This is a genomic window from Candidatus Pelagibacter sp. HTCC7211, assembly GCF_000155895.1.
Taxonomy (GTDB): Bacteria; Pseudomonadota; Alphaproteobacteria; order Pelagibacterales; family Pelagibacteraceae; genus Pelagibacter.
The window spans coordinates 1,320,687-1,378,357 of the sequence record NZ_DS995298.1 but is presented as its reverse complement, the minus strand read 5'-3'; the positions used below and the strand labels follow the sequence as shown (position 1 = coordinate 1,378,357).

The 57,671-nt window shown below is 30.7% G+C and carries 54 protein-coding genes and 1 other RNA gene (2 of these 55 cut by a window edge); 43 read left to right on the top strand and 12 right to left on the bottom strand.

Going from position 1 to position 57,671, the window contains the following annotated elements; genetic code table 11:
- Positions 1-26, top strand: partial view of a glycine--tRNA ligase subunit beta gene (gene glyS / locus PB7211_RS07355; protein WP_008544905.1) — the 3' end only. It extends 2,041 nt beyond the left edge of the window; the window shows 26 of its 2,067 coding nt (coding positions 2,042-2,067); its start codon lies beyond the left edge, outside the window; it ends in the stop codon at positions 24-26.
- A complete protein-coding gene (gene ppdK / locus PB7211_RS07350) occupies positions 26-2,683 on the top strand; it encodes a pyruvate, phosphate dikinase (RefSeq protein WP_008544220.1) in 2,658 nt (885 codons plus the stop codon). The genes glyS and ppdK overlap by 1 nt, the downstream gene beginning before the upstream one ends.
- 4 nt (positions 2,684-2,687) lie before the next feature.
- Here the strand turns inward: ppdK and ssrA are convergent.
- Positions 2,688-2,987, bottom strand: a transfer-messenger RNA (tmRNA) gene (ssrA, locus tag PB7211_RS07920).
- Between the two features lie 4 nt (positions 2,988-2,991).
- Between ssrA and thyX the strand changes: the two genes are divergently transcribed.
- Positions 2,992-3,939: an FAD-dependent thymidylate synthase gene (gene thyX / locus PB7211_RS07345; protein ID WP_008546026.1), complete on the top strand. Its 948-nt coding sequence runs from the start codon at positions 2,992-2,994 to the stop codon at positions 3,937-3,939.
- On the opposite strand, the gene PB7211_RS07340 is transcribed toward thyX, so the two are convergent.
- A complete protein-coding gene (locus PB7211_RS07340) occupies positions 3,920-4,795 on the bottom strand; it encodes an Mrp/NBP35 family ATP-binding protein (protein ID WP_083780120.1) in 876 nt (291 codons plus the stop codon). The genes thyX and PB7211_RS07340 overlap by 20 nt on opposite strands.
- Here PB7211_RS07340 and hflK point away from each other — a divergent pair.
- The 19 genes from hflK (at position 4,794) to PB7211_RS07245 (ending at position 26,411) form a co-directional block, all read left to right on the top strand.
- Positions 4,794-5,897 (top strand): FtsH protease activity modulator HflK, encoded by a 1,104-nt coding sequence (gene hflK, locus PB7211_RS07335; protein ID WP_008544317.1) that lies wholly within the window; start codon positions 4,794-4,796, stop codon positions 5,895-5,897. The genes PB7211_RS07340 and hflK overlap by 2 nt on opposite strands.
- On the top strand, positions 5,898-6,767 hold the full coding sequence (gene hflC, locus PB7211_RS07330) for a protease modulator HflC (RefSeq protein WP_029454250.1): 870 nt from the start codon (positions 5,898-5,900) through the stop codon (positions 6,765-6,767).
- A gap of 9 nt (positions 6,768-6,776) precedes the next feature.
- Entirely contained in the window at positions 6,777-6,962 is a 186-nt protein-coding gene (locus tag PB7211_RS07325; protein ID WP_008545508.1) for a DUF2065 domain-containing protein, read from the top strand.
- A gap of 1 nt (position 6,963) precedes the next feature.
- The gene (locus tag PB7211_RS07320; protein WP_008545627.1) at positions 6,964-8,382 is read left to right on the top strand and encodes a Do family serine endopeptidase; all 1,419 of its coding nucleotides are present in this window, start codon (positions 6,964-6,966) and stop codon (positions 8,380-8,382) included.
- Positions 8,383-8,384: 2 nt separating this feature from the next.
- Positions 8,385-9,296: a tRNA (adenosine(37)-N6)-dimethylallyltransferase MiaA gene (gene miaA, locus PB7211_RS07315; RefSeq protein WP_008545284.1), complete on the top strand. Its 912-nt coding sequence runs from the start codon at positions 8,385-8,387 to the stop codon at positions 9,294-9,296.
- Positions 9,297-9,344: 48 nt separating this feature from the next.
- Positions 9,345-11,111 (top strand): acetolactate synthase 3 large subunit, encoded by a 1,767-nt coding sequence (locus PB7211_RS07310; RefSeq protein ID WP_008545331.1) that lies wholly within the window; start codon positions 9,345-9,347, stop codon positions 11,109-11,111.
- 4 nt (positions 11,112-11,115) lie between these two features.
- Positions 11,116-11,664, top strand: coding sequence for an acetolactate synthase small subunit (gene ilvN / locus PB7211_RS07305; protein WP_008545881.1), 549 nt, complete (start codon positions 11,116-11,118; stop codon positions 11,662-11,664).
- A gap of 18 nt (positions 11,665-11,682) precedes the next feature.
- Positions 11,683-12,705, top strand: coding sequence for a ketol-acid reductoisomerase (gene ilvC, locus PB7211_RS07300; protein ID WP_008545143.1), 1,023 nt, complete (start codon positions 11,683-11,685; stop codon positions 12,703-12,705).
- Positions 12,706-12,786: 81 nt separating this feature from the next.
- The gene (locus PB7211_RS07295; RefSeq protein WP_008545607.1) at positions 12,787-14,349 is read left to right on the top strand and encodes an ABC transporter substrate-binding protein; all 1,563 of its coding nucleotides are present in this window, start codon (positions 12,787-12,789) and stop codon (positions 14,347-14,349) included.
- A gap of 65 nt (positions 14,350-14,414) precedes the next feature.
- Positions 14,415-15,398 (top strand): ABC transporter permease, encoded by a 984-nt coding sequence (locus PB7211_RS07290; protein ID WP_198001880.1) that lies wholly within the window; start codon positions 14,415-14,417, stop codon positions 15,396-15,398.
- A gap of 52 nt (positions 15,399-15,450) precedes the next feature.
- The gene (locus PB7211_RS07285; protein WP_445082228.1) at positions 15,451-16,317 is read left to right on the top strand and encodes an ABC transporter permease; all 867 of its coding nucleotides are present in this window, start codon (positions 15,451-15,453) and stop codon (positions 16,315-16,317) included.
- A complete protein-coding gene (locus PB7211_RS07280) occupies positions 16,314-17,996 on the top strand; it encodes a dipeptide ABC transporter ATP-binding protein (RefSeq protein WP_008544351.1) in 1,683 nt (560 codons plus the stop codon). The genes PB7211_RS07285 and PB7211_RS07280 overlap by 4 nt, the downstream gene beginning before the upstream one ends.
- A 100-nt stretch (positions 17,997-18,096) precedes the next feature.
- Positions 18,097-19,674 (top strand): 2-isopropylmalate synthase, encoded by a 1,578-nt coding sequence (locus tag PB7211_RS07275; protein WP_008544214.1) that lies wholly within the window; start codon positions 18,097-18,099, stop codon positions 19,672-19,674.
- Complete coding sequence (locus PB7211_RS07270) at positions 19,674-20,708, top strand: rod shape-determining protein (protein WP_008545283.1); 1,035 nt, start codon at positions 19,674-19,676, stop codon at positions 20,706-20,708. Before PB7211_RS07275 ends, PB7211_RS07270 begins: the two co-directional genes overlap by 1 nt.
- Positions 20,709-20,713: 5 nt before the next feature.
- The gene (gene mreC / locus PB7211_RS07265) at positions 20,714-21,571 is read left to right on the top strand and encodes a rod shape-determining protein MreC (protein WP_008544179.1); all 858 of its coding nucleotides are present in this window, start codon (positions 20,714-20,716) and stop codon (positions 21,569-21,571) included.
- Entirely contained in the window at positions 21,571-22,089 is a 519-nt protein-coding gene (mreD, locus tag PB7211_RS07260; protein ID WP_050754617.1) for a rod shape-determining protein MreD, read from the top strand. Before mreC ends, mreD begins: the two co-directional genes overlap by 1 nt.
- The gene (gene mrdA, locus PB7211_RS07255) at positions 22,082-23,986 is read left to right on the top strand and encodes a penicillin-binding protein 2 (protein ID WP_008544118.1); all 1,905 of its coding nucleotides are present in this window, start codon (positions 22,082-22,084) and stop codon (positions 23,984-23,986) included. Before mreD ends, mrdA begins: the two co-directional genes overlap by 8 nt.
- On the top strand, positions 23,987-25,111 hold the full coding sequence (gene rodA / locus PB7211_RS07250; RefSeq protein ID WP_034399175.1) for a rod shape-determining protein RodA: 1,125 nt from the start codon (positions 23,987-23,989) through the stop codon (positions 25,109-25,111).
- A gap of 58 nt (positions 25,112-25,169) precedes the next feature.
- Positions 25,170-26,411, top strand: coding sequence for an NAD(P)/FAD-dependent oxidoreductase (locus tag PB7211_RS07245; protein WP_008545178.1), 1,242 nt, complete (start codon positions 25,170-25,172; stop codon positions 26,409-26,411).
- 2 nt (positions 26,412-26,413) lie between these two features.
- Here PB7211_RS07245 and PB7211_RS07240 read toward each other — a convergent pair whose 3' ends face one another.
- Entirely contained in the window at positions 26,414-27,706 is a 1,293-nt protein-coding gene (locus tag PB7211_RS07240) for a GAF domain-containing SpoIIE family protein phosphatase (protein ID WP_008545938.1), read from the bottom strand.
- Positions 27,707-27,882: 176 nt separating this feature from the next.
- Here PB7211_RS07240 and PB7211_RS07235 point away from each other — a divergent pair, with 176 nt between their 5' ends.
- The 6 genes from PB7211_RS07235 to PB7211_RS07210 are packed head-to-tail and all read left to right on the top strand — an operon-like array spanning position 27,883 to position 33,803.
- Positions 27,883-28,644 carry a prepilin peptidase gene (locus PB7211_RS07235; protein ID WP_034399174.1) on the top strand — a complete coding sequence of 254 codons (762 nt, stop codon included), beginning with the start codon at positions 27,883-27,885 and terminating at the stop codon, positions 28,642-28,644.
- Positions 28,644-30,653, top strand: coding sequence for a CHASE2 domain-containing protein (locus PB7211_RS07230; protein ID WP_008544672.1), 2,010 nt, complete (start codon positions 28,644-28,646; stop codon positions 30,651-30,653). The genes PB7211_RS07235 and PB7211_RS07230 overlap by 1 nt, the downstream gene beginning before the upstream one ends.
- A gap of 33 nt (positions 30,654-30,686) precedes the next feature.
- Entirely contained in the window at positions 30,687-32,027 is a 1,341-nt protein-coding gene (locus PB7211_RS07225; RefSeq protein WP_156773051.1) for a hypothetical protein, read from the top strand.
- Positions 32,014-32,586 (top strand): FecR family protein, encoded by a 573-nt coding sequence (locus PB7211_RS07875; protein WP_008544938.1) that lies wholly within the window; start codon positions 32,014-32,016, stop codon positions 32,584-32,586. Before PB7211_RS07225 ends, PB7211_RS07875 begins: the two co-directional genes overlap by 14 nt.
- Positions 32,586-33,578: a hypothetical protein gene (locus tag PB7211_RS07215; protein ID WP_008545195.1), complete on the top strand. Its 993-nt coding sequence runs from the start codon at positions 32,586-32,588 to the stop codon at positions 33,576-33,578. The genes PB7211_RS07875 and PB7211_RS07215 overlap by 1 nt, the downstream gene beginning before the upstream one ends.
- 24 nt (positions 33,579-33,602) lie before the next feature.
- On the top strand, positions 33,603-33,803 hold the full coding sequence (locus PB7211_RS07210) for a hypothetical protein (RefSeq protein ID WP_034399172.1): 201 nt from the start codon (positions 33,603-33,605) through the stop codon (positions 33,801-33,803).
- Here the strand turns inward: PB7211_RS07210 and PB7211_RS07205 are convergent.
- The 7 genes from PB7211_RS07205 to PB7211_RS07175 form a co-directional block, all read right to left on the bottom strand.
- Complete coding sequence (locus PB7211_RS07205) at positions 33,800-37,954, bottom strand: PilC/PilY family type IV pilus protein (protein WP_008545326.1); 4,155 nt, start codon at positions 37,952-37,954, stop codon at positions 33,800-33,802. The two genes, PB7211_RS07210 and PB7211_RS07205, sit on opposite strands and share 4 nt — an antisense overlap.
- The gene (locus tag PB7211_RS07200; protein WP_008544147.1) at positions 37,954-38,487 is read right to left on the bottom strand and encodes a hypothetical protein; all 534 of its coding nucleotides are present in this window, start codon (positions 38,485-38,487) and stop codon (positions 37,954-37,956) included. The genes PB7211_RS07205 and PB7211_RS07200 overlap by 1 nt, the downstream gene beginning before the upstream one ends.
- A gap of 75 nt (positions 38,488-38,562) precedes the next feature.
- Entirely contained in the window at positions 38,563-39,309 is a 747-nt protein-coding gene (locus tag PB7211_RS07195; RefSeq protein ID WP_008545206.1) for a pilus assembly PilX family protein, read from the bottom strand.
- Positions 39,306-40,100: a PilW family protein gene (locus PB7211_RS07190; RefSeq protein WP_008544150.1), complete on the bottom strand. Its 795-nt coding sequence runs from the start codon at positions 40,098-40,100 to the stop codon at positions 39,306-39,308. The genes PB7211_RS07195 and PB7211_RS07190 overlap by 4 nt, the downstream gene beginning before the upstream one ends.
- Positions 40,100-40,711, bottom strand: a complete 612-nt coding sequence (locus PB7211_RS07185) for a type IV pilus modification PilV family protein (protein ID WP_008545286.1) — start codon at positions 40,709-40,711, stop codon at positions 40,100-40,102. The genes PB7211_RS07190 and PB7211_RS07185 overlap by 1 nt, the downstream gene beginning before the upstream one ends.
- Positions 40,692-41,408, bottom strand: a complete 717-nt coding sequence (locus PB7211_RS07180; RefSeq protein ID WP_034399171.1) for a pilus assembly FimT family protein — start codon at positions 41,406-41,408, stop codon at positions 40,692-40,694. The genes PB7211_RS07185 and PB7211_RS07180 overlap by 20 nt, the downstream gene beginning before the upstream one ends.
- Positions 41,386-42,402 carry a type IV pilus twitching motility protein PilT gene (locus PB7211_RS07175; protein ID WP_008544727.1) on the bottom strand — a complete coding sequence of 339 codons (1,017 nt, stop codon included), beginning with the start codon at positions 42,400-42,402 and terminating at the stop codon, positions 41,386-41,388. The genes PB7211_RS07180 and PB7211_RS07175 overlap by 23 nt, the downstream gene beginning before the upstream one ends.
- Positions 42,403-42,551: 149 nt before the next feature.
- Here PB7211_RS07175 and pilM point away from each other — a divergent pair, with 149 nt between their 5' ends.
- From pilM to PB7211_RS07145, 6 genes are read left to right on the top strand one after another with little or no spacing between them, the layout of a single operon-like run.
- On the top strand, positions 42,552-44,267 hold the full coding sequence (gene pilM / locus PB7211_RS07170) for a pilus assembly protein PilM (protein ID WP_050754616.1): 1,716 nt from the start codon (positions 42,552-42,554) through the stop codon (positions 44,265-44,267).
- Positions 44,267-44,917 carry a pilus assembly protein PilO gene (locus PB7211_RS07165; RefSeq protein ID WP_034399170.1) on the top strand — a complete coding sequence of 217 codons (651 nt, stop codon included), beginning with the start codon at positions 44,267-44,269 and terminating at the stop codon, positions 44,915-44,917. The genes pilM and PB7211_RS07165 overlap by 1 nt, the downstream gene beginning before the upstream one ends.
- The gene (locus PB7211_RS07160) at positions 44,904-45,374 is read left to right on the top strand and encodes a hypothetical protein (RefSeq protein WP_008544367.1); all 471 of its coding nucleotides are present in this window, start codon (positions 44,904-44,906) and stop codon (positions 45,372-45,374) included. Before PB7211_RS07165 ends, PB7211_RS07160 begins: the two co-directional genes overlap by 14 nt.
- A complete protein-coding gene (pilQ, locus tag PB7211_RS07155) occupies positions 45,364-46,914 on the top strand; it encodes a type IV pilus secretin PilQ (protein WP_008544270.1) in 1,551 nt (516 codons plus the stop codon). Before PB7211_RS07160 ends, pilQ begins: the two co-directional genes overlap by 11 nt.
- Positions 46,911-48,659: a GspE/PulE family protein gene (locus tag PB7211_RS07150; protein WP_008544330.1), complete on the top strand. Its 1,749-nt coding sequence runs from the start codon at positions 46,911-46,913 to the stop codon at positions 48,657-48,659. Before pilQ ends, PB7211_RS07150 begins: the two co-directional genes overlap by 4 nt.
- 7 nt (positions 48,660-48,666) lie before the next feature.
- Complete coding sequence (locus tag PB7211_RS07145; RefSeq protein WP_008546139.1) at positions 48,667-49,908, top strand: type II secretion system F family protein; 1,242 nt, start codon at positions 48,667-48,669, stop codon at positions 49,906-49,908.
- Here PB7211_RS07145 and PB7211_RS07140 read toward each other — a convergent pair.
- Together PB7211_RS07140 and PB7211_RS07135 are read right to left on the bottom strand one after the other, a co-directional pair.
- Positions 49,905-50,315 carry an ATP-binding protein gene (locus PB7211_RS07140; RefSeq protein ID WP_008544067.1) on the bottom strand — a complete coding sequence of 137 codons (411 nt, stop codon included), beginning with the start codon at positions 50,313-50,315 and terminating at the stop codon, positions 49,905-49,907. The two genes, PB7211_RS07145 and PB7211_RS07140, sit on opposite strands and share 4 nt — an antisense overlap.
- Positions 50,315-50,614 carry an STAS domain-containing protein gene (locus PB7211_RS07135; RefSeq protein ID WP_008545758.1) on the bottom strand — a complete coding sequence of 100 codons (300 nt, stop codon included), beginning with the start codon at positions 50,612-50,614 and terminating at the stop codon, positions 50,315-50,317. Before PB7211_RS07135 ends, PB7211_RS07140 begins: the two co-directional genes overlap by 1 nt.
- Before the next feature lie 160 nt (positions 50,615-50,774).
- On the opposite strand from PB7211_RS07135, the gene PB7211_RS08140 reads away from it, so the two are divergent.
- From PB7211_RS08140 to PB7211_RS07090, 9 genes are all read left to right on the top strand, one after another.
- Positions 50,775-51,233: a prepilin-type N-terminal cleavage/methylation domain-containing protein gene (locus PB7211_RS08140; RefSeq protein ID WP_008545420.1), complete on the top strand. Its 459-nt coding sequence runs from the start codon at positions 50,775-50,777 to the stop codon at positions 51,231-51,233.
- 16 nt (positions 51,234-51,249) lie between these two features.
- Positions 51,250-51,696, top strand: coding sequence for a prepilin-type N-terminal cleavage/methylation domain-containing protein (locus PB7211_RS08115; protein WP_008545460.1), 447 nt, complete (start codon positions 51,250-51,252; stop codon positions 51,694-51,696).
- Positions 51,697-51,700: 4 nt separating this feature from the next.
- Positions 51,701-51,955, top strand: coding sequence for a hypothetical protein (locus PB7211_RS07120; protein ID WP_008545517.1), 255 nt, complete (start codon positions 51,701-51,703; stop codon positions 51,953-51,955).
- Between the two features lie 103 nt (positions 51,956-52,058).
- Complete coding sequence (locus tag PB7211_RS07115; protein ID WP_034399265.1) at positions 52,059-52,385, top strand: heavy-metal-associated domain-containing protein; 327 nt, start codon at positions 52,059-52,061, stop codon at positions 52,383-52,385.
- A gap of 12 nt (positions 52,386-52,397) precedes the next feature.
- Complete coding sequence (gene amt, locus PB7211_RS07110; protein WP_008546123.1) at positions 52,398-54,635, top strand: ammonium transporter; 2,238 nt, start codon at positions 52,398-52,400, stop codon at positions 54,633-54,635.
- Between the two features lie 81 nt (positions 54,636-54,716).
- Entirely contained in the window at positions 54,717-55,016 is a 300-nt protein-coding gene (locus tag PB7211_RS07105; protein ID WP_008545675.1) for a hypothetical protein, read from the top strand.
- A 102-nt stretch (positions 55,017-55,118) separates the two neighbouring features.
- Positions 55,119-56,015, top strand: coding sequence for a DMT family transporter (locus tag PB7211_RS07100; protein WP_008545292.1), 897 nt, complete (start codon positions 55,119-55,121; stop codon positions 56,013-56,015).
- On the top strand, positions 56,008-56,961 hold the full coding sequence (locus tag PB7211_RS07095) for a D-2-hydroxyacid dehydrogenase family protein (RefSeq protein ID WP_008544490.1): 954 nt from the start codon (positions 56,008-56,010) through the stop codon (positions 56,959-56,961). The genes PB7211_RS07100 and PB7211_RS07095 overlap by 8 nt, the downstream gene beginning before the upstream one ends.
- Positions 56,961-57,671, top strand: partial view of a histone deacetylase family protein gene (locus PB7211_RS07090; RefSeq protein WP_008545486.1) — the 5' portion only. Its footprint extends 183 nt past the window's final position; only the first 711 of its 894 coding nucleotides appear in the window; its start codon is at positions 56,961-56,963; the stop codon falls past the right edge of the window. The genes PB7211_RS07095 and PB7211_RS07090 overlap by 1 nt, the downstream gene beginning before the upstream one ends.

The window sequence follows — 57,671 nt, the reverse complement described above, 5'->3', positions numbered from 1 at the left end:
ATTTTTCTCTAATCGATACTCACTAATGAAAAAACTTATTTTAAATTTTAAATCTAAAGATAGTAAAAAAATTAAAAATCCAAAAAACTTTTTAGGTGGCAAAGGAGCAAACCTCTCTGAAATGGGCAAAATGGGCCTTCCAGTGCCTCCTGGATTTACAATTTCGACAAAAGTTTGTGAAATTTTTTATAAAGATAAAAAAAGATTAAGTCAAAATCTAATCAATCAGATAAAAAGAGAGTTACAAATAATTGAAAAAGAAGTTGGAAAAAAATTTGGAGATTTAAAAAATCCATTACTTTTATCTGTGAGATCCGGTGCCAGAGTATCAATGCCTGGGATGATGGATACAATTTTAAACCTTGGCTTAAATGACAAAACTGTAAATGCGTTAGCTTTAAAAACTTCAAATGGTAGGTTTGCTAAAGATAGTTATAGAAGATTCATTCAAATGTATGGCAATGTAGTGATGGGAGTTGAAGGTTATCATTTTGAGGAACTAATTGAAAATTATAAACTTACTAAAGGTGTGCTTTTAGATACTGACCTTGATGAGAGTGATTGGGATGGATTAATTAAAGACTTTAAAAGAACTGTCAAAGACAAAGCTAAAAAAGATTTTCCACAAAATGTTTATGAACAATTACTGGGTGCAATTAGTGCAGTATTTTTGTCATGGGAAAGTAACAGAGCAAAAGTTTACAGAAAATTAAATCAAATTCCAGCTGAGTGGGGAACCGCAGTTAATGTTCAATCAATGGTTTTTGGAAACATGGGAGAAGACTGTGCAACAGGAGTTGTTTTCACTAGAAATCCCTCAAATGGTTTAAATGAAATCTATGGAGAATATTTAATCAATGCACAAGGAGAAGATGTCGTAGCTGGCACAAGAACCCCTCAATACATAACCAAAAAGGAACGAATTAAAGCAAAAGTAAAAGCTCTCTCGATGGAGGAAGTAATGCCGACTGTATATAAACAACTTCATAAAATTTTAAAAAAGTTAGAGAAGCATTATAAAGATATGCAAGACGTTGAATTTACAGTCGAGAATAAAAAATTGTGGATGCTTCAAACAAGATCAGGAAAAAGAACTGCTAAGTCAGCAGTAAAGATAGCAGTCGATATGGTAAAAGAAAAATTAATTTCAAAAAAAGAGGCAGTTTTAAGAATTGATCCTAATTCATTGGATACTTTGCTTCATCCAACATTAGATGAGAAAGACTCAATAAATGTTATTGCTAATGGATTACCAGCATCACCTGGAGCAGCAAGCGGCAAAGTAGTTTTTTCCTCAGAGGAAGCCGAAAGATTAACAGCAATCATGCAAGACACAATTTTAGTAAGAGTAGAAACTTCTCCAGAAGACATACAAGGAATGCATGCGGCTAAAGGGATTTTAACTGCAAGAGGAGGAATGACAAGCCATGCAGCAGTAGTTGCAAGAGGTATGGGGCGTCCGTGTGTTTCAGGTTCTAGTGAAATTGATATCAATTATGAAAATAAAAGTTTTAAAACTTCATCAATGGAAATAAAAGAAGGTGAAATTATTACTATTGATGGCTCAACAGGTAGAATTATTCAGGGAAGAGTAGCAACAGTCAAACCAGAAATTTCAGGAGATTTTTCAAAATTAATGATGTGGGCTGATAATTTTAGAAAATTAAATATTAGAACTAATTCTGAAACTCCAAAGGATACAAAAACAGCTAAAGATTTTGGAGCAGAAGGTATTGGTCTATGTAGAACAGAGCATATGTTTTTTGATGAAGAAAGAATTTTATCTGTGAGAGAAATGATTTTATCAAAAACTATAGAGGATAGATCAATAGCACTGAATAAACTTTTACCTCATCAGAAAAAAGATTTCATAGAAATATTTAAGATTATGAGTAGACTTCCAGTAACTGTTAGATTACTTGACCCTCCACTTCATGAATTTTTACCTCGCACAAATAAAGAAATTAATGAAGTTGCAAATGTCGTGAATTTACCTGTTAAGGAAATTGAAATTAGAATAGAGGAACTGCATGAACAAAATCCTATGTTGGGTCATAGAGGGTGTAGACTTGGTATATCTTTTCCAGAAATATATGAAATGCAGTGCAGAGCTATTTTTGAAGCTTTAGCAGAACTACAAAAAAAAAAAATAAAGTCAGCCTTTCCAGAAATAATGATTCCTTTAGTTTCTACAGAAGCAGAAATAAAGATTATGAAAGATTTAGTAATTAAAGTAGCTAGCGAAGTCCAAAAACAACACAAAGTAAAAATTAAATTTATGGTTGGAACAATGATTGAATTACCAAGAGCTGCTATTAAAGCAAAAGAAATTGCTAAACATGCTGAATTTTTTAGCTTTGGAACGAATGATTTAACTCAAACAACATTTGGTATTAGCAGAGATGATAGTGGAAAATTTCTAAATGATTATATTGAAAATAAAATATTTTCAATTGATCCCTTTGTATCAATAGATGAAGGTGTTGCAGATTTAGTTGAGATTGCAGTTGAAAAAGGAAAAATCCAAAATAAAAAACTTAAATTAGGAATTTGTGGTGAACATGGTGGAGATCCAAAAAGTATTGAATTTTGCTCTAATGCTGGATTAAATTATGTTTCTTGTTCGCCTTATAGAGTTCCAATTGCAAGATTAGCTGCAGCACAAGCAGAATTAAAAAAATAAATTGATTAGGGGCGTTCTGTTGCCAGGTGCCCCGGACCCCGTCTACTTAATTAACAAAGTTAATTAGGCAGCAAGTGCGTAACTTTCGTTAGCAATTATAAATTAGCCCGTCACGGTGGAACAATCCCGAACGAAAGAATAGCCTTTAGTCATCCGTCGAATCTAGTTCACCCCCATAAGTTGTAGTGGTGGAGGTGGTGGGTACTGCCCCCACGTCCGCAATGGTTATTACGAAATTCGTTTATCGTCGTAGTTGGAAAACCAACATTATTAATATAAAAGGAATTACAATAGATTCAATAACAATCATGAAATTAACAAAAGAACAAGCAGCAGAAATTAAAAATCAACAGTCTCAGAGCAATCAAACTAAAAGAGTTACTGCCCCCGAACTTGAAAATATACTTTATGAGGCAATTCCAGCTTTAGACCATGGATTTGTAAGAGTAATTGATTATATGGGTGATGATACATCAATTGTTCAATCTGCAAGAGTTTCTTACGGAAAAGGGACTAAGCAAGTGTCTACTGATAAAGGTTTAATTAAATACTTAATGAGACATTGGCATAGCACTCCATTTGAAATGTGTGAAATTAAATATCATATAAAATTACCAATATTTATTGCACGACAATGGATTAGACACAGAACTGCAAACGTAAATGAATACTCCGCAAGATATTCAATTTTAGATAAAGAATTTTATCTACCATCTGCTGATAATTTAGCAGCCCAATCAACTAGTAATCGTCAAGGTAGAGGAGATGTTTTGGAAGGCGAACAAGCTAAAGAGGTTTTAGAGCTTTTAAAGAATGATGCCGAAAGATCATATGATAATTATGAAATAATGTTGAATGAAAGATTTGATGGTTCAACAATTGATGAAAATAAAAAAGGTTTAGCAAGAGAACTTGCTAGAATGAATTTAACTTTAAATACTTATACACAGTGGTACTGGAAAACTGATCTATTAAATTTAATGAATTTTTTAAGACTTAGAGCTGATAGTCACGCTCAGTATGAGATAAGAGTATATGCTGACATAATGTTTGATACAGTTAAAAAATGGGTTCCAATTACTTATGATGCATTTATGGATTATAGAGTGGGTGGTACGGAAGTTTCTGCAAAAGGAAAAGTAATTATTCAAAAACTTATTAAAGGCGAAAATGTAGATGTTGATAGTTCAGGACTTTCTAAAAGAGAGTGGAATGAGTTAATGATTGCTTTTGATTTTAAAGATAAGTTGATTTAATTCTATTAGCAAAATCTAAATAAATTTTTGAAATTTCATGTTCAGGATTAGCTTCTACAATAGGCTTACCTTTATCTCCACTTTTTCCGACTTCAGGGTTGATGGGGATTTCACCTAAAAATTCTTTTTGAAATTCTTCAGCTGTTTTTTTTACTCCACCCTCACCAAAAATTTTATATTTTTTACCATCATCTCCAGTAAAAAAACTCATATTATCGACTAAACCTAAAATTTTTACTCCAAGTTTATCAAACATTTTAATTCCTCTTTTAACATCTAATAAAGCTACTTCTTGAGGAGTAGAGACTATTATTGCTCCATCCATTTTAATTTCTTGTGAAAAAGTTAATTGTGTATCTCCAGTTCCTGGAGGCATATCAACAATAATAAAATCTAAATCTTTCCAGTTCACTTTTTGAGTGAAAGTTTTAATAGCACTTGTTACCATTGGGCCACGCCATATCATTGGAGTTTGCTGATCAGCTAAAAATCCAATTGACATACATTGAATTTCATATTTTGTAATTGGATCAAGTTTTTGACCATCACTTTTTGGTTTTTCATTTATATCAAACATTTTTGGAATCGATGGTCCGTAAATATCAGCATCCAATAATCCAACTTTACAACCAACTTGTTTTAAAGCTAATGCAAGATTCGTTGCAAATGTAGATTTACCAACTCCTCCTTTTGCGCTTGAAATTGCTATTGTAAATTTAGTCCCTAGTATTGGATTTTTAGTAAATTTTTTAGGCTGCAGCTTACTTTTCATTGCGTCACTTAGTTCTGGCTTTTTATCAGTCATATTTTTATCATTACTTGTTTTTTCCAATAAAGACACTATATACTTTGGCATGTCAGACGATTTTAAAGGAAGAGGTGGAAGTCCATGGGGATCACCCCCAGGTGGAGGAGGAAATGGTTCAGGTAGAGGACCAAAACCACCAGACATAGATGCGATAATCAGAGATATTCAAAATAAAATTAATAAATTTTTACCTGGAGGAAGTAAATCAGGTGGAAAACCAATTGGATTAATCTTGCTTATTTTACTTTTTGTGTGGCTTGCAAGCGGATTATATAGAGTGCTGCCAGATGAACAGGGCGTAGTTTTAAGATTTGGAAAATTTGTAAAAACAACTCAACCAGGACTTAACTACCATATTCCGTTTCCAGTAGAGACAGTTGAAACTCCAAAAGTTACAAAAGTAAATAGAATGGATATTGGTTTTAGATCTGAGAGAGAAAGTGGTTTTTCTACAGGTGGTGGAGTTGCAGATGTGCCACAAGAAAGTCTAATGCTAACAGGTGATGAAAATATTGTGAACATCGACTTTTCAGTATTTTGGGTAATTAAAGATGCAGGAAAATTTTTATTTGAAATTCAAGACCCTGAAGGAACTGTAAAAGCTGCAGCAGAAACAGCCATGAGGGAAGTAATTGCTAAAAGTGATATTCAGCCTATTTTAACTGAAGGAAGAGCAAAAATAGAGTTAGAAACTCAAGAGATTATTCAATCAATTTTAGATGAATACCAAAGTGGTATTCAAGTTACACAAGTTCAAACTCAAAAAGCTGATCCACCAGATCAGGTTATTGATGCATTTAGAGATGTACAAGCTGCAAGAGCGGATATGGAAAGGTCAAAAAACGAAGCTGAAGCATATGCAAATGATGTGATCCCAAGAGCTAGAGGGGAAGCACAAAAAATTTTACAAGCAGCTGAAGCCTATAAAAACCAAGTGGTTGCAAAAGCAGAAGGTGAAGCTAGCAGATTTATCTCAATTTATGATGAGTATGCAAAAGCAAAAGAAGTAACTCAAGAAAGAATGTATCTAGAGACAATGGAAAAAGTTTTAGCTGATATTGAAAAAGTAATTATTGAAAAAAATGCTGGATCAGGAGTTGTACCATATCTTCCATTACCAGAATTAAATAAAAAGAAAGCGACTAATTAAATGAAAGCACAAAAAATATTATTACCAATAATTGCTGTCTTAGGAGCCTTAGTTTTCTTTTCAGTTTTTATAATTAAAGAAGTTAACCAAGCAATTGTTCTTCAGTTTGGTGACCCTAAAAGAATTATAGTAGAACCCGGTCTAAATTTTAAAATCCCGTTTATTCAAAACGTAGTTTATTTAGATAAAAGAATTTTAAATTTAGATACACCACCTGAAGAGGTAATTGCATCAGATCAAAAAAGATTAATTGTTGATGCATTTGCAAGATTTAAAATTGTAGATCCATTAAAATTTTATATTTCGGTTGGAAATGAAAGAGTTGCAAGATCAAGATTATCAACAATTATAAACTCAAGAATTAGAAATGTTCTTGGTCAACAAGAGCTACAAACGCTTCTATCGAAAGATAGAACTAAACAAATGACTCTGATCCAAGAAGGTGTAAATACTGAAGCTAAAAACTTTGGAATTGAAATTGTTGATGTAAGAATTAAAAGAGCAGACCTTCCACAAGCAAACAGTGATGCAATTTATAGACGAATGCAGACTGAAAGGGAGAGAGAAGCTAAAGAATTTAGAGCAAGAGGAGCAGAGATGGCTGTAACTATCACATCGACTGCTGATAAAGAAGTAACAGTGATTTTAGCAGATGCGCAAAAGAAATCTGAGATTATGAAAGGGGAAGGTGATGGTGAAAGAAATAAAATATTTGCTGACGCCTTTGGAAGAGACGCGGAGTTTTTTGCATTTTATAGAGCGATGCAAGCGTATGAAACAGCTTTAATTGGTGGAGAGACATCTTTAATTTTGTCTCCTGATAGTGAATTTTTTAAGTTTTTTGGAAATATAAAACCTAAATCAGAATAACTTACTTTTATGAAGGAATTGATCATAGCATTTGGTCTATTTCTTTTTATTGAAGGAATTCTGTATGCCATATTTCCATCAAAAATGAAAAGTATGTTAAAAAAATTGGAACTTGTAAGTGATAGTCAATTAAGATCTGGTGGACTGGTATTTGCAATAATAGGATTTATAATTATTTATTATATTAAAAATTAGTATGAAAAAATTTAAATTTTTACTTTTAACAATATTTTTTACTTTTAGTGTTTCAACATTATCAAATTCAAAATCGGTACCAGCGTCCTTTGCTGATCTTGCTGAAAGATTGATGCCATCAGTTGTAAATATTTCAACTACACAAACTGTTGTAACGAGTACAAATCCATTTCCATTTCAATTCCCTCCAGGCTCTCCTTTTGAAGATATGTTTAAAGAATTTGGAACTCCTCAAGAGAGAAAATCATCAGCACTTGGTTCAGGCTTTATAATTGATGCAAAGGGAATAGTTGTAACAAATAATCACGTAATTCAAGATGCTGAGGATATAATTGTTAGAGTAAACGGTGACGAAGAATATAAAGCAAAAGTTGTGGGTGCTGATCCATTATCAGATATTGCAGTTCTACAATTAGAAACAAAAGATAAATTTACACCCGTTGCATTTGGGGACTCAGATAAAGCAAGAATAGGCGATTGGGTTATTGCTATTGGAAATCCATTTGGATTAGGTGGAACGGTTACTTCAGGAATTATTTCAGCAAGAAATAGATCAATAGGATTATCAAGATATGAAGATTACATCCAAACAGATGCTTCAATTAATTCTGGAAATTCAGGTGGTCCATTATTTGACATGAATGGCGATGTGATTGGAATTAACACAGCAATATTAGGTAGAAATGGATCGATTGGAATAGGTTTTTCAATACCAGCAAACAGTGCAAAGATTGTAATTGATCAATTAATAGAATTTGGAGAAACAAAAAGAGGATGGCTTGGAGTTAGAATTCAAGATGTAACAGCAGAAATAGCAGAGGTTGAAAAATTAAATGAACCAAGAGGAGCATTAGTTGCAAGTGTTGCAGAAAATAGTCCATCTGAAAAAGCAGGAATTAAAGCAGGAGATATAATTTTAGAATTTAACGGTGTAAAAATAAATCAAATGAAAGAATTACCAGCAATTGTTGCAAAAACAAAAGTTGGAAAAAATGTAAAAGTTAAAATTTGGAGAAACCAAAGAGAATTAACAAAAAATGTCTTGTTAGGGAGATTAGAAACTTCTGATGATTTTAAGGTTAGTGATAAGAAAAAAGAACCAGTTGAAAAACAAACTTCAGAAATAGATAATCTAAAAATAACAGTTAGGTTATTAACTAGTGAAGACATTAAAACTCGAAAACTACCCAATCAAATTAAAGGATTAGTAGTAACAAAAATTGAGAATGATAGTCCTTTAAAAAATACTACCTTAGCAGTTAATCACATCATTACTGAAGCTCAAAAGAAAAAGATTAGATCAATTGATGATTTGAAGAAAGTTGTACAACAAGTTATAAACTCAAATCAAAATACAATTTTATTAGCAACATATAATAACCAAAATCAAAGAAGATATCTTGGAGTTAAACTGAAATAATAATGGATTTTAAATCCAAGATTATTTTAATTTCAGGACCAACAGCTTCAGGTAAATCCCATTTTGCTATAAAACTTGCAAAAAAAATTCAAGGTGAAATTATAAATGCGGATAGCATGCAAGTTTATAAACAACTTAAAGTTTTATCCGCAAGACCAAATCCAAAAAACTATCAAAAAATAAAACATCATCTTTATGGCTTTCATGATGTGAAAAAAAATTTTTCAACAGGTGATTGGTTAAAACTTTCTATAAAACAAATAAAAGATATTAAAAAAAGAAAAAAAGTACCCATTTTAGTTGGTGGAACAGGATTATATTTCAAATCGTTAACTGATGGTTTGGTTAAGATACCAAATATTCCAATTCAATTTAGAAATAAAATAAGGAAATTACATAAAGATTTAGGTCAAAAGAAATTTTATCAGAAGCTTTTGAAGCTAGACCCAAATTATAAAAAAAATATTAATCCAACTGACGCTCACAGATCAATCAGAGCTTACGAGGTAAAGTTATTTACAAAAAAATCTCTTCATGAATGGTTTGAAAGCACTAAATCTGATTTCATGGATGAAGAATTTTACAAAATTTACATTGATTATCCTCGACAAGATTTAATTAAGAGGATTGCTACTAGAACAGATGAAATGCTTAAAAGCGGTGCAATACCTGAAGTAAAAAGATTTATTAAACTTAATGTTAAAAAAGATAAGAGCGTCAATAAAGCTATTGGCATAGGTGAAATAAAAGAATTTTTAAGAAACAAAAAAAAATTAAGTGACATAAGTGAAAAAATATCAATAAAAACTAGACAATACGCTAAAAGACAAAGTACCTGGGCTAGAGGCAACATGAAGAGTTGGTTAAAATTAATGCCAGAAGACTTAAATAAGTTTCTAAAAAAAATTAAATAATTCATTCTAAAACTTGACCAATCAGTACAACTTCAGCTAGATTGCGTAATGCCAAAATTATATACAGGAGCAGAGATTGTTTTTAAGTGCCTTGAAGATCAAAAGGTGGAACATATTTTTGGTTATCCTGGTGGAGCAGTGCTCCCTATATATGATGAACTAAAAAATCACTCTTCAATCAAACATATTTTAGTAAGACATGAACAAGGTGCTGGCCATGCAGCAGAGGGTTATGCAAGATCATCAGGTAAACCAGGTGTTGTTCTTGTAACATCAGGCCCAGGTGCAACAAACGTTGTTACAGCACTTACGGATGCATACATGGACTCAGTTCCTCTAGTTTGTATTTCAGGTCAGGTACCAACTCATTTGATTGGAACTGATGCATTTCAAGAATGTGATACCACTGGAATAACACGACCATGCACTAAGCATAATTGGTTAGTTAAAGATATTAACGATTTATCCAATGTTATGCATGAAGCATTTAAAGTTGCTACTACTGGGAGACCAGGACCAGTATTAATTGATATTCCAAAAGATATTCAGTTTGCAAAAGCAAAATATAAAAAACCAAAAATAGAAAAAAAATTAAATGGTAAAATTCAAAATAAATTTTCTCAAAACGATATCGAAGAATTAATAAAATTATTTAGTAAAGCTAAGAAACCAGTAATATATTCTGGTGGAGGTGTTATCAACTCTGGTCCAAAGGCAAGTGAAGCCCTAAGAGAATTAGCTAGTTTAACTGGGTTTCCAATAACTTCTACTCTACAAGGCCTTGGAGCTTTTCCCGGTGATGACAATCAATTTTTAGGTATGCTTGGAATGCACGGTACTTACGAAGCAAACAATGCTATGCATGATTGTGATTTATTAATAAACATTGGAGCAAGATTTGATGATCGTATCACAGGAAAAATTGATGAGTTTTCACCAAAATCTAAAAAAGTTCATATTGATATAGACCCATCATCAATTAATAAAATTATTAAAGTTGATCTTGCTATTGTCGGAGATGTTTCAAGTGTTTTAAATAGAATAAATAAAACAATAGTTAAAAGTAAAAATGGAAATGGTAAATCAAATAAATCAAATATTGCAAAATGGTGGGAACAGATAGAAAAATGGAGAAAAAAAGACTCCCTTAATTTTATTAATAGTGATGAAACTATTAAACCACAGTATGCAGTTCAAAGACTTTATGAATTAACTAAAAATAAAGACACTTATGTGACAACAGAAGTTGGTCAACATCAAATGTGGGCCGCTCAACATTATAAGTTTAACAAACCAAATAGATGGATGACATCTGGAGGTTTAGGCACAATGGGATACGGATTGCCAGCTGCTGTTGGTGTTCAAATCGCTCATCCAGAAAAATTAGTAGTTGATATTGCTGGAGAGGCATCAGTTTTGATGACTATGCAAGAAATGTCTACCGCTATTCAGTATAATTTACCCATAAAGATTTTTATTCTAAATAATCAGTATATGGGAATGGTAAGACAGTGGCAGGAGCTTTTACATGAAAAAAATTATTCAGAGAGTTATTCAGAGGCTTTGCCAGATTTTATGAAAATGGCAGAAGCTTATGGATGCAAAGGTATTAAAGCAGTTAATCCTTTAGATCTAGATGAAAAAATTCAGGAAATGATTGATTATGATGGTCCAGTAATTTTTGATTGTCATGTTGATCCAAATGAGAATTGTTTCCCAATGATCCCATCAGGTAAACCACATAATCAAATGATCTTAGGTCCTAATGATCAAGAAGAAAACAAAATCAAAGGAAAAGGCAAAGCCTTAGTTTAATAAAATGCCTAAATCAAAATCAGCTTATAGTGTTCCTACAAAAAAACAAAAATCAGATACATATATATTTGTTGTTTGGGTAGATAATGAGGCTGGTGTTTTAGCAAGAGTTGTTGGCTTATTTTCAGGAAGAGGATACAATATTGAGTCATTGGCTGTAGCTGAAATTGATGCAATTAAAAACATTTCAAGAATAACGATTGTAACCACTGGAACCCCACAAGTAATAGAGCAAATTAGATTACAATTAACAAAACTAGTTCCTGTTCATAAGGTTGCTGAGTTTAAAAGAGAAGATAAAAATGTAATATTTAAGGAAATGGCGTTATTTAAAGTTGTTGGTAAAAAAAGCAAAATTGAAAAATGTTTAAATGCTTGTAAAAAATATAATCCCGTAATATTAGATGAAACAAAATCATCAGCAGTAATTCAGATTACTGCCCTTAGAAGAGAGATCGATATTATGAACAAAAAATTGAAGCCTTTAGGACTTATAAGTACTTCGAGAACTGGGGCTGTAGCTATGACTAGAGGTGCTCAAATATTTAATTAATTTAGAAGGAGAAATAAGATGAAAATGTTTTATGAAAAAGATGCAGATGTAGATTTAATTAAAAGTAAAAAAGTTGCAATTTTTGGTTATGGAAGTCAAGGGCACGCGCACGCTTTAAATTTAAAAGATAGTGGAGTTCAAGAAATTGTTGTTGCTTTAAGAGAAGGATCATCAAGTGCAGCAAAAGCTGAGTCAAAAGGTTTAAAAGTAATGAACTTATCAGATGCTGCTGCTTGGGCTGATGTTGTAATGATTTTAACACCAGATGAATTACAAGCAGAAATTTATAAAAATCATATTGAACAAAGAGTAAGAGAAGGAACAAGCATTGCATTTGCTCATGGATTAAATGTTCATTACGATTTAATTAAAGCAAGAAAAGATTTAGATGTTTTTATGGTTGCACCAAAAGGACCTGGTCACTTAGTAAGAAGTGAATATGAAAAAGGTGGTGGTGTTCCATGTTTATTTGCTGTTCATCAAAATGGTTCAGGTAAAGCTAGAGATCTTGCTTTATCATATGCTTCTGCGGTTGGAGGTGGTAGATCAGGAATTATTGAAACTACATTTAAAGATGAAGTTGAAACTGATTTATTTGGAGAGCAAACAGTTTTATGTGGTGGTTTAGTTGAACTAATTAAAAATGGCTACGAGACATTAACTGAAGCTGGATATGAACCTGAAATGGCTTACTTTGAGACAGTTCATGAAGTTAAATTGATTGTTGATTTAATTTATGAAGGTGGGATTGCAAATATGAATTACTCTATTTCAAATACAGCAGAATATGGTGAATATGTTTCTGGTCCTAGAATTGTTAATAAAGAAGAAACTAAAAAACGAATGAAAGAAGTTTTGGCAGATATCCAATCTGGAAAATTCACTAAAGAGTGGATGGATGAATGTAAAAATGGTCAAAAAAACTTTCTTGCAACCAGAGCTAAATTAGCAGAACATTCAGTTGAAAAAGTTGGTGCAGAGCTAAGAGCTATGATGCCATGGATTAGTAAAAAAAAATTAGTTGATAGCGATAAAAGTTAATTTTTTATTGAAAAATTTATCTATAATAATTTAGTTATTTCACTTATACTTTTTTAAATAAATTTAAAAAAGAGGGGAATAATGAACATTAAAAGTTTAATAAGAGTTCTATTATCTGTAGTCCTAGTATTTGGATTTTCTTCAGCAATGGCCAAAACTATTAAATGGTCAATGCAAGGAGACAGTCTTACACTAGATCCACACGCACAAAATGAAGGTCCGACAACTCAAGTATCTAGACAAGTATACGAAGCTTTAGTTGAAAGAGCGGTAGATATGAAAATTGGTCCCGCGCTAGCAACAAGTTGGAAAACGACCGATCCAAATACTTGGATCTTTACATTAAGAGAAGATGTTAAGTTTTCTGATGGTTCTAAAATGACATCAGCTGATGTTGTATTTAGTGTTTTAAGGGCAAAACAAAGAACATCTGATTTTAAAGAATATATAAGCACAATTTCAGGAGTTGAAGCTGTTGGTGATTATTCAGTTAAAATTACTACAAGTAAGCCAAATCCAATTCTTTTAAACCAATTATCTAACATTTTTATAATGTCGAAAGCATGGTCTGAAAAGAATTTTGCAATGTCTCCACAAAATTGGGATGCTGGACAAGAAACGTTTTCAGCAACGAATGCTCTAGGAACAGGACCTTTTAAAATTACTTTAAGAGAACCTAATACTAAAACAGTGTTTAAAAGAAATAAACACTGGTGGGGTGAGATGAAAGATAAAAAAGTAACTCAAATTCAATTGTTACCTATTAAAAATGCAGCAACTAGGGTTGCAGCATTATTATCTGGTGAAATTGATTTAGTAACAGATGCTCCAGTTCAGGATTTAGCTCGAATTGGATCTTCTTCTTCACACAAAGTTGAAAGTACAGCTCAAATGCGTACAATTTTCTTAGGAATGGATCAAGCAGCTGATCAGTTAAGAACTGGAAACACAGGTGACAATCCGTTTAAAAAAAAAGAGGTAAGACAAGCGCTATATCAAGCAATTGATATTGAAGCTATTAAGAAAAAAGTTATGAGAGGTTTGAGTGAACCAGCAGGAATTATAACTTTCCCTGGTGTAAATGGTTACACTAAAGATCTTGATAAAAGATTACCTTATGATGTGAATGCAGCAAAACAATTATTAGCTGATGCAGGTTATCCTAATGGTTTTGATGTTGAGCTTAGATGTCCAAATGACAGATATGTAAACGATGAAGCAATTTGTACAGCTGTTGTTGGTATGTTGGGTAAAATCGGTGTTAACGTAAATCTATTTGCACAAACAAAAAGCAAACACTTTAAAGAGCTAAAAGATAATCAAGGTGATTTCTATATGCTTGGTTGGGGTGTTCCTACTCTAGATAGTCACTATGTTTTCCATTATTTATATGAATCTGGTGCTAGCTGGAACAAAGTTAACTTTAGTAACTCTGAAGTAGACGCTGCTATAAGAGTTATGGAAGGTGAAGTTGATTTAGATAAAAGGAATGCTGCAATAGCAAATGCTTGGAAAATTGTGAAAGATGATATTTCTTATCTTCCTCTTCACCACCAGGTAATTTCATGGGCTGCAAAAAATAATGTTAATGTACCTATCAGACCAAATAACGAACCGTTATTTAAAGCTGCTAGCTTTAACTAAATAATATTTTACTAGCCCTTTATATTTATAAAGGGCTAGTATCAAAATAATAACACTTTCTTAAATTGATAAAATATTTCTTTAAACGATTGTTTCAGTCTGCTTTGGTAATGTTAGTTGTTGCCTTTGTATCTTTCTCTCTGTTTAATTTTGTAGGAGATCCAATAAATAATATGGTTGGAGAAGAAACCTCAGATGAGGAAAGAGCTGAATTAAGAGAAACATTAGGATTAATGGATCCAATACATATTCAGTTTTCAAGATTTGTAGTTAATGCCTCTAAGGGAGAATTTGGCATTTCTTATCAGTTAAGAAGACCTGTTTCTGAATTAATAACTGAACGTTTGCCAGCAACAATCGAGCTAGTTGTAATATCAGCTTTAATTGCTCTAATTAGCGGAACTTTACTTGGTGTATATACAGGGATAAATAGAAAAAGCTTTATAAGTGACATTATCTTAGCAGTATCCCTTCTCGGAGTGTCTCTTCCAACTTTTGTTATTGGCATATTATTTATCTATTTATTTGCCGTTATCTTGGGAATTTTACCATCATTTGGAAGAGGAGAGGTAGTTGATCTTGGATTTTGGACCACAGGTTTTTTAACAATCTCTGGACTAAAAGCAATTATACTTCCATCAGTAACACTTAGTCTTTTTCAAATGACTTATATCATCAGACTTGTGAGAGCAGAAATGATGGAAATTTTAGAAACAGATTATATTAAATTTGCACGAGCACGTGGGATTAATGAAAATAGTATCAAATATAAACATGCATTAAAGAATGGGTTAATTCCAGTTATCACTATTGCAGGAATTAATATTGGAACTTTAATTGCATTTTCAATAATTACTGAAACAGTCTTTCAGTGGCCGGGTATGGGATTTTTATTTATTCAAGCAGTTCAGTTTGTTGATATACCGATTATGTCAGCTTATTTAGTTTTTATAGCTTTTGTCTTTGTGATGATAAATTTTATTGTTGATATTCTTTATTATTTTATAGATCCAAGAATTAGGGTCAAAGGAGATGTCTCAAGTGGATAATAATATTAGTACTTGGGAAAGAGTTAAAGATAGCGATATCTATCATAGTTTTATGAAGTCTCCGACTGCAATTGTGTCATCAGTTATTTTATTTATAATTTTCTTTTGTTCTTTTTTTGTAGAATTGATCACTCCATACAATCCATTTGATCCTTCATCATTATCGTTAATGGAAGCTTTTACACCACCATCATGGACAGAGGATGGTCTAGCTAAATTTATTTTAGGAACTGATGGTCAAGGTAGGGATATGCTTTCAACAATTCTTTATGGTTCTAGAATTTCATTGATTGTTGGTTTCTCTGCAATCATCTTTAGTTTGATACTTGGAGTTGGATTAGGATTAACAGCTGGATATTTTGGTGGCAAATACGAAATGATTGTAATGAGATTAACAGATGTTCAACTTACAGTGCCAAGTATACTAATGGCACTTTTAGTTGATGGAATTGCAAGAGGATTAATTTCAAGAGAAATGCATGATGAAATGGCGATTTATGTTTTAATATTTGCAATAGGAATTTCAGAGTGGCCTCAATTTGCAAGAGTATCTAGAGCAGCAACCTTAGTTGAAAAAAATAAAGATTATGTTTCAGCCTCAACAATAATTGGTGTTTCAAACTTAATTATTATGTTCAAACATATCCTGCCAAATATTTTAAGACCAGTATTAGTCATAGGAACTATTGGTCTTGCTTTAGCAATCATAGCTGAGTCAACATTAAGCTTTTTAGGCGTTGGTGTTCCACCTACTACGCCATCTTTAGGAACATTAATTAGACTAGGTAACGATTTCTTATTCTCCGGAGAATGGTGGATTACTTTTTTCCCAGCAATCTTTTTAGTTATCTTAGCATTTTCAATTAATCTTTTAGGAGATTGGATGAGGGATACTTTAAACCCAAGGTTAAAAAAATGAGTTTTCTAAAAATTAAAAACCTTAGCGTTGATTATCCTATGAGAAAAGAAACTGTTCATGCTGCTAAAGGAGTAAATATTGAAGTAAATAAAGGGGAAATATTAGGTTTAGTTGGCGAGTCTGGATCAGGAAAAAGTACAGTTGGAAATGCAATTATAAATCTAATAGATGTGCCTGGTAAAGTATCAAGTGGTTCAGTAATGTTAGGTGATTTAGACATTCATCAAGATCCATCAAATATCATTAAATATAGAGGTAAAAAAGTTGGGCTTATATTTCAAGATCCTCAAACCTCTCTTAACCCAATACTTACAATTGGTGAACAATTAATAGAGACCATACAAACACATTTGGATCTTACAAAAGAAGAAGCAAAAATTAAATCAATTGGTCTTTTAAAAGAAGTTGGAATTAAAGACGCAGAGAAAAGATTTAATAACTATCCACATCAGTTCTCAGGGGGTATGAGACAGAGAGTTGTAATTTCACTAGCATTATGTTGTGAACCTGAATTGTTAATTGCTGATGAACCAACTACTGCTTTAGATGTTTCAATTCAATCACAAATCCTTGATTTAATAAAAAAACTTACAAAAGAGAGAAATTTAGCTGTAATTTTAATCACTCATGATATGGGAGTAATTGCTGAGACAGCCGATAGAGTAGCAGTAATGAAAAGTGGTAATTTAGTCGAAATCGGTTTAACAAAAGAAATATTAACTAAACCAAAAGAGAGATACACTAAAAGTTTAGTAAGTTCTGTACCACCTACCAATAAAAAGATTTCTAGATTTGTAATTGTTGAAAAAGAAAATAAAAATAATCAGGAAAATAATTTAAAAATTTTAAACAGATGGAATAAAAAAGAAATTGTTGAACAGGATTTAGTTCAAATAAAAAATCTAAGTAAAAGTTTTGATGATAATTTTTTTACTGAAAGCTCAAAAAATTCAGTAATGGCTGTTGATAATATCTCATTTGAAATTAAAGAAGGTGAGTCATTTGGTTTAGTCGGTGAAAGTGGAAGTGGAAAATCAACAATTGCAAAAATGATAGTAAATTTATTCAAACCTTCTTCAGGAGATATATTTTTTGATAATATTTGTATAACAAAAATAAAAGAAAAATCAGAGATGATGAAATTTAGAAAACAAATACAAATGATTTTTCAAGACCCTTATTCTTCTTTAAACGGAAGATTAAAAGTAAAAGATATAATTTCAGAACCAATTAAACTTCACAATCCTTCAATATCAAGTGGTGATTTAAATAATTATATTTTTGATTTATTAGAGTCTGTTGAGCTTTCACAAAAATCTGCTGATCGATATCCTCATGAATTTTCTGGTGGACAAAGACAAAGAATATCAATTGCAAGAGCCCTTGCAACTCAACCGAGACTTTTAGTATGTGATGAACCAACATCTGCTTTAGACGTAAGTATTCAAGCTCAAATTTTAAATTTACTTAAGGATCTTCAAGAACAATTAAATTTAACAATTCTATTTATAAGTCATGACTTACCAGTTGTAAGACAAATGTGCGATAGAATAGGAGTTTTAAAAGATGGTAGATTATGTGAAGTTACGGATACAGAAGACCTTTTTTTGAAACCACAACACGATTACACTAAAGAACTTCTACGCTTAATGCCTAAAATAGAGTCTATTTACAATTAAATTTAACATAACTAGAATCTGCATTTTTTAATACTAATTTTACTAATTATTTTGCAATCTCTCTTATAGATTGTATTATGGATTTTCAAAAAATTTAGCAATGAGCGATAAAGATAAAGTATATATTTTTGATACTACTATGCGAGATGGTGAGCAATCACCTGGTGCATCAATGAGTGTTGAGGAAAAAATTCAAATATCAAGAGTATTTGATGATATGGGAATTGATATCATTGAAGCTGGTTTCCCAATCACTTCCCCTGGAGATTTCGAAGCTGTCACTGCTATAAGCAAAGGTTTAAAAAATTCAATCCCTTGTGGTTTAGCTAGAGCTAAAAAAAAAGATATTGATGCTTGTTATGAGTCTTTAAAGTATGCAAAAAGATTTAGAATTCATACTTTTATTTCAACTAGTCCTGTTCACATGAAACATAAACTTAATATGTCAAATGATCAGGTAATAGATGCAATAAAAGAAAGTGTTACTTACGCTAAAAAATTTACAGATGATGTTGAATGGTCATGTGAAGATGGAACGAGAACATCTTTAGATTTTATGTGTAAGACAATTGAACTTGCAATTAATTGTGGTGCAACAACAATTAATATTCCAGATACAGTAGGTTATTCAATACCTGAAGAGTTTGCAAAAACAATTACACATATAAAAAACAATGTACCAAATATTGATAAAGCAATTATTTCTGCACACTGTCATAATGATTTAGGATTAGCAGTTGCTAACGCACTTGCTGGATTATCTGCAGGCGTTAGACAAATTGAATGTACAATAAATGGAATTGGGGAAAGAGCTGGAAATGCTGCACTAGAAGAAATTGTAATGGCAATTAAAACAAGAAATGATTTAATGCCATACGATACTGGTATTAAAACAGAGCTTATAAGCAAAGCGTCAAAAATTGTATCTAATGCAACTGGATTTCCTGTTCAGTTTAATAAAGCAATTGTTGGTAAAAATGCTTTTGCACACGAGTCAGGAATTCATCAAGATGGAATGTTAAAGAATAGAGAAACCTATGAGATTATGTCTCCAGAAAGTGTTGGAGTAAAACAAACATCTTTAGTTATGGGTAAACACTCTGGAAGACATGCCTTTAAAGATAAATTAACTGACTTAGGTTACACAGATATGACTGATGATGTTATCCAGGAGGCTTTTGGAAAATTTAAAGTTTTAGCTGATAAAAAAAAACATATATATGATGAAGATATTATTGCATTAGTAGATGATAGCTTAATTGTTGATAATAAAATTAATGCTATTAATTTAAAATCACTAAAAGTTTATGCTGGCACTGGCGAGCCTCAAAGAGCAGAAATGACATTAGATGTTTTTGGAGATATTAAGCAAACCACTCAAACTGGAGATGGGCCTGTTGATGCAATATTTAAATGTATTAAAGAGCTTTACGAGCATGAGGTAAAACTATCATTGTATCAAGTGCATGCAGTTACTGAAGGAACAGATGCTCAAGCGACAGTAAGTGTGAAAATTGAAGAAAATGATAGAACAACAGTTGGACAATCTGCTGATACAGATACTTTGGTTGCATCTGCAAAAGCTTATTTAAATGCATTAAATAAAATGTTGATTAAAAGGGAGAAAAAGTCCCTTTCTGGAAATATTGAACATCAAAAAGTTAAAGGGGGAGTTTAATGGGAATTTTTGACAAAGTTAAAAAAATTTGGAGCCAAGATATGGCAATTGATCTTGGAACAGCAAATACGCTAGTTGTCTTAAAAGGCCAAGGAGTGGTTTTAAATGAACCATCGGTTGTTGCAATTGTTGATCAAGGTGGAAAGAAAAATGTTTTAGCAGTTGGAGATGAGGCTAAAACTATGCTTGGAAGAACTCCAGGAAATATTAGTGCTATTAGACCTTTAAGAGATGGGGTGATTGCAGACTTCATAGTAACTGAAGAAATGATCAAACACTTTATTAAAAAGGTTCATAAGGGAAGCACATTCGCAAATCCAAGAATTTTAATTTGTGTACCAACTGGATCAACACCAGTAGAAAGAAAAGCAATTCAAGATAGTGCTTTAGCTGCAGGCGCAAGAAGAGTTCAATTAATTGAAGAACCAATCGCTGCAGCAATTGGAGCAGGCTTACCAATTTCTGAAGCAACTGGATCAATGATTGTTGATATTGGAGGTGGTACAAGTGAAATTGCTGTTATGTCATTGGGTGGTTTAGTTTATTCAAAATCTTTAAGAGTAGCAGGTGATGCTATGGATACGGCAATTGTTAATTATATGAGAAAAGAATATAATTTATTAATAGGAGACAGTACTGCTGAAAAAATTAAAAAAGAAATGGGTACAGCCTTACCATCAGGTAAAAATACTTATCCGGTTAAGGGTAGGGATCTTAGATCGGGAACTCCTAAGGAAGTAAATATTACAGAAGAAGATACAGCTGAAGCATTAAATGATATAATGAGAGAAATGATTGGAGCAATTAAACAAGCACTTGAAAACACTCCACCAGAGCTATCAGCCGATTTAGTTGATATGGGGTTAACACTGACTGGAGGTGGAGCTTTGTTAAAAAATATTGATAAAAGATTTTCTAAAGAAACAGGTTTACCAGTACATGTTGCTGATGACCCTCTTTCTTGTGTTGCAGTTGGAACAGGAAAAGCATTAGACCAAGAAGAAACTTTCTCTACTATGTTATCTGAGTATTAAGATTAATGGCTTCGAGCAGAGATGATTTTGTAATTGCAATTAGATCTGCTTTTTTAAAAAAAAGTTATCAACAAAAGTTTTCATTATTAACATTAATATTTTCCTCTATAATAATAATTGTATTAGGAAGTATTAATTTCAAACCGATTCAATATGTAAAGATTGGAATTAATGAAGTTATTTATCGATCTTCATTTATTATATCTATTCCGGAAAACTATATAAAAAAATTGAGTCTTCAATTAAAAGATCATTTAAATCTTTATGACAATTATATCAAAATTGAAACAGATTTAATTGAATTAAAGAAAAAAAAGCTTAACAATGATTTTTTAATTTTGGAGAATAATAGGCTTAGAGAATTAATTAATGAAACTATTCAGTCAAAAGATATCTATGCTAAAGTTTTAGTTGATAAAGACAGCCCTTACTTGAAATCAATTGTTTTAAATAAGGGATCCAAAAATAATGTTAAGTTGGGAATGGCTATTATTGATGATGTCTATTTGGTAGGTAAAATCATTGAGGTAAACTATACAAATTCAAGAGCATTACTTCTTTCAGACTTAAATAGTAAAATTCCTGTATTGTTGGAGCCAGCTGGTATTCATGCAGTTTTATCAGGGACGGGAAAGAATTATGGTGTAATTGAGTTCACAAAAGAAGAATATAATCAAGAATTGAATGACACAGATATAATTGTTTATACATCTGGCTATGGAGGTTTATTTAAATCAGGATTACCTGTTGGTAAAATAAATAACTACAAAAAAGAAAATAAAAATGAAATTAATTTTTTTTCAGATTTTAGACAATTAGATTATGTAAAAATAGTTTCTTATGAAATGGAGAGTAACAACTAATGTCCTCTCTAAATAAAAATACTTTTTTAAAATCTTTAATGTTTTATTTTCCAACATTAATATTATTTTTATCTGTTTTAAATGAAATAGACTTAAATTTTTTAGCAATTGAATATTTTTCATTTAATTTTGCACATGTATTAATATTTTACTGGACTTTAAAAAACCCTTATTACTTGAGCTATGGATCTATATTTATTGCAGGACTAATTAATGATGTTGTTATTGGAATTCCCATAGGCATAAGTAGTTTTTGTTATTTGCTAATTTGTGCAGTAACAGCTTACTTAAGAAATATAACTCTAACACCAAACTTTATTAATGATTGGTTATCTTTATTGTTCACGATTTTATTGATTAATTCTATTCAAGTAATGAGTTTAGACTTAATATTTTCCATAGAGGTAAGTTATATGAAATATTTTATAAACTCGGGATTTACTTTTATTCTTTACCCTTTATTTTTATTTATATTTAACACCCTTGAAAAAAGAATAAAATTTCAAAAAAATGATTAATAAAAATTTTGGTATAAGAAAATCAGATATAATAAATCGAAGAATGTTTATAATTGGTGCGGCAAAACTGATTATTTTTGGAGGATTAATTGCAAGATTATTTTCACTTCAGATTAATGACAATAAAAAATATTTAACATTATCAGACAAAAACAGAATAAGAGAATGGAAGTTACCTCCAACTAGAGGAAATATTGTTGATTATTTTGGCAACATCATTGCAGGTAATTTAAAGGTATACCAATTGCACGTCATTCCAGAACAAGTTGAAAATTTTAATTATCTGATTTCAAGATTAAAAGTAATTCTTAATTTAAGTAATAAAAGAGTTGAAAAAATTAAAAAGAAAAAAAAACAATTAAAACCATGGGAAAGTTTAGTTGTTTCTGAAAATTTAAGTTGGGATCAATTCTCAAAAATAAATAATTATTTGTATGAATTGGTTGGTGTAAAACCAGTGATGACAATTTCTAGAGACTATCCTTTTAATGATATCTATACACATGTATTAGGTTATGTCAGTCAACCAAATGAAAATGATATTCTAGAAAATGAAGTTATCCAGGAAAAATTTGTACCAGGAATAAAAATTGGTAAGCTAGGATTAGAAAAAACACTAGAAAATGACTTAATCGGTGTAAATGATATTCAAAGATATGAAGTGAATGCTTACGGTAAGCGAATAAATCAACTTGAGTATCAAAAAGGCAAACAAGGATCAAAAATTCGTATAACACTCGATACTGAAGTTCAAAAATTATGTGCTGAGTTGATGGATGGTAAAGCTGGTTCAATAAGTGTCATGGATATTTACACTGGAGAGGTAATTGCGATGTATTCTTCACCTTCATATAACCCTAATTCATTTTTATTTGGTATCAGTCAAGATGAATGGCAATTAATTAGAAATAATCCCCTTAAACCCTTAATAAATAAGACACTTTCAGGACTTTACTCACCTGGATCAACAATAAAGCCTATAGTTGCTTTATCAGCTTTAGAAAATGGGATAATCGATACAAATTTTAAAGTCAAATGTAAAGGCAAAATGGAGCTCTATGGCCAAACGTTTCATTGCTGGAAAGAAAAAGGACATGGATGGATGAGTTTAAATAATGCAATGAAACAATCGTGTGACACTTATTTTTATGAAATTGCAAGAAAACTTGGTGTAGATAAATTAAAAGTGACCGCAGAAAGATTTGGTTTAGGAAAAAAAGTTTTAGGTGAATATTTTGAAAATGAAAAAGCAGGTCAATTTCCTGACACTAAATGGAAAATAAATGAACTTGGTAAAGGTTGGGTATTGGGAGAAACTTTAATCACAGGTATTGGTCAAGGATACACTCAAACAACACCTATACAACTTTGTTTGATGACAGCACAAATAGCAAATGGTGGTTATAAAATTAAACCTAAAATTTTAACTGATGATAATCAGCTAACATCAGAACAAGTAAAAAAAGCTATGCAAACCACAAGTTTAAATGAATTTAATATTCCACTATATGATGACCCAAAAAATATTAAAATTATTCAAGAAGCAATGTTTAGTTCTACTAATGAATTATATGGAACTTCTTATAAATCAAGAATAGATGATCCTAAGTATCAATTTGCTGGTAAAACAGGTACAGCACAAGTCAAACGAATTAGTAAAAGAGAGCGGGAACTTGATTTAAAAACTTTCCAAATTCCATATGAAGAAAGAGATCATGCATTATATGTTGCATTCGGTCCTTATAAAAATCCAAGATATTCTTTAAGTATTATTGTAGAACACGGTGGATCAGGTAGCTCAGCTGCAGCTCCAATGGCGACTAAATTATTTAAATTAATAGTTGATCGACATCAGTATAGAAAACAAATTCCAGATTACAAAGAGTTTAATATTTAAATGTTTCAACACACTCGATTAAATTCAGATCAAAGTTTTTTTCAAAAAGTTAAAAACCTAGATTATATTTTAATATTTTGTATCCTGACCTTGTCAATAGTTAGTTTATTTATTATGTATTCTACAGATGGAGGTGAATTTCTTTTTCATACCAAAAGTCATTTAATTAAATTATCTGTATTTTTTGTTTTGATGTTAGTGATTTCTTTTTTTAATATTAAACTTTGGCATATCAGTTCATATTTTTTATATATTGCTACAATCGTATTATTAATTTGGGTATCTTTTTATGGCATTAGGGTATCAGGCTCTCAAAGATGGATAAATTTATACTTTTTAGTATTACAACCATCAGAGTTGATGAAAATTGCAGTTATTCTATGTCTTGCAAAATATTATCATCGAATAAATATTGAAAAAGTAAATTCATTTGTCGGTATTTCATTTGCACTTACTATAATCATTATACCAATTATTTTAGTTTTATCCCAACCAGATTTGGGAACTTCGGTATTAATTGCTTGTAGTGGATTGATTATATTATGGCTTGGGGGAGTTAAGATAAAATATTTTTTTGTATCATTGATAACATTTTTGATTTCATTACCTTTTATCATTTCGTACCTTCAGCCATATCAAAAACTAAGAATTTTAACCTTTTTAGACCCTGATAGAGATCCGTTAGGAGCAGGTTATCAAATTATCCAATCCAAAATCGCTATAGGATCTGGAGGGTTTTCAGGCAAAGGCTTTTTGCAAGGTACTCAAAGTTATTTAGATTTTCTTCCTGAAAAACATACTGATTTTATTTTTACTTTATTTTCAGAAGAATTTGGTTTTATTGGTTCGATAGGACTTTTATTATTATATACAATTATAATCATAAGAATAGTAAGAATAGGTACACTTTCACGAAGTATTTTTGCAAAATTATTTTGTTTCGGTTTTGCATTTGCAATATTTATTTATATTACAGTCAACTTATCAATGGTATTAGGTTTATTACCTATTGTTGGATCTCCGTTACCTATTATGTCGTATGGTGGCTCTTCTATGTTAGCAACCATGGTTGGTTTTGGTATTGTCCTTAGTGCAAAAATCCATAGCAAACAAGTAATTGCATAATGTAGCTGAGTAAAAAATGTCACTATTAAATCTTTGATATTTAAATATAAGATCACTGGTGGATAAAAATATTAAAGTTGGAATTATTGGTGCTGGAATTCAAGGTATATCTAATGCTTTGTTTTTACAAAAAAAAGGATTTAACGTAACTATATTTGATAGAGATAATCCAGGAGCACAGGCTGCATCTTATGGAAACGCAGGTCATTTTTCACCTTATGCCTCTGTTCCTTTAAATAGACCAGATGTTTTAGCTGATATACCTGCAATGCTTTTAAGCTCAACAGGTCCTCTTGCTTTAAAATGGAACTATGTACCAAAAATGATCCCATGGTTTTTAAAATTTATTATGAATTCAACGAAAAAAAATATGATGCATACAGCAAAAAATATGCATCAGATTTTAGATTTAGCACTTCCTGCTTATGATGAGTTATTTGATGAGATTGAACTAGATGGTTTAGTTGAAAACAAGGGTATTCTTTATATATGGAATGATAAAGATTTAAAAAGTAGGGAATTGGAAATTAAAGTTAGGGATGAATTGGGAGTAAATCAACAGCTAGTCAATAAATCTGAAATTCATGATTTAGAACCACATATAAAACCTATATATCATGCTGGTGTTTATTATCCTTATGCAAGACATGCTAGAAATCCTAAAAAAATTCTTTTGAAACTTTTTGATCTATTTATAAAAAAAGGTGGAAAATTTAATAAAGTAAATATTCAAGAAATAAATTTTGATGAAGAAAAACCTATATTTAAAACTGAAAATCAAAGTTTTATTTTTGATAAAGCTGTAATTGCTTGTGGAGCATTTTCAAAAAAATTAACAGATAATATGGGTGAAAAAATACCTCTTGATACTGAAAGAGGTTACCATGTTCATTTTAAAAATTGCGATCATTTATTACAAAGACCAGTTATATTTTCTAACCGTGGATTTGGAATTACACCAATGGAACAAGGTTTAAGAGTGGTTGGCACAGTTGAATTTGGTGGGTTAGAAAATCCATTATCAAAATCTAGAATAAGAAATTTGATTGATAATGCTAAATATATGCTGGATGATTTACCAGAACATGAAGATGAATGGCTAGGTTTTAGGCCATCTTTACCAGACTTTCTTCCAGTAATGGGACCTTCAAAAAACTATAAAAATATTTTTTATTGCTTTGGACATCATCATCTTGGGTGGACTTTGGGACCTATTTCTGGAAAAATCGTCTCTGGAATGATAGCAAATGAAAATACGAATTTAGATCTTAAGCCTTATAGTTCGTTAAGATTTTCTTAAAACTATTTAGAGTCTAAGACAACGATTGTTAAATCATCTTTCTGGATATATTTAGAACCCAAGACATTATCAATGATTAATTTTAATCTTTCATTATTTGGTTTATCCTTAAATTTAGTAATATAATTTTGAAATCCTTTTGATCCTAATTCATTTCCTTCAGGATTTTTTATTTCAGTAATACCATCAGTGAAAATATACATTGAGCTTTTTTCAAAATTTATCTTATATTCTTTGTATTCTGTCTTTCCTATTATTCCTAAAGGAGGTCCAGCTTCTTCAAAATTTGAAAAATTATTATCTTTATCCATGATAATGGGTGGTTCGTGACCAGCATTAGCTAACAACAGTTCATTTGAATTACTATCATAAATTCCAATTAACATAGTTACAAACATTCCTCTTGAAATTGTTTCACATATTTCATTATTTAATTGAGTGAGCAAATTGCCTGGTGAAAAATTTGTTTTACTTAAGCAGCTATATAAACTTGAAGCTTTTGACATTAACAACGATGACTTTATTCCTTTACCGGATACATCAGCCACACCAAATCCATATTTTCCTTCACCTAAGTCATTAAAATTATAAAAATCTCCAGACACAACTTTTGCAGGAATATTAATTCCTGCTAACGGAAAAGGTTCTTTTTTGTTTGAAGATAAAAGAGATTTTTGGATTTCACCAACAATTTCAACTTCTTTTTGAATCTTGTTTTGCTCAACCATTTCTTGAGCCATTTTCGCATTTCTTATTGCAAGAGCAGCAGGAGTAGATAATAGTTCTAAAAGTTTTCGATCATCTTCGATAAATAATTTTTCATCCGTTTTTTTATTTAAACAATGAATAACTCCAATACAATCATTTGCAGCTATCAGTGGTGAACATAATACAGAATAAGTTGTAAAATTTGTTTTATTATCTAGATCAAAATAAAATTCAGCTATTTCTCTTACATCTTTTCTAACATTTCCAACACGGATACATTTTCTTTGGTCAACTGCTCTACCCATCACGCCATCTTTTAATTCAAGCTGATATTCATCTAAGTGTTCTTGATTAAGAGATGCAATACATTCAAATTTTTTTGTTTTATTATTTATTAAAAAAACATTTGCAGCTTGTGCATTTAATCTCGTAATAATTATCTTAAGCGCTGTATTTAAGGTTTCTTTTAAATCAAGAGAAATTGCAAACTCTTGATTCATTTTATTTATAATTTGTAAGTCAACGTTATCTTGAGCCTCATTTCTTATTTCATTTAGAATGGGTTTTTTTGTTTTAAAAAAGAGCATTTTATTAGCTAGTATTTTAACCTGTTTTTGATAAATTTATCAAATATGGAAATCATATTATATACGCCAAATTTGTATGTTCATTTACATGACGCAGTAGTTGTGGTGCAAATGTTATTAAACGGTTTCATTGAAATAGCGGGCCAATTTAAAATATAATAAATATTATTTCTTCAGTGGATTTTATTTTCATCATTGTAATGGGAGGACTTTGGGGAAGTTTTGCCAATGTTTGTATTTATAGACTTCCTCAAGATAAAGGGGTTGTTTCTGGTAGATCGTACTGTCCTAAATGTAAAACACAAATTTCTTGGTATGATAATATACCAATTCTATCTTATTTGTTTATTCAAGGAAAATGTAGGAAATGTAAAAAGCAAATATCAATACAATATCTAATTGTTGAACTTTTAAGTGTTTTATCTTTCGTTATAGCTTACTTTTTTTATGGAATAACGATTACAACGCTGTTGTTTATAATTTTAGCCTTAACATTTATTATAATTTTTTTTATTGATTTAAAACATTATATAATTCCAAATGGTCTTACTTTTCCATTAATGTTTATAGGTTTCATAAAGTCTTTTGATCCAAATTTAAATGAACTATTTCCAAATTATATCAACTCTTTAATTGGAGGGGTATTTGGATATGGAATAATTTGGGCAATTATTTTTATATATAAAGTTTTAAGAAACAAAGAAGGGATGGGATTAGGAGATGCTAAATTATTGTCTGCAATAGGTTTTTGGTTTGGTTGGATTGCAATACCATTTGTAATATTTAGTTCTTCAATCGTAGCATTGTTTGTTGTTTTACCTAGTTTACTAAATAAAAGTAAAAAGTTTTCATCAGAAATTCCATTTGGTCCTTTTATTATTATAGGGTGCATTTTATATATAATATTTATAGAACAATATAAAAATTTATTATTTTGATGATTAATAAAAAATATATTTATTTAAGTGTAATTTTTGTATTTTTAATAATCATTAAATTTATTAATCCTCCTATTATTCAAAAAATTTCATTTTTAAATTATGATTTTTATCAAAAAGTATTTAATAGGGGCGAAGTAAAAGATGTCACAATTGTTGATATAGATGAAAAAAGTATAGCTAAGGTTGGTCAATTTCCTTGGAGAAGAGACATTTACTCAAAAATTTTAAAAAACTTAAATCGGCATAATCCTAAAGCTATTGCATTTGATATAGTATTTAGCGAGGAAGATAAGCAAAACCCAAAAGATTTACTGCAGCAATTACAAAAAGAAAGTAATCAATTAATAGATATAGAGGTAGAAGATACAAATAAGATCTTTATTGAAAGTATAAAAAATTCAAAAGCAATTTTACCTATTTTAGGCGAACCAAAAAATAATTTTGTAAAGAATAATTCTAAACCTAAATTAAGATTACTTGCCAAAGGAGAGAATCCTAAAAATTTTATATATAAATTTAAACATAAAATAATTTCTCTTGAGGAAATTAGTAGTGCAGCCAGTGGTATTGGTTCAATTTCCTTAATCCCTAGTATAGATGGTGTAATTCGTAATGTGCCTGTACTTTATAATATAGATGATAAAATATGGCCTTCGTTAGCTCTTGAGTCGGTGAGGATTGCAACAGGTCAAAAAAATTTATTAGTAAAAAGTAGTAAAAATGGAATTGAGTTAATAAAGACAAGAAAAAATACAATTCCCAGCGATCAAAATGCTGTAATTAATGTGAAGTTTAACAAATTTTCTAAGGAAAATTATATCTCTGCTGTTGATGTAGCAAACAATGATTTTGATCAAAAAAAAGTTGAAAATAAAATAATTTTAATAGGATCCTCTGCACAAGCACTCTTTGATATTGTTAAAATTGCTAATGGAAAATATGTTCCTGGAGTTGAAATTCATGCACATATCATTGATAACATTTTTAAAAATGAAAGCATTATTAAAAATATTTACACTCAGTTAGCAGAAAACATTATCTTTTTATTATTATTAATATTTTTAATTTTAATCCCTATGAAAATTAAGCCAAAGTTTAGTATTATATTTTTTGTAGGTTCAATTTTTGTAATTAATCTTTCAAGTATTATTATTTATCAATTTAATTTTTATTTAGATTTTCTTTTTTCAAGTGTTGCTGGAACATTAGCTTTTATGACGTCATTATATTTTAGATATTTAGAGGAAAATTCTATCGCAATTGAAAATGACAAAAAGCAATCGATACTAAAAAAAGAGAGAGAAATTGCTGGAGAAGTTCAAAAAAAATTATTCCCAAATAATAAAAAAATTGAGAAATATATATTTGCAAAAAATACACCTGCAAAGGATGTATCAGGAGATTATTATGATTATTATCAAGTTAGTGATAATGAAATCTATTTTATACTTGGAGATGTAACTGGGAAGGGTGTTAAAGCTGGAATATTAATGGCAAATGCTGCAGCTGTGTTTAGATCACTTGCAAAAATGGAGTCATCAGTTGCAAAAACAGCTTTGTATATGAACAATCAAGTAAAAGATTCTTCTTATCAAGCAATGTTTATAACTGTTATTTTAGGAAAAATAAATTTAGAAAAAAAAGAGATGGAGTTTATTAATATGGGTCATGAACCAATGATGGTTTTAGATCCAAATTTTAACTTTGAGTATATAAAATCAACTCTACCACCAATGGGATTGATGCCAGTTAAAGATGAAAGTTTTTTTAAAACTACGACTATGGATATCTCAGATAAAACTATTTTAATTTATACAGATGGAGTTACAGAAGGGTATGTTGATGAAGGTAAAGAACTGGAAGTTGCAGGTCTTGAAAGCGAAATAAAAAAATTAAATACAACTTCACCTGAGACAATTATTACCCACGCAACTAAAATCCTTACAGAAAAAGGTTATACTTTAAGGGATGATATCACAGCACTTGGAATAAAAATTATAAATTAATTTTAAAAATTGTTCTAAAGTAACTTAAATAAAATGATATATAATTTTTTAGATATGAAACGTCTTTGCATACAATTGACAATCTTAATACTTTTTAGCTTTAATTCAGTGTTTGCAGAAATTTCATATAAAGAAATACTCGATAATCCTACTGATCTTGAATTAAATTTAAACTATGCAAAACAACAAGAAAAAGCTGGAAATTTTAAATTAACAATCGCAACCCTTGAAAGATTAAATATTCTTTATCCCTCAAACTCTGACATTAAATTATATTTATTATCAATATTAATAAAAATGGATTCCAAAGTTAAGGTAGAATTGATGATCCAAACAATGTTAAATGATCCTAATACAACAGATGAAACAAGAGTATTAATTGCAGAATTATTATCTAATGATCAAATTGAAGAACAAAATAAAAAATGGTTCTCTTATATTGATTTAACTTACACTCAGACTAGAGAAGATAATATAAGTGCTATAACAAAGACAAAAACACTATTACAGGACGATGTGTCAATTCCATTCCCTGTAGTTGATGATCATCTTATTGTTGCAAATGATAAAATTCACAAAAAAGGAAGCTCAATAACTTTCGGGAAAAATTTTGATAATACTTCTTCGATTTATTTTAATTTTGGAATAGATATTAATACACAAAATAAAAAAGCTACTGGAGACAGTGAAATAATATCGGGTTCAACTAGTTATTTTAAAGTATTAGGAAACCATTACTTTTCTCCATACATTTATTATTCTAGACCAAATTATAGACGTCTTGAGGACTACAATACAAAAGGAACAGGTTTTAATAATACGTATGTTGTTAATGAAAAAAATAATATCAATTATGGTATTAGTTATTCAAACACTAGTTACGATCAAACAAATACGTTTGATGCAGCTGATGACAAAAATTTTGAAAATTATTCAAGTAATATTCGATATAATTTTAATTTTTCTCCAACAACACAACTCAGTAGTAAATTAATTTTAAATAAAACAGACTCTTCTAAAGATTATGATAGCTATAATTCAGAGGGAATTAATTTTTCTATTTCTCAAATTATTAAATATGGAACTTTAAAGCTACAGACTACTTATTTAGAGAATTCTTATGATGCTAAAGATACATTTATTTCATCTACAATTGATAGAAAAGATGAAAGTTTAGTATCAACAATTTCACTTTCTGGTCAATTAAATCAAATTATTCCTTTTGTAAAAAAAATGAATAAAGATGATAGTATATTTTACTCTTTAAAGTTTAAACATTCTGATATAAGTTCAAATATACTAAATTATGATGTTGATCGAAAGTTTTTAAGCTTAGGATTAACTAAACGAATAAATTTAAATGAAATATTTTAAACATATAATTATTTTTATCTTTTTAAATTTTTTATCAATTAGCTCATTTGCAAATGAGTTTGTAGGTATTATTGGAGCAGGAGTTGGAGAAGTAAAAAATCAAAATAATCAAAAATTAGAAAATGGTTCTAAAATATTTTATGGCGATACTATAATTGTTGGAAGCAAATCTACAGCGCAAGTGTTGTTTCTTGATCAAACAGTTATGACACTTGGGGAAGATTCTGAGTTAAAAATAGATGAATTTGTTTATGATCCGGAGACAAATGATGGTAAATTCGTGTCAAATATCAAATCTGGAACTATTAAAATTATTACAGGAAAAATTAGCAAAAAAGACCCTGATAACTTAGAAATAAAGATACCAACAGGGGCAATAGGGGCAAGGGGTACTGAATTTGTAGTATTGGCAAATTCTAAAAATGAAAACACAGTATTATTGCTTGGACCAGGTCCTAACAATTCCCTTGGGATGACACCTGGCAATCTAGAAGTAACAGATGGTGTGAATTCAGTTAATATTATCCAACCAGGTTTTGAAACAGTGGTAACAAACTAATGATAAAAATTTTTTTAAACTCATTCACAATTTTTTTACTTTTGATTGTTAACTCTTATTCAGGAGTAACGAGTGCAACTCAGAGTTCTTTTACAATTTCAAAAATTGCAAAGTCTTTAGGCCATTCTTCTAGTAATACTGCAAACCAACAAAGCAATAATTTGACAACTTCAAGTATAATTGACACTGTAAATTTGAAAGCTGATATTCAAGCAGATGCGGCCAAGTTTGGTTTAACAGTTGACACTGCTGCTGCTGATATTTTATCTGGTATATCAAGTACTGACAGTAAATCAGTATCAGCTGCTTTGACTTCTTTAACTGACAATTTAACTCAATTAGATGATGATTATGTATCAACGCCAGATCAAAACACAATTGTTTATTCAATGGCTTGGACTGATTTAGAGAAAGTTACTTCTTACGATGGAAAAACATATAGCTCAAATAATAATGTATTTAGTGCAACAGGCACTCAACAAACTAGAGGTAAAGTTTATGTTAATTTTAAAAAGAAGGAAATTTGGGCTGATATTGATGTAAAGCTTACACGTGCAGAAGGGGCAACTTCAACCTTACAAACAAATTATAATTCAGGTACAGCTGGTTTTACATCAGTGCCAATTGTAGCAACAACTGTAAGAAAATTTAAGGCTGATGGAACAAATGGCCATGATAATTTTGATGGAATAAATGACACCATGAAAAAAAATGCCACAACAATTCAAGATGTATGTGATGGCTGTATAGGCCTTACAAAAGCAGAATTAATTGATAACTTTAATCACAAAGTTACTGGAGGAAATACTGGTGATCAGGACATATTCTTTTATGGAAAATTTACAACTGCTACTTCTTCAACCTCTGGACTTGGAACGATAATTGTTGAGGGTGGTTATGTTGATGATGGAGCTAACGAGGCTACTTTTGCAGGCACTATTGAAAGATTGGAAGCAAGTGGTGAGTTAACCGGTAAAGCTTTCGAGGAATAAATTATAATATTAAATATTCTTTAAGTGGATAAACTTCTTTTTCTAAGCATTGTATTTTCAGCATTTAATGTTTTCATAATTATCTATGCTTATTCTTTGAACTTCTTTCCAAAAAAATGGAGAAAGAAAGTTGATCAAGATAGTTTAGTTGGTCTTGCTTTGATTTTTGTGACAATGGCCACAATGTTTTTGTGGATATTTTATTTTTACTTTAGATTATTTTAATTGTTCTCTCGCCAAGATTTTCGGTAAGTACTTGACTCGCCCGTTGCGGCATCAAGAGTTACTAGATCAGTCACTGCTCCTAGAGATTTACCAGAGATATTTGCAAAGATTTTACCAGCAAATAGTACAATTTCTGACAATACCCCTTTACCAACAAATCTACACTTAGATCCAGATTGCTCTGATCTAGAAGATTCTAGTCCTATGAAACTATCATGGGTTCCGCACTCATCATCAACAGCACAGATAAATGCATCTCCAAGATCACATTTGTTAACTGATTTAGATGGTCTGTAAACTGGGAAATAAACATAACCATTATTTACTTTTGGTTGTGCACTGACTTTTGCAAAATCTTTTAGTGTTACATACCAACCCAAGTCTTTATTCTGAACTCTACATGGTTTACCAGCTGTATCATTAGTAGTGTTTTGACATTTCGTGATATCTGCAGCTTTTGCTGGCGTTGCAATAGATCTATAATTTGGATAATCGGCATCTCTAATTCCAATCATCATGTTTTGTGTTCCAGTTGTTCTATCATTTAATCTTTGAGCATCACCCGTTCCAGCATACAACCACAAGTCACTGGTTGATTGACCAATTGCTGCATCTACAGCGTGATACATATATCTTCCATTTGTTTTAGTAGCACCTGCTTTAAATAAAGTAGTATGATCATATAATTTAATTGGCACCCCTAAAGGATCTGCTGACATATTTGTTAAATTAATCTTTGTAATTTTACCTTCAAGATCTCCTGCATAAACTAAAGAGCCTGCAAAGTTTGCACCTTTTGCTTTATCTGGAGTAATTACTGTTAATGATGATGGAACAGAATTATCAATATCACTTGCAGCAGTATCTTCAATTTGAATTACTTTTTCTAATTTTCCATAATTATCAGTATCTTGCATATTGATAATCATGACGTTACTTCCAGCTCCTGAGAATTGTGTTCCAAATCCTCCACCCATAACAGCTACATTAATATCATCTGCACGGTTATTATCACCTGCACCCTTGTTTGGTAGTCTAAACATTCTTGGATCTGACCATGTTTCACCTAAAGAACTATAATCCCACTCTGGATCAGTTAACACACCTGTTCCAACTGCACCTGATTTTATAGTTATACCAATTGGAGAATTTAATTTATTACCAGTAGTTTCATCTGCATCAAACTGCATTTCTTTATTAAAGTTAATCACAGTATCTTTTGCAGCATCGTAAGTGATTGTAATAGAGCCAGTTATATCTTTACCATCTTCCATGACGGTTATGTCTTTCTTAGTTAAATTTTTAACTTCTAAAGTCCATTTCTTACTCTTATAGCAATATGAAGTTCCGCCATCATTACAAACTTGTTTTGAGGCAACTTCACTACCTTTGTCAGGAGCATAGTTATCACCTGCACGTTTTGCTTCCATTAATTCAGATAAAGGATATGACCTACCAATATAATTATACATTAAAATTTGCTGATCATGGGTCATTCGATATACTTTATTATTTACTAGATCGTTATAAATAGAGACTAAGTGAAATGGTTTTACAGGATCTGTAACATCTAACACCGTAAATCCACTTCCACCTCTTCCATAAGGTACAAATAAAACAGTATGCCATCTTTCTGAAGTATCATGAGGACTTTTGAACCAAATATCATGTTGTACAGGAGAGCCATCTACACCGTAAATTGCATTACTTCCTCCTTTAGCAGCTGGGCTTACTTGGTTTAAGTTTGTGTTCATTACTCTTGTTAATCTTGAGGCAACAAATGGAGGAATAAATCCCCATTCTTCAATACCAGTATCGGCATTCAATGCGTGTAATACTCCACTGTTAGAGCCAACATAAATCATTGTTTTTCTGCTTCTTTGTGTTTCCGCCCAAGCGTCATAACCTTTAGTAGCTCTCCAATAACTTTCTTGGTTCTCACTTGTAAATGCAGTTTCAGCAGTAGGTGGACCAACAGTTACTAATTGAGAATGATAGACATCTCCCATTGGGTTTGGCCTATCTTCAGTTAAATTACAATCAGCATCATAATCAAAGTAATCTGTTCCTCGAATAAAATTAATTAAACCTTTAAGATCATCATCAGTTCCATCAGCAACACCTGATGCATTAGCACAACGTTTATTGTTAGTTGATCCATCAGAGTTGTTAGATTTTCGATGGTAATCTTGAACATCAAATCCCATCAAGCTTACTAAATTATCTATTGCAGTAGCATTACTCGTAGTCCAGTTATTATAATTTGTTGTGTAATCAGTATTTGGAATTGCACTCCAAATTTTTCTAGCACCTGACTTTGGTAATTTATCAACTGCACTCCAGTTATCTTTATCTTTTGGATATAATTTTCCATTTTTATCAATCTTGGTTCTTTTAATAGTTCCATTCCACTCTTTATTTTGTGCGTAATCAAATTGAGCTTGATATAAAGAGCCATCTTCATTTAATGTTGCAGTAATTGCCGGTGCGGTAAATGAAAGTTTAGATGCAATGATTTGTGAAATTGCAGCTTGTAATTGGGTTTTTAAAGCTGCCGCAGTTGGCGCAATAATTGCTTTAGTGGTTCCACCAGCTTTTGCAAGATCATTAAACCTTTTTAATCCACCTGGGCTAATCCCTGTTCCAAAAGCAACTCCAAAAGTTTTAATTCCTTTATTGTTTAAAGCTTTTGCCATATTGATATGAGTATTCCAGCCCATCGAAGGAAAAAAATCACCATCTCCAATCACTATCACGTAACTTTTTTGACAAGGAGATTTTTTATCAATTGGACTTAAACTTCCATGATTATAATAATCTTGAGCTATCTTCATAAATGTATATGGATCCGTTCCTCCACGAGCATTTACTGATGAAATAATTTTATTAATTTGGGCAGCACCATCTTTATGAACCCTCACTTTTAAGCAGTTTTGAGTATCACAAGGTCTAGCAGAACCTGTTGTGATATTTCCTGACCAAGAACTAAATCCAGGTGGCCATTGTCGAGCACTCCATCTACTTGACCAATATCCAAAGCCAAAATTAACCCCTGATGTTAAATTAGAATCTGTTACAATTGCTTTAATTGCAGCATGTGCTGCTGCCATTCTTGTCGTAGCAGCCATACCACCTTTATCTTTAATAAAGACACCATTATTATCAAATACTTGAATTTTTTTTTGGTTATATCCTGATACAATTAATCGATGATTATCATCATCATAATGAATACCCCATGGATAATAAAAGTAATTTTGGGTTGCAGTTGATTGTTTTTGGTATCCCCACCTTCCTTTTCGCCAATTAACAGTATGACCCGTGCCTGCTGAATTAACAGTAATTTTAAAAATTTGATGCATATTTCTCGCCATTACATATAATTCATTTGGATTGGTAGGGTGGGCTGTCATACCGTAGACCCAGCTCATACCATAGGCGTTATGGGCTTTTATATTCGTTGGACAAAGATTGGAACCAGAACTTGTCAGCGTTCCTCTGTATATTCTTCTGCTATAATTACTGTACAAATAGTTTCCACTACCTGTCATTGCGTGAGAATACCTAAAACCAGAGGGGTTTCCACACATTTTGCTAGCACCATTACTTAAGTTTTGCGTAAACAAACCTAGATTGGTTGTAACATACAAATGCCCATTATGAATATCTACTGATATTGGATAAGCCCTACTGTTACCTGGGACAATACTGCCTAAGCAAGCTCCATCAGAAACTCTAATTTTTCTAATTCTTCGATCATAATAACTACTTACGTAGATAATACCGTTATGAACTTTAATTCCATAAGGATAATAAGTTCTACAAGATCCACTTCTTCCAACAACTCCATTGCTTCCCCATGAAGTGTCGTCGGACATATCTGAGTAGTTATATTTTTTAACACCATAAGTAGAATATTGTGCTACATAAATATTTCCTGAGCTATCGGTTGCAGATACGTACATGTAATTAAGACCTTGAGCATTTCTCATTCTCCAACCCATACTTCCAGATTTATCTAATAATATTAAAAGGTTTGAGGGAACGTCTGCTTGTGTTCCTGTTCCAGGAGGTAAAATTTTTGAACTTACGTTTGTTGAAACAAAACTAAAAAATAAAACTAAAGTAGTTATTATAAATTTTATTTTCATTAATTTTCCTTAGGTCCTGTATCCATTTCTTCTTCAGCTTTGTTATAAACTTCACCAAGCAATTGATCATATTCATCGGTTGAAATATAAAGTTGCTCATTGATCATTTTGTCTTCAACTAATTTTTGATAAACTACATAATAATTATTTTTCTCGAACACTTCAAAACCAACATAAGCTTTTGGGTTTTGACCCGTATCAAAATCTCCATAAACTCTTTTCGCATATTTCATTAAAGTTAATTTTTCTGAAGCTGAATTTTTTTCATCATTTAAAACAATTAAATTAATTGCTGCTAATTTTTCATTTAAGAAACGATATTCAATTGCAATATCTTTTAAATTTTGATTGGGACAGACATCATCAGCTGGAACTGGAATAAATGATAGTTCCTCGAACATTTCTTTCATTGGTGGACCATATTTATCAAAAACTTTTGATGCATCATCACCGAAATTTAAATCAAATTTACATGCTGCATTTGCAGAAATGCTAATTAAAGAGATTGCTAGAATAAGTATAATTTTTTTCATTATAATTTGATTATCATAATAATTTTTTGATTATTGGTCTATTAATTTAATACTCATTATAGGTCTCATAAAACTCTAGTTTTTAGGAACAACCACCACACTTTCTAAAGATACAATCATTTTGTTTTTATCACCGTCTTCTCCATAAATGCCGCAGGAATAAACCCGATAAGCTAAACCGTTTTTAGAGGCATCGGTTGCAGTTGTTTTTATACTGGATCCAACTAACTGTACATTAGCAGCTCCAATTCTTTCAATGAAGTATTCATAATAAAACTTTTTCATTCTGGTAGCTTCTAATTTTTCTTCATTAGTACCTCCTGATGCAAAAGATCTTTCCAGAAGTACACCTACATTCATGCTTCGAGCAACATTTAAATTTTTGTCGTCTTTAATTACATAAAAATCATCTTTGTCGATATCTTTAAAACTTTTAAAACAAGTATCAGATGTATCTAAAAATTTTTTTGATCTTTTTTTAGTGCTAGTTAATCTGTAATCAAATTTACCTTTTTTGGAGTAATTTTTTGCATACATAACTCCAGTAAACTTAGTAGTATTTTTTTCTGGCAAATTACTTTTTGCTAAATTTCTTGCATTAGTAGATGCATCCCAAGGTCCATTTTTTTCATTTAAAATATATTGTTCACCATCCAAAAGTCCCATTTCAGCTGCATAAAAAGTTTGTTGGTATTGGTCACTGTCATTATTCCCTTGGTGATCGCCTGATGCAATTAATATTAAAGCACCACCCATTAATGACATTGCTAATAAAAGCACCAATGACAAAACCATTGCAAAACCTTTTTGGTTTTTAATCATTGAAGCCCCATATTTCTTGTATGAGCAGAAACAATAATTTGTTCTCTCAAAAATCTATCATTAAATTGTTTAGAGCTTTTTTTACCCAAAGATAAACTTTCAAATGATTTATCTTTTTTATAAAATTGACTTTGTGATCTAACCGACATCATTATATCAACTACTTTAATTTTATTACTACCGGTTAAAGTAGTTGGTGCTGGATCAATTATCTTTCCCTTTTCATCAATTGGAAGCAAAATGAAATCTTGAACATGATCAACAATCATTTCATCTTTATAAATTAAATCATCAGTAGAAGTTGCTGGAGCTACCCAATTACTTCCACTCCATTTACTTTTTGATTTATAAATTGCAAATGCATTTATTTTTAATTTTGTTTTTTTATCAACAATGTTAGATGCTTTGCATTCATAAGTAATTTTATAAGTCGTGTACTCATATGTTTTAGGAGAGGATCCAGGTTTTACTCTTCGATCAGAGTACATTATATCAAGTTTATCACATCCAGTACCAGAAGCTTTAGTGATATAAATCGGAACATAGTTTGTTGGTGTCTTACTGATATCATCAAAATATTTAAACCCTGCTAATCTAATGTCTTTAACAATCATCCCTAATATATTTCGACCAGTTTGACTAATCTTTGCTCGGTCTATTACTTGTGAATAGCTATTGTTTACCGCTTGATAAGATGTGAACATTGCTGCCATCATGATCATTGATATGACGATACCAATTAATATTTCTACTAAAGTTACACCAGCTATTGATGAATTTTTCTTTTTCATTATTTTATTCGGAAATATAAAACTTTACTCTTGTTACCGTTATTTAATTTTACTTCCATACGGCCAAAGTAATGTTTATTCCAAAGGAATTGATTTCTATAATGACAATTAACTCTAGTTTTTCCATCAACTTTGACATTATTTCTGCAGCTTTCATAAACTTTTAACTCTTTAATATCTTTAACCCCTCGACATTTAATTCTTTTTGAAAATCTATGATTCCATTTGTGCTCTTTATTAGTAATAGTGACATCACTAGTTTTATAAGGACTTCCTGTTTCTTGCTTACATTTTTTATTTGAATTTAATGAGGGGGTTCTTTTCCAAGCATATTTATTTTGCTTAGTATTATCTGCTAAATACTCATAAATCTTTTTATCAGTGCCACCAACTTTAATTTGAGTAAATCGATCTCCGATTAAATCTTCAGCAATCATTGAGGATAAATAATTTGTTTTTGTCCTCTCACCAGACACATCTATTGAGGTAACTGAATAGTTAACCATTTGAAATACAGCTATAAAACCTATGCCTACAATTGCTGTTGAAATTAAAGCCTCTATAAGAGTAATCCCTTTTTGCTTTATTTTTTTACTGTCTATTCCAATCACTTCCACTCCATTTATATTTGGTAACGTTACCAAATCTTGACCATTTTACCAAATATGCTGGTCTTTCAAGCCCTAATTTTCTTGGGCATTTATTACCAAATGCTTTAGCATTATCTAAAGTGCAGATAATTATGTAATTAGCAGTTGGTGCGCCCTCTATATTAATATTAGTATTACTTCCTTTTGATAAACCATTAACAGCTTTATAGTAACTTCCATTAGTTCCAAAACAAATAGCAGAATCTAGACTTAAGTGTGTTGCAACTTCAATATTATCAATACCAGACTCTGGATCATAAACTTCATAATAATCTCTAAATGTAGTTCCCATGATATTTATTTTTTTATCATTTAAACTATCCCAGTGACCACTTTGAACTCTTCTACAAGTTGGTGTCGCTCCAGAGTTAATTAGTGATGTAAAATTATTTTTTTTCATTCCTTTAGTAAAAAAAACGGTGCTTTGGTTTGGCACGGGTAGAACCCAAAATTGAGAGTAAGAAAAATTTCCTCTTTGTGTTTGAGTTGCAACATTTGAAATCATACCAGCAATTTTTTCTGTTGCTGATCTTACTTCTCTTTCTTTTTTCCATGATGAAAAATTTGGATATGCAACTGCTGAGATGATTGCAACAAGTGAAATTACAACCAATAATTCTAAAAGAGTAAAACCTTTAATGTCCTGATTTTGCTGCACCTGGATCTATTTTACCTGATTTAACTAATTCCTCCAGAGATTTTTCCATAGTAATCATTCCATCTCTAACTGCTGTTTGCATGATACTTGGAATTTGATGAATTTTTGCTTCTCTAATTAAGTTTTGAACTGGTGGAGTACACTTCATTATTTCAAATGCACCAACTCTACCTTGACCATCTCTAGTTTTAAGTAATCTTTGAGTAACTACCATTTTTAATGAAGTTGAAATTTGCGCACGGATTTGTTCTTGTTGTTCAGGAGGAAATACATCAATAATTCTATTGATGGTACTTGGTGCACCACTTGTGTGCAAAGTTCCAAAAACTAAGTGTCCTGTTTCAGCAGCTGTTAAAGCTAAACTGATTGTTTCAAGATCTCTCATTTCTCCAACTAAGATAACATCAGGGTCTTCTCTTAATGCTGCTTTTAAAGCTGCTGAAAATGATTGAGTTTGTTTTCCAACTTCTCTGTGTGAGACAATACTTTGATTGTCTTTATGAATAAATTCTACTGGATCTTCAACAGTTATAATATTTGAAGTTCTAGTTTTATTAATTTCATTTACGATCGCTGCAAGAGTTGTAGATTTTCCTGAGCCAGTTGGTCCAGTTACTAAAACTAAACCTTTATGAAAATCTACGATATCATATAATGCTTGAGGTAAATTAAATTGATCCATATCTGGAATTTTACTTTCAACTCTTCTAAGAACAGCAGCTGGACCATTAATTGTTTTATAAAAATTTGCTCTAAATCTTAAACCACTTAACATTACAGCTGAGTCTAGTTCGTGAGTTTCATTAAATCTTGCAGTCTCAGCTTCATTACAGTTCATCGATATTAAATCTTTTAAATCTTGAGCAGTAACATTTGTGTCAGCTACTTTTATAATTTCACCTGTTTGTCTGTATGCTAAAGGAGATCCAGATCTAATATGAAAATCTGAAATCTTCTTATTATTTTTTGCAAGCTCTTCTAATTTTTCAAACATAATAATTATTCACTTTAGTACTACATTTTTTAAATAATTAACTCTTAAAATAATAATTTAGCCCATAATAAACACAAAGATATCAAATTCGAGTATTAGTTGATTAATTAATATTATATTATAATGATAGCTAAACTTATAATGATTATATGAAAAATCCTTTTGCAAATCTTTTTAAAAAAAAACCGAAAGGTGATGAGGGAACACCCGTCCCACAAGCTCAAGATAAAAAAAAGAAAGAAGGATTTTTTAGTAAATTCTTTAAAAACAGGTTAGGAAAATCTGCTGTTCAAGGTGAAGAAATTGTTGGAGTAGAGCTAACCCCCACAGAAATAAGATTAGCTCAATTATCGACTGACAAATCAAATAAGTGGGTTTTAGAAAAATTTTTTACTCATAAAATTGAGGATGCAGATGCGAATTCAAACGTATTAGATGAACCAGATAAGTATGGGGAACAATTACAAATTGCTTTACAAAAATCTAAAATACAAACATCAAATGCTGCAATAGCCATTCCAGTTACAAGTGCAATCATAAGAGTAGTGACTGCACCCTTAATGACTGACGAAGAATTAAATAAAGCAATTGATACTGATTCACTTTGGGAAAATTTAGTTCAACTTACTGATAATCTAAATGATTACTCAGTTTTTCATCAAGTTATTAATAGAGATACCACTGGCAATACTATGGATATCTTGTTCGTTGCCTCAAAACTTTCAGATATTAATAGTTACACATCGATAATTAAAAAAGGTGGTCTTAATGCAGTTATTATTGATGTAAAATGTTTTGCACTTAAATCTGCTGTTGACCAAATCAATCAACTTGGTGGATCAATTGAAGAGAGTAATCTTACTGCAGTTCTAGAATTTGGATTGGATGAAAATTATGTAATGATTTTATATGAAAATAATCCAATTATTACAGATATATTTATAAGAGGCCAAGACAGAAATACGCTTTTAAATTCTGATAACCAAGAAGATATGGATGCTTTGGTTAGAAGATATGTAACCCAAGTTAAACAAGCGATACAAGATTTTGAAACAAAATATGAAAAAAGAATTAGAAATTTAAAAGTTGTCTCAAATTTAACTAATGTTGATACTTATCTTGAAACTTTTAGAAAAAGTTTAGCTAATACTGGTTTTGATTTATTAGATCCTATTAAAGAAATTAAAGTTCCTGCACAATTAGAGGAAAGTGTTAATTATCAAAATAGATCATACTTCTCAACAGTGATTGGTTTAGCATTTAGAAAGTTAGATGTTTTTGGTTATTACAAATTTGTAACAGCAGTAAAAAATATTAACCTTCTTCCAAATAGAGACAGCATGATGGCTCAAAAGAAAGCAAAAGTGTTTTCAAATTTTGCATTCAAAGGTGTAATTGGAGTTGTTTCATTAATTTATATAGCATTGTTTGGATTGTCATTTTGGCAAATCAAAGAATTAAATGGAAAGTTAGTAGATTATGATGAAATCGTTCAAACTCATGAGCTTAGAACTCTTGAAAAAAATAAACTAGAAAAAGATGTTGGTATAATATTAAAGTCACTCAAGATTAGTAAATCGATTAAGTCAAATAAAACTGCAAGTTTTAGAGTATTGGCTCAAATTGCCTCAGCAGTGCCAAAAAGAGTAAAGTTTGAATCAGTTGAGTATAATGGCTCAAGTCAAATTGTTATAAAAGGCTCAGCATTTAGTGACCAAGATATATTAAAATTAATAAGTAATTTAAATAATAAAAAATTAATTAAGCAAGCATCATTAGCAACAATGACTCTTCCTGATGGGCAATCGCAAAATGCTCCCACAATGAAAGGGTTTGTTGTAGCTTGTATATTGGAGAGCGCATAATGGATTTAAATGTAGATTTAAAAAATATTAATGTTGGTGATTTAAAAGAAAAGCTTAAAGCAATTGATAAAAAAACATTAATAAAATTTGGGATTGGTTTTGCAGCAATTATTATTTTTTTAATTGGTTATTACGCTATTTTAAATCCAATCGTTAAAAATAAAAAAGCCCTGTATGATGAAAAAGTTTTAAAGCAAAACGAAATTGTTCAATTTGAAAATGAAATTATTCTAAATAAAAAGAGATTAAAAAAACTTGAGCCTGAGTTTAAAAAAAGTTCTACGTTATTTCATTCTAAAGAAGAAGTTGAAGGATTGTATCAGAGCTTAAGTAAGTATGCTGGTGTGAATGGTTTAACTATTTCTAAAATTCAAAAGAAAAAACCTAAACCAGTTTTAAAAAGTGGAGTAGCTCAACAAGCAGAGGAGCTATTGAAAAAAACAGATATTTCATATTATAAAATACCTGTTGAATACGAGATTAAAGGCAATTTCCTTGGATATATCAAGTTTAAGAGATCTATAGCCAAATCTAGCAAAATGTTAAACTTTGACAAAGAGACTATAAGTATTGTACAAAATGATTCAACTGGAGCGATTATTGCACAAGGAGAATTAACAATAGTAGGTATACCCGATGAATTCTTTTAAGAAATTTTTAATCATAACCATACTGTTACTATCATACACAAATGTTTTTGCAGATAATCATAGCACTAATACTGAGTTAGTAGAAAAAGCAAAAGAAATTACAAAAGAAATTGAAAGCAAACAAAGCCAAGTAGATGAGGACGAAGTTCCTTTAAACGATCCGTTTGCTGGTAATGAAGGAATGGGAAGCTCAACAGTAAATCCAGAAACTGGTGAAGAGAGAGACGAAATGAGTTTGTATAATTTTAAATTATCAGGTTTAATTTCAGGTAAAGATGAAAGTTATATAAGTTTAACAAATACATCAGGAGACGTTATTACTTTAAATCTCAATCAGTATTTAGGAAAAATAAAATTTATAGATTTAAGATTAACAGAGGCTATCTTCGAAAAAGAAGATAAATCTTTTATTATTATTGATTTCAACAACCAGATAAGAGAGGCAGATGAATATTAAAAAACTCTTTAATTTGTCGATTGTTATAATTTTAGGATTTGTTCTAAGTGGTTGTGCTAATACTCAATTTGCAAAAAAATATAATCAGCCATTTAAGCATAATACACCTTTAATAAAAAAAGATATGAAAGCTTTGGGTAAAGCTGAAATTGCTAAAACTCTTGAGATGGGCCCTAAACCAGTACCAGGGAATAAAAAAGTTCAAAGAAAAAGAAAAAAGATTACTTCAGAAACTACAAGAAATTACTTGTTAATTCCTGATGAATATAAATCTTTAAAACAAAGAGTAACCCTAAAATTTAAAAATCTTGATTATAAAGAGACTATGAAATTGATGGGAAAAATTGGTGAAATTAACGTTTTAGTTGGAGATGAAGTTGCTGGTGCAATTTCTGCAGAGTTAGTAGACGTTCCATGGGATAAAGCTTTTCAAGCTTTATTAGATATGAAAAATTATGCATCTGATATAGATGTAAATAGTAATTTAATAAGAGTTCATTCACCTGAAACATTAACATCTCAAGAAACTTATAAATCAGAGAGAGCTCAAGCTGTTAAAAACAAAGTAGAGTTAGAAGATAGTGTTGAACCAATTATCTCAGAAATATTTAGACTTTATTATATCTCACCAGCTTTAGCAAAATCTACAATTGAAGAGTTGTTTAAAAGCACAGGTGAAAATGCATATTCTCCAATAAAAATTACAGAAGAAACAGCAACCAGATCAATTATTGTTAGAGGTAAAGAAAGAGATCTTGATACAGTTGATAAAGTCTTAAATGAAATTGATATTAAAACAGAGCAAGTTTTAATCGAAGCATTCGTTGTAAAAGCTACATCTGAATTTGAAAAACAATTAGGCACAAGGTTAGGCGGTTATTATAAAAGAAATGATGAGCAAATCGGTGGTATAGTTGGTTCAACAAGTTCCGCTGGAACACTCGATGATACTTCTGCTGCTCTTGCTCAAGTTGCAAAAGATCAAATTACAAATTTTGCAGCAACAGGTGCTACTAGCGGTATTGGTATATTAAAGAAGACTGGTTCTGCAGTTTTAAAAGCTGAAATTACAGCTTTAGAGAAAATGGGCATGGTCGAGACAATTTCAAATCCAAAAGTTTTTACTATAAATAATCAGCCTGCCTCAGTTACACAAGGTAAAGAAATTCCTTATGAAACAACATCAGAAGGCACAACTTCAACTTCATTTAAAGAAGCTGCTTTAAAACTTCAAGTTACACCAAGTATTATTGGAGATGGAAACGTTTTATTAGATATACAAGTAAATAACGATGATGCCGACACTTCACAAGACGAACCTCCAATTACAAAAATGGAAATAATTACAAAACTTTTAGTTGCAGATGGAGATATAGTTGTAATCGGTGGAATAAAATCTAATAATATATCAAAAGCTAAAGAACAAGTTCCAGGAGGCTTAGGAAATGTTCCTGTAATTGGAAATCTTTTAAAATACAAAAAGAAGGAAGATAAGCTTGAAGAGTTATTAATATTTATAGCACCTAGGGTATTAGATTGATCAAGATTAGTAGAGAGTCGGAAATTAATTTAATAAACATCTTAATCGATCAAGATGTAATTTCTGGTAAAGATTTAATTGATATTAAAAAAAAATCATCTGATGGTGATAAATCACAAATTGATGCTGTATTTGAATTAAACTTAACTGATGAAGATAAAATTTTAGATTTATTAGTTAAAGAGCAATCATTAGATATAGCTGATTTAGCAAGTTCTGAAATTTCAGATGAAATAAAGTCTGTGCTACCTTCAAATTACATAAACATGAATTTCATAGCTCCTTTTAAAATTGAGGGTAACGTTTTACATATTGCAATTCCAGATAGTTCAAAATTAAGCTTAATGAGAAACTTAAAAACAATTACCAAGAAAGATATTGAGCTTCATGCTGCAAAATTGTCAGATATTTCAGCTCATATTGACAGATTATCTGCAGAGGGTGAAACTACCATGCAATCAATTCAGCAGGCAAATCAAGAAAAAATCAAAACATTTGATTACGATGTTGATGAAAGCGCTGAACTTTTGGATGAAAAACCTGAAGAGGATATAGAAGCAATTGAAAATGAATCTGATGTAATTAAATTCAGTACAGCAGTTGTTGCAGAAGCAATTAAATCAGGAGTGTCTGATATTCATATTGAGCCATATCGATTTAGTTCAAGGGTTAGATATAGACTTGATGGAATTCTTACAGAGCAAGAACATTTTGCGAAATTTTTACACTCAAATTATGGTGCGGTTGTAACAAGATTTAAGATTATGGGTAAATTGGATATTGCTGAAAGACGTTTACCACAAGACGGAGCAATTCCATTTAAAATAGATGGAAAAGTTGTCGACCTTCGTTTATCAATTCTGCCAACAGCAACTAATGAAAGAATTGTAATGAGGGTTCTTAACAAAGATGCTGGAGATATTAGTTTAGAACAATTAAACTTTGAAGAACAAGATTTAAAAAATTTAAGAAAAGCAATTCATGGTACTCAAGGATTAGTTTTGGTTACTGGTCCAACAGGTTCTGGTAAAACAACTACACTTTATAGTATTTTAAAAGAGGTATCTAAACCACACTTAAACATTTTAACCGCAGAAGATCCTGTTGAGTATGAATTGGATGGAGTTGGACAAGTTCAAATTAAAGATGATATTGGTTATGATTTCCAAAGAGCACTTCGATCTTTTTTAAGACAAGACCCAGAGATTATTCTAGTTGGAGAGATGAGGGATAAAGAAACCGTTGATATAGGTTTGAAGGCTGCACTTACAGGTCACTTAGTATTTAGCACTCTTCACACTAATGATGCCCCAAGTTCAATTACTAGATTACAAAACATGGGAACACCAGATTATCTGATTAGTGCTGCTGTAAGTTTAATTCTTGCTCAGAGACTTGCTAGAAAAACTTGTCCAAACTGTAGAGTACCTGATGAAGATATTACTCCTAAAGCACTTGCTGATTTTGGTTTTACAGTAGAACAAGCTTCAAGAGCTAAAGTTCAAAAGGGAGAAGGTTGTTCTCAATGTAAAGACTCAGGTTACAAAGGTCGAATGGGTATTTATGAAATTTTAAGTGTTTCTAAACCTATTAAAGAAGCAATTTTAAGAAAAGCAACAACGCCTGAACTTAAAGAAATTGCAATGAAAGAAGGATTTAGAACTATGCAAGATATGGGTCGAGAATTAATTTTAACTGGCGATTTAAATTTTAGAGAATTTGACCGGGTATTAAGTTCGGAGTAAATCAAAAATGTCAGCAGAAACATTTTCATACAAAGGCATATCAGCAGGAAAATATATTGAAGGTGAGATAGAAGCTCTCAATCAAGAGGAAGCTTCATTTAAACTTAAAGAGCAAAAAGTAATCATTACTAATCTTACAAAAGTTAAAAAGAAAAAAGCAGAAAAAGAAAAGAAAAAAGGTGGAGGTTTTTCTTTTGGTAAAAAAGCAGTCAAACCAGAAGATGTGATGATTTTTTCAAAACAATTTGCAACCATGGTTAAGGCTGGACTTCCTATCTTAAATGTACTTACGATGTTAAGAGATCAAATAGAGCACCCGACAATGAAAGAAATTATTGAAGATGTAAGAAAAAACCTTGAGGGAGGGATTACTTTATCTAAGTGTTTTGAGAGATATCCAAAGATTTTTGATAGTGTTTATATCAATTTAATTAAAGCTGGTGAAGCCAGCGGTAAACTAGATACGTTCTTATTAAAATTAGTAGAGTCTCTTGAAAAAAGGGAAAAAGTTAAAAAGAAGATCAAAGGTGCTCTTACTTATCCTGTTGTGATGTTTTCAGTTGCAATAACTGTGATGGTTTTCATGTTAATCAAAGTTGTTCCAGTTTTTGCAAAAATGTATGAAGGAATGGGTGTAGCTCTTCCTACACCAACCGCAGTTATTATGACTGCTAGTAATTTTATGCGAGGTAGTGGCGGTCTTACACTTGGTATTGTATGTCTTATTACTTATATCATCTTTAAATACACAACTACTAAAATACCAGCTGTTAGATATAAATGGCATCAACAAGTTTTAAAAATGCCAGTATTTGGTGATATGATTTTAAAATCATTGATTGCAAGAGTTTCTCTTATTATGGGAAATCTAAGTGCTGCAGGTGTAAATTTATTAGAGAGTATTGAGATTGCAAAATCAGTAAGTAACAATGATGTAGTTACACAAGCATTAGAAAATGTAAAAAAAGGAGTATTCTCAGGTGACACTTTAACAAAATTATTTTTAAAAGAACCAGTTTTTCCTGCAACATTTAGTCAATTAATTTCTGTTGGTGAACAAACTGGAAATTTAGATGAAATGTTTAATTCAGTATCAGCTTACTATGAAGAAGAATTTGATACTGCTGTTGACAATATGTCGAGTTTGATTGAGCCAATCATGATTGTTTTTATGGGAACTATGATCGGTGGATTGATGATTGCGATGTATTCACCAATCTTTAACGTTGGTTCTATTATTGGTAGTTAAAATCTTTTGGTTAAGATTAAGTGATTTACCCAATCTTCTTTATTAGTTTTAAAAACAACTTCATCCATTATTTGTCCGATAAAAAAAGTACCTAATCCTCCAGCTTTAATATCCGTTAATTTTCTGGGTTTAATATTTTCTGGGATAACAGGTTTGCCTTTATCAAATAATTCCATTTTTAAAACTTTGTCCTGATATTCAATTTCAACTCTCATGGTGTCACCACTTGGTTGACCACTATAAGCATGTTTGACGATATTTTGAGCTGCTTCTGCTAACGCTAAAACTAATTCTTCTCTATTATCTTCAAATTCTGGAACTTGATCAAATAAACCTCTTGCAAAATTTCTTACTTCTTTAAGTTGTGCCGAGTCTACGGGAAACTCTTTTTGATCTTTAATATCCATCAATCTAAATTTAAGATCTGCTCTAGTTTTGCCATCATAATTACTTTAAGAACAGATTTACTGATTTCTTTTAGAGTTACTTTAGTTCCAAGCTCCATTGCTTTTTGATGACTTTCGATTAGCACTGAAATACCCGATGAGTCCATATACTCAACATCTTTAAGATTAATATGAACTTCCTTACCAGCTTCTATTAATGGCAAAATGACGTCCTTTGCTTTGTCTGTCACGTCCATATCGATCTCACCATTAAGAAATACGGTTGAAATATTATTTTCCTCTGTAACTTGATAAGTCATTTTTTTTGCTCTTTTTACGTTAATTTTTTATTAAACGCTAGTATTAACACCCATTTTGGACTATTAAGGCATTGCTAATGCGAAGAATTATCATAATTTCTTGGCTTTACAAAAACTATTAAGGTTTATAAAGTTTACTTATAAAATATAGGAATTAATTATGAAAAAAAATAATAAAGGTTTTACTCTTATCGAGCTACTAGTTGTTGTAGCAATTATCGGAATTCTAGCTGCCGTAGGTGTAGTTGCATACTCAGGTTACACAGCGGGCGCAAAAAAATCAGCGGTTAAATCTAACCAGGCTGCAGTTACTAAATATGTGGCAGCTGAACTTAAAAAATGTGAAATAGGCGAAAGTTCAGTAATGGGTACTAAATTAACCTGTTCTCAAAGAAAAAGTTCAGGAACTGTTAAAAAGGCAACTAACGAAGCATTATCAACTGAGTTTAAAAACCCTTATGCAACTGCTAGTTCTGCAATTGTAACCACAACACTGTCTGCTTGCAATGCTACAACAGAGGGTCAAACAAGTGTTGATGATAATGGAACAACAGTGACTATAACAAGTTGTCCAGCCAATGGTGAGGACTTGAAGACTAACACAGTTACTATTGAATAATTAAAAAATAAATTTTATGACAACCAAAAGTTCCGGGTTTACCCTTATCGAACTTTTGGTTGTTGTAGCAATTCTAGGTATTATTGCTGCTATTGGTATTACAAGTTATAGCGGCTACGTTTCTTCTACAAAAAAAAAATCAACTGAAAATATCATGAGACAAATATCTCTTGGTCAAACAGAGTATTATTCAGTTAATTCAATTTATTACACAGGCACAGGGTCATCTTGCACGCCATCAATTGCAACATCTGAAGCTATTGAAAATGAATTACTTGGTGGAGCAAAATCTATTATTGATCCAAATGTAAGCCCTAAAAAAGCAACAGCAGGTTATTTAATATGTGTTGCAGATCATGCTTCAAATTATAAGATTTATGCGGTCGAGGAAGATAATTCTAATGGGTGCAATATTACTTTAACAGCTGATGGTTCTTTACGAAGAGATCCAGCAAAGTGTTAAGGGCATGAATTTAGAAAACATAAAAGAATTTTTTTTAAAATTAACAAAACAAGACTTTTCACAAAAACAAAAAATTTTTATCACAGCAAGTTTGGGCTGGATAATTTTTATTGGTTATTTAACTTGGTGGAATGGTTTAAAAGCACCAACTTTAGATAAAAGTTTTAGATGGGATGAATGGTTTTGGTTTGGAATTGTACCCGCTCTATCTCCATATATATTTTTCTATATTTGGAAAAAAAAAGACACTGAAGAATAGAAAAATCAATTAGCAATTGAATTTTAACTCAAATTGATCAGCTTTATTATGGATTTAAGTTATTATAGGAGTTAGATTTGTTTAATTATAAATGAAAGCAAATATGAAAAAAATATTTATTACTTTATTGTTAGTATTATTTTCTACAAATGTTTTTGCAGCTCAATCACAAATAGCCCAAGTAAATGGCATGATGTGTATTAAGTGTCAAAAAATGGTGACTAAAGCACTTCAGGCAGCAAGTCCTAATGCTGATGTGAAGGTATCATGGCCAGAAGGTGTAGCCATTTCTTCTTTTACTGATAAATCAAATTTAACAGAAGAAGATTATAAAAATGCTATTCTTGGAACTGGTTTTGAAGTTATCAAAGTTGTAAGTGTTGATAAAATTATCAATGACGCTGAGGAAGCTAGAAAATTAGTAGACTAATAAAATTTAATTATGACTGCGGCTGAAACCCAGATTTTGCTTAATAAGCTGCAGTCAAGTATTAAGCAATTAGAGCTTACCAACAAAGGAGCTTTAACTGCTTTAGAATTTCGTTTAGATGCAATCCTTCAAGCAAATCTAGATACCTTTTGGCTTTTAATTTGTGCAATCCTTGTTTTTCTGATGCAAGCAGGGTTTATGTGTTTGGAAACTGGGTTATCTCGAAACAAAAATAGTATTAACGTTGCTCTTAAAAATGTAACTGACTTTGGTATTGCAGTTGTAATTTTTTGGGCATTTGGTTTTGCATTAATGTATGGAACTAGTGTATCTGGATTGTTTGGCAATAAGTTTTTCTTTTTTACTACAAAAGTTGCTGGCTATCAGACTTATTTTGTTTTCCAAGCAATGTTTGTTGCTACAGCTGCAACAATTATATCTGGTGCAGTTGCTGAGAGATTAAGGTTTTTTTCTTACGTGATTATTACATTTTTTGCTTCAGGATTTTTTTATCCTATTGTTGGTCATTGGTCTTGGGCATTTAACTTTGAAAATCCAACAGAGAAATTTGGTTGGCTTGGAAAATTGGGTTATTTGGATTTTGCAGGAGCTTCGGTTGTCCATTCAGTTGGTGGATGGATTGCACTTGCAGTTTTATTAGTTGTAGGTAATCGAACAGGAAGATTTAGAAAAGATAGCTTAAGTAAGACCTTTCAGGGTAGCAATACTCCAATTGCTGCACTTGGTGCTTTAATTTTATGGTTTGGCTGGTTTGGATTTAATGGAGGCGCTAATGGAGCAATGGATTTAAAAATTCCATTAATTTTAATTAATACTTTTTTATCAGCTTCTTTTGGTCTTATTTTTTCAAGCATAATGGGAATAATTGTTTTAAAAAAACCTGAACCGTTATTCATGATAACAGGTCCTCTTGCAGGATTGGTTTCTATAACCGCATCATGCGCTTATGTAGATCCATCTGATGCAATTGTAATTGGAAGCATTGGTGGAATCATTTCAGGTTCAACAATTGTATTGTTAGAAAAAATTAAAATTGATGATGTAGTGAGTGCGATTCCTGTCCACTTAGCTTCTGGAATTTGGGGAACTATTGCTGTTGCTATATTTGGAAATTTTGAAATGATGGGTGTTGAAAAAACAAGATTAGAGCAATTATTAATTCAATTAATTGGAATTGTTTCAATTGGAAGTTTTTGTTTTTTTGGGTCTTATATAATTTTTAAAACTATCAATTCTTTTTTTCCATTAAGAGTTGGAAAAATTCAAGAAGAGTTGGGTCTTAATATTTCAGAACATAATGCATCAACCGATACACATGAATTGTTAGAAGTTTTGACAAAACAAGCTAAATCAGATGACTATTCTAATAGAGCTCCACAAGATCCTTTCACGGATAGTGGTATTATTGGAACTCAATATAATGTTTTAATGGACAGACTAGAGCAAACTGAAAAACAAAAAAATAAATGGAAAAACAGAGTTTCTCAAGAGATCAAGCTCGCAATGGATGTTCAAAAACGTTTAATGCCAAAAAGAGATATGGATCACTATCCTATATTTGGTCTTAATATTCCAGCAAGAGAAATTTCAGGAGATTTTTATGATTTTTTTCTTCATGATGATGAAGTTTATTTCACGTTATCAGATGTATCAGGTAAAGGTGTTAATGCAGGGATGGTCATGGCAAAAGCTATCACATTATTTAAAATTTTTGCGAGACAAAAATTTAGACCTAATGAAATTTTATTTGAAATGAATAATGATTTAAACGAAACAAATCCGAGAGGTACATTTATAACTTCAATTGTTGGAAGATATAATTTAAAATCAGATTTAGTAGAAATTGCAAATGCTGGACATCAACCAGCATTGTTAAGAAACGATAAAGAGTTTAAGGAATTTCCATCTAGTTCAGTTCCATTAGCAGTTACAAGACATAAAGATGAAAGTGTATATAAATTAGAAAGCTTCAAACTCAATGGAGGTAGAATTTATTGTTTCACTGATGGTTTTTCTGAGTGCATGAATGAAAAAAAAGAAGAAATAGGTATTAGTGGCGTTAAAGAATTAATCATTAAACACCAAAATTCTTTACTTAAAAAAGAATTAGAAGATGCAACTGAAGAAATTCGACTTAGAAGTTTGAAAAAAGAAATATCTGAAAAAGGCATAAAAGAAAATAACGATATTCTTGATGATGACTTAACAATAATTGGTATTGGCAAATAAAATCAAAATGGACACATTTAATTTTTAAATTAATCATTTTATTCTTTAATAGTTAATAAATTTAGATAGTAATCACTATTAATGAAAAATATTTTTTTTATTTTATTTACTTTCGTATTTTTAACTGGTTGTGCTCAAAATTTAGCATTATTGGGTCCAGCATTTTCAGTAGTTAAAACTGGTGGCATTCAACATGCAATAGTTGGTGAAACAATAAATTATGGAGTAAAAAATAAAACAGGTAAAAATGTTAGCGAACATGCAATGAGTTTATTGCCAGATGAAGTTGAAATTTTAGAGTGTGATAATACTTATAGCAATGATTTACAAAAAATATTCTTTGAAAAATCAGAAGATCTAGATTGTAAAGAAATTCAATAAATAATAATTCCTTTTATTAAATATTATTATTAGTTTTATTTAAGATAGACTTTAGTTTTAATCTCTGGGAAGATTATATTTGATAAAACATAAATTGATAAAATGAATAAAAACACAAAAGCATATACAATGCTAATTCTTGCAACATTATTTTGGGCAGGAAATTTTACTATTGGTAAATTTGCGTACACAGAGAATGTACCTCCATATTCATTAGCTTTTTTTAGATGGATTTTAGTTTGGATAATATTGTTACCTTTTACCTTCAAAGAAATTCCAAAAATAAAAACAGAAGTTAAAAATAATTTACCATTATTTTTTATTTTAGGTTTTACCAGCGTTGGTATATTTTCAGCGTTCACTTATAATGCCCTTAATTATACGCAGGTAATAAATGCTTCACTTTTTAATACCGCTATACCTGTATCAATAATTTTAGTCTGTTTTCTACTTAAGATTGAAAAAACAAATATTTATCAAATATCTGGTTTAATTGTTTCAGTTCTAGGAATTCTGGCAATTATTACACGTCTAGATTTAAATATTTTATTAACTTTAAATTTTAATAAGGGAGATATTTATATGATAATTGCAATAATATCATGGGGTATTTATTCAGCATTTTTGAAAAAAAAAACATTTGATATATCTTTACTTTCTCTTGTTCATGTTGTTTGTACATTTGGGTTAATTATTCTTTTACCAGCTTTTTTATTTGAGTTAGCTCAAGGGAAAACAACTGAGCTTAATAGTAATCTTATTTTCATTTTGCTCTATATTGCAATTTTTCCAAGCATTGGATCTTATTATTGCTGGGCTGGAGCAGTCTCAATCATTGGTGCTAATAGAGCTGGAATTTTTTTATCATTAATTCCATTATTCAGTACAATTTTTGCAATGATTTTTTTTAATGAAAAATTTTTATTTTTTCATTTCATTGGATCTGTTTTAATTATATTAGGTTTATTTTTATCAAACAAAAAAGTTACAAATGCTTAAAGTTGCAATTTTAGATGATTACCAAAACGTTTCACAAGAGTTTGTGGATCTTAAAAAATTGTCTGGAAAATATGAGTTTAAAATTTTTAGCGAACCATTTCTTGATGAAGCAGATGCTATTGAACAGTTAGCTGATTTTGAGGCTTTATTGATAATGAGAGAAAGAACACCTATTTCTAAGAATTTAATCGATAATCTTAATGATCTTAAATATATAATTACAAGTGGTGTACGAAACAAATCAGTTGATCTTGAAGCTGCAAAAAAAAGAAAAATCATAGTTTGTGGTACTGAAAGCAATACAAATCCAACTTGTGAATTAACCTGGGCATTAATTTTAGGGTTATCAAGAAATTTAAAAACAGAAATTGATAATATGTACCAAGGTTATTGGCAAACAACAGTTGGTTTTGAGCTTAAAGGAAAAATTATTGGTTTAATTGGTCTTGGAAAAGTAGGTTCACAAGTTGCAAAAATTGCTAATGCATTTGGTATGCAAGTAATGGCTTGGAGTGAAAATTTAGATTTAGATAAATGTAAAGAATTAAACGTTCTGCCTTGTAGTAAAGAGGATTTAATTAAAACGTCAGATTATATTTCAATTCACGTACAAGGTGGAGAGCGTTACAAAGATTGCATCACAATTAAAGAGTTTGATCAAATGAAAAAAACTGCTTTTTTAATTAATACTGCGCGTGGCCCAATAGTTAATGAAGATGATTTGATTATTGCTTTATCTACTAATGTTATTATGGGTGCTGGAATTGATGTTTATGAAAAAGAACCTCTGCCTGAGGCTAATAAGCTAAGATTTTTACCCAATGTATTATTAACACCTCACATTGGTTATGTGACAGCTGAAAATTATAGCATCTATTATACTCAAATGATTGAAGATCTTGAAGCTTGTGTAAATGGTAAACCTATTCGTGTTATTGAAAAATAATGGAGCTACCTGTAGTTAATCATAAAGATTATGTTGCTAAAATTGGAGATGATCATAAGTTTCCAATTAATAAATTTGGTGAACTTGCTAAATATTTAATAGAACAAAAAGTAGTAAAAAATTTTTTTAACCCTGTTGCTTGCTCTTTTGAAACTTTAAATAGAGCTCATTCAGAAGATTATATACATGATATTAAAAACAAAACCTTAGATAAAAATAAAATTAAAAAAATTGGTTTTCCATTGGTTGATAGCGTGGTTCAAAGGTCCTTAGTAGCAACTGGGGGAACTGTTTTAGCATCAAAACTTGCTTTAAACTATGGGATTGCTTGCAACACTGCAGGCGGAAGTCATCATGCAAATTATGATAGTGGTGCTGGTTATTGTGTTTTTAATGATGTAGCTGTTGCTGCACATTATTTATTGGATAAAGGATTTGCAAATAGAATTTTAATAGTAGATCTAGATGTTCATCAAGGAAATGGTAACTCAGAAATTTTTAAATACAATAGACATGTCTTTACTTTTAGCATGCATTCAAAAACTAATTATCCCGCAAAAAAATCAATTAGTGATTTAGATGTTGAGCTTGAAGACAATCTTGAAGATGATGTATATATAAAGACACTTAAATTTTATTTAAATGAGTTAAATAATGAAAACTTTGATTTTGTTTTTTATATAGCTGGTGTCGATATTCATTTTAATGAC

Bases quoted from the DNA above. Each gene is read 5' to 3' on its own strand.
- amt (WP_008546123.1), top strand. From the start codon at position 52,398: ATGACTGCGGCTGAAACCCAGATTTTGCTTAATAAGCTGCAGTCAAGT.
- mreD (WP_050754617.1), top strand. From the start codon at position 21,571: ATGTCCTCTCTAAATAAAAATACTTTTTTAAAATCTTTAATGTTTTAT.
- hflC (WP_029454250.1), top strand. From the start codon at position 5,898: ATGAAAGCACAAAAAATATTATTACCAATAATTGCTGTCTTAGGAGCC.
- PB7211_RS07115 (WP_034399265.1), top strand. From the start codon at position 52,059: ATGAAAAAAATATTTATTACTTTATTGTTAGTATTATTTTCTACAAAT.
- ppdK (WP_008544220.1), top strand. From the start codon at position 26: ATGAAAAAACTTATTTTAAATTTTAAATCTAAAGATAGTAAAAAAATT.
- PB7211_RS07175 (WP_008544727.1), bottom strand. From the start codon at position 42,402: ATGTTTGAAAAATTAGAAGAGCTTGCAAAAAATAATAAGAAGATTTCA.
- PB7211_RS07135 (WP_008545758.1), bottom strand. From the start codon at position 50,614: ATGACTTATCAAGTTACAGAGGAAAATAATATTTCAACCGTATTTCTT.
- PB7211_RS07145 (WP_008546139.1), top strand. From the start codon at position 48,667: ATGTCAGCAGAAACATTTTCATACAAAGGCATATCAGCAGGAAAATAT.
- PB7211_RS07190 (WP_008544150.1), bottom strand. From the start codon at position 40,100: ATGAAAAAGAAAAATTCATCAATAGCTGGTGTAACTTTAGTAGAAATA.
- PB7211_RS07160 (WP_008544367.1), top strand. From the start codon at position 44,904: ATGAATTCTTTTAAGAAATTTTTAATCATAACCATACTGTTACTATCA.
- PB7211_RS08115 (WP_008545460.1), top strand. From the start codon at position 51,250: ATGACAACCAAAAGTTCCGGGTTTACCCTTATCGAACTTTTGGTTGTT.
- PB7211_RS07200 (WP_008544147.1), bottom strand. From the start codon at position 38,487: ATGAAAAAAATTATACTTATTCTAGCAATCTCTTTAATTAGCATTTCT.
- PB7211_RS07340 (WP_083780120.1), bottom strand. From the start codon at position 4,795: ATGCCAAAGTATATAGTGTCTTTATTGGAAAAAACAAGTAATGATAAA.
- mreC (WP_008544179.1), top strand. From the start codon at position 20,714: ATGGCTTCGAGCAGAGATGATTTTGTAATTGCAATTAGATCTGCTTTT.
- PB7211_RS07215 (WP_008545195.1), top strand. From the start codon at position 32,586: ATGATAAAAATTTTTTTAAACTCATTCACAATTTTTTTACTTTTGATT.
- PB7211_RS07875 (WP_008544938.1), top strand. From the start codon at position 32,014: ATGAAATATTTTAAACATATAATTATTTTTATCTTTTTAAATTTTTTA.
- pilM (WP_050754616.1), top strand. From the start codon at position 42,552: ATGAAAAATCCTTTTGCAAATCTTTTTAAAAAAAAACCGAAAGGTGAT.
- PB7211_RS07230 (WP_008544672.1), top strand. From the start codon at position 28,644: ATGATTAATAAAAAATATATTTATTTAAGTGTAATTTTTGTATTTTTA.
- hflK (WP_008544317.1), top strand. From the start codon at position 4,794: ATGTCAGACGATTTTAAAGGAAGAGGTGGAAGTCCATGGGGATCACCC.
- rodA (WP_034399175.1), top strand. From the start codon at position 23,987: ATGTTTCAACACACTCGATTAAATTCAGATCAAAGTTTTTTTCAAAAA.
- pilQ (WP_008544270.1), top strand. From the start codon at position 45,364: ATGAATATTAAAAAACTCTTTAATTTGTCGATTGTTATAATTTTAGGA.
- PB7211_RS08140 (WP_008545420.1), top strand. From the start codon at position 50,775: ATGAAAAAAAATAATAAAGGTTTTACTCTTATCGAGCTACTAGTTGTT.
- PB7211_RS07295 (WP_008545607.1), top strand. From the start codon at position 12,787: ATGAACATTAAAAGTTTAATAAGAGTTCTATTATCTGTAGTCCTAGTA.
- PB7211_RS07195 (WP_008545206.1), bottom strand. From the start codon at position 39,309: ATGATTAAAAACCAAAAAGGTTTTGCAATGGTTTTGTCATTGGTGCTT.
- ilvC (WP_008545143.1), top strand. From the start codon at position 11,683: ATGAAAATGTTTTATGAAAAAGATGCAGATGTAGATTTAATTAAAAGT.
- miaA (WP_008545284.1), top strand. From the start codon at position 8,385: ATGGATTTTAAATCCAAGATTATTTTAATTTCAGGACCAACAGCTTCA.
- PB7211_RS07320 (WP_008545627.1), top strand. From the start codon at position 6,964: ATGAAAAAATTTAAATTTTTACTTTTAACAATATTTTTTACTTTTAGT.
- PB7211_RS07310 (WP_008545331.1), top strand. From the start codon at position 9,345: ATGCCAAAATTATATACAGGAGCAGAGATTGTTTTTAAGTGCCTTGAA.
- mrdA (WP_008544118.1), top strand. From the start codon at position 22,082: ATGATTAATAAAAATTTTGGTATAAGAAAATCAGATATAATAAATCGA.
- PB7211_RS07275 (WP_008544214.1), top strand. From the start codon at position 18,097: ATGAGCGATAAAGATAAAGTATATATTTTTGATACTACTATGCGAGAT.
- PB7211_RS07165 (WP_034399170.1), top strand. From the start codon at position 44,267: ATGGATTTAAATGTAGATTTAAAAAATATTAATGTTGGTGATTTAAAA.
- ilvN (WP_008545881.1), top strand. From the start codon at position 11,116: ATGCCTAAATCAAAATCAGCTTATAGTGTTCCTACAAAAAAACAAAAA.
- PB7211_RS07240 (WP_008545938.1), bottom strand. From the start codon at position 27,706: ATGCTCTTTTTTAAAACAAAAAAACCCATTCTAAATGAAATAAGAAAT.
- PB7211_RS07280 (WP_008544351.1), top strand. From the start codon at position 16,314: ATGAGTTTTCTAAAAATTAAAAACCTTAGCGTTGATTATCCTATGAGA.
- PB7211_RS07225 (WP_156773051.1), top strand. From the start codon at position 30,687: ATGATATATAATTTTTTAGATATGAAACGTCTTTGCATACAATTGACA.
- PB7211_RS07095 (WP_008544490.1), top strand. From the start codon at position 56,008: ATGCTTAAAGTTGCAATTTTAGATGATTACCAAAACGTTTCACAAGAG.
- PB7211_RS07205 (WP_008545326.1), bottom strand. From the start codon at position 37,954: ATGAAAATAAAATTTATAATAACTACTTTAGTTTTATTTTTTAGTTTT.
- PB7211_RS07105 (WP_008545675.1), top strand. From the start codon at position 54,717: ATGAAAAATATTTTTTTTATTTTATTTACTTTCGTATTTTTAACTGGT.
- PB7211_RS07100 (WP_008545292.1), top strand. From the start codon at position 55,119: ATGAATAAAAACACAAAAGCATATACAATGCTAATTCTTGCAACATTA.
- PB7211_RS07140 (WP_008544067.1), bottom strand. From the start codon at position 50,315: ATGGATATTAAAGATCAAAAAGAGTTTCCCGTAGACTCGGCACAACTT.
- thyX (WP_008546026.1), top strand. From the start codon at position 2,992: ATGAAATTAACAAAAGAACAAGCAGCAGAAATTAAAAATCAACAGTCT.
- PB7211_RS07285 (WP_445082228.1), top strand. From the start codon at position 15,451: ATGAAGTCTCCGACTGCAATTGTGTCATCAGTTATTTTATTTATAATT.
- PB7211_RS07270 (WP_008545283.1), top strand. From the start codon at position 19,674: ATGGGAATTTTTGACAAAGTTAAAAAAATTTGGAGCCAAGATATGGCA.
- PB7211_RS07120 (WP_008545517.1), top strand. From the start codon at position 51,701: ATGAATTTAGAAAACATAAAAGAATTTTTTTTAAAATTAACAAAACAA.
- PB7211_RS07325 (WP_008545508.1), top strand. From the start codon at position 6,777: ATGAAGGAATTGATCATAGCATTTGGTCTATTTCTTTTTATTGAAGGA.